This is a genomic window from Methylobacillus methanolivorans (assembly GCF_054588515.1).
Genome location: NZ_BAAILT010000004.1, coordinates 114,130 through 165,855, shown reverse-complemented (window position 1 = coordinate 165,855; position 51,726 = coordinate 114,130). Strand labels below are relative to the sequence as shown.

The 51,726-nt window shown below is 54.2% G+C and carries 46 protein-coding genes (1 of these 46 only partly in view); 13 read left to right on the top strand and 33 right to left on the bottom strand.

Translation table 11 applies throughout. From position 1 onward, the window contains the following. Positions 1-1,428: ATP-binding protein (locus tag LG202_RS10680; RefSeq protein ID WP_230348434.1), on the top strand; the 1,428-nt coding region annotated here is incomplete at its 5' end. Positions 1,429-1,431: 3 nt separating this feature from the next. Here the strand turns inward: LG202_RS10680 and LG202_RS10675 are convergent. After that, a complete protein-coding gene (locus tag LG202_RS10675) occupies positions 1,432-2,322 on the bottom strand; it encodes a crotonase/enoyl-CoA hydratase family protein (RefSeq protein ID WP_230348433.1) in 891 nt (296 codons plus the stop codon). 164 nt (positions 2,323-2,486) lie between these two features. On the opposite strand from LG202_RS10675, the gene LG202_RS10670 reads away from it, so the two are divergent. Further along, positions 2,487-3,776 carry an OmpP1/FadL family transporter gene (locus LG202_RS10670; RefSeq protein ID WP_230348432.1) on the top strand — a complete coding sequence of 430 codons (1,290 nt, stop codon included), beginning with the start codon at positions 2,487-2,489 and terminating at the stop codon, positions 3,774-3,776. A 19-nt stretch (positions 3,777-3,795) separates the two neighbouring features. On the opposite strand, the gene LG202_RS10665 is transcribed toward LG202_RS10670, so the two are convergent. From LG202_RS10665 to LG202_RS10655, 3 genes are all read right to left on the bottom strand, one after another. Further along, positions 3,796-4,053 (bottom strand): DUF2171 domain-containing protein, encoded by a 258-nt coding sequence (locus LG202_RS10665; RefSeq protein WP_230348431.1) that lies wholly within the window; start codon positions 4,051-4,053, stop codon positions 3,796-3,798. Positions 4,054-4,160: 107 nt separating this feature from the next. Beyond that, positions 4,161-5,027: a universal stress protein gene (locus tag LG202_RS10660; RefSeq protein WP_230348430.1), complete on the bottom strand. Its 867-nt coding sequence runs from the start codon at positions 5,025-5,027 to the stop codon at positions 4,161-4,163. Positions 5,028-5,042: 15 nt separating this feature from the next. Further along, the gene (locus tag LG202_RS10655; RefSeq protein WP_230348429.1) at positions 5,043-7,724 is read right to left on the bottom strand and encodes a cation-transporting P-type ATPase; all 2,682 of its coding nucleotides are present in this window, start codon (positions 7,722-7,724) and stop codon (positions 5,043-5,045) included. A 310-nt stretch (positions 7,725-8,034) separates the two neighbouring features. Here LG202_RS10655 and thiD point away from each other — a divergent pair, with 310 nt between their 5' ends. The 7 genes from thiD to LG202_RS10620 all read left to right on the top strand — a co-directional run bounded on the left by thiD (position 8,035) and on the right by LG202_RS10620 (position 13,337). Next, entirely contained in the window at positions 8,035-8,874 is an 840-nt protein-coding gene (gene thiD, locus LG202_RS10650) for a bifunctional hydroxymethylpyrimidine kinase/phosphomethylpyrimidine kinase (RefSeq protein ID WP_268867648.1), read from the top strand. After that, complete coding sequence (thiE, locus tag LG202_RS10645; protein WP_230348428.1) at positions 8,861-9,490, top strand: thiamine phosphate synthase; 630 nt, start codon at positions 8,861-8,863, stop codon at positions 9,488-9,490. The genes thiD and thiE overlap by 14 nt, the downstream gene beginning before the upstream one ends. 9 nt (positions 9,491-9,499) lie before the next feature. Continuing rightward, positions 9,500-10,780, top strand: coding sequence for a glutamate-1-semialdehyde 2,1-aminomutase (gene hemL, locus LG202_RS10640; RefSeq protein ID WP_230348427.1), 1,281 nt, complete (start codon positions 9,500-9,502; stop codon positions 10,778-10,780). Between the two features lie 13 nt (positions 10,781-10,793). Continuing rightward, positions 10,794-11,858, top strand: a complete 1,065-nt coding sequence (gene hemE / locus LG202_RS10635; protein WP_230348426.1) for a uroporphyrinogen decarboxylase — start codon at positions 10,794-10,796, stop codon at positions 11,856-11,858. A 124-nt stretch (positions 11,859-11,982) separates the two neighbouring features. After that, positions 11,983-12,459, top strand: coding sequence for a peptidoglycan-binding protein LysM (gene lysM, locus LG202_RS10630; protein ID WP_230348425.1), 477 nt, complete (start codon positions 11,983-11,985; stop codon positions 12,457-12,459). Between the two features lie 20 nt (positions 12,460-12,479). Further along, positions 12,480-12,731, top strand: a complete 252-nt coding sequence (locus LG202_RS10625; protein WP_230348424.1) for a hypothetical protein — start codon at positions 12,480-12,482, stop codon at positions 12,729-12,731. A gap of 315 nt (positions 12,732-13,046) precedes the next feature. Then, positions 13,047-13,337, top strand: a complete 291-nt coding sequence (locus LG202_RS10620; protein WP_230348423.1) for a DUF5666 domain-containing protein — start codon at positions 13,047-13,049, stop codon at positions 13,335-13,337. On the opposite strand, the gene LG202_RS10615 is transcribed toward LG202_RS10620, so the two are convergent. Together LG202_RS10615 and LG202_RS10610 are read right to left on the bottom strand one after the other, a co-directional pair. After that, positions 13,334-14,398 carry a glycosyltransferase gene (locus LG202_RS10615; RefSeq protein ID WP_230348422.1) on the bottom strand — a complete coding sequence of 355 codons (1,065 nt, stop codon included), beginning with the start codon at positions 14,396-14,398 and terminating at the stop codon, positions 13,334-13,336. The two genes, LG202_RS10620 and LG202_RS10615, sit on opposite strands and share 4 nt — an antisense overlap. A 3-nt stretch (positions 14,399-14,401) precedes the next feature. Next, positions 14,402-16,612, bottom strand: coding sequence for a primosomal protein N' (locus tag LG202_RS10610; protein ID WP_230348421.1), 2,211 nt, complete (start codon positions 16,610-16,612; stop codon positions 14,402-14,404). Positions 16,613-16,719: 107 nt separating this feature from the next. Between LG202_RS10610 and argS the strand changes: the two genes are divergently transcribed. The 4 genes from argS to LG202_RS10590 all read left to right on the top strand — a co-directional run bounded on the left by argS (position 16,720) and on the right by LG202_RS10590 (position 20,610). Continuing rightward, positions 16,720-18,378 (top strand): arginine--tRNA ligase, encoded by a 1,659-nt coding sequence (gene argS / locus LG202_RS10605; protein ID WP_230348420.1) that lies wholly within the window; start codon positions 16,720-16,722, stop codon positions 18,376-18,378. A 112-nt stretch (positions 18,379-18,490) separates the two neighbouring features. Beyond that, the gene (locus LG202_RS10600; protein ID WP_230348419.1) at positions 18,491-19,099 is read left to right on the top strand and encodes an SPOR domain-containing protein; all 609 of its coding nucleotides are present in this window, start codon (positions 18,491-18,493) and stop codon (positions 19,097-19,099) included. Between the two features lie 64 nt (positions 19,100-19,163). Continuing rightward, on the top strand, positions 19,164-19,799 hold the full coding sequence (locus LG202_RS10595; RefSeq protein WP_230348418.1) for a thiol:disulfide interchange protein DsbA/DsbL: 636 nt from the start codon (positions 19,164-19,166) through the stop codon (positions 19,797-19,799). A gap of 16 nt (positions 19,800-19,815) precedes the next feature. Next, on the top strand, positions 19,816-20,610 hold the full coding sequence (locus LG202_RS10590) for an SDR family oxidoreductase (protein WP_230348417.1): 795 nt from the start codon (positions 19,816-19,818) through the stop codon (positions 20,608-20,610). Positions 20,611-20,748: 138 nt separating this feature from the next. On the opposite strand, the gene LG202_RS10585 is transcribed toward LG202_RS10590, so the two are convergent. The 27 genes from LG202_RS10585 to LG202_RS10455 form a co-directional block, all read right to left on the bottom strand. Beyond that, the gene (locus LG202_RS10585) at positions 20,749-20,991 is read right to left on the bottom strand and encodes a DUF2789 domain-containing protein (protein ID WP_230348416.1); all 243 of its coding nucleotides are present in this window, start codon (positions 20,989-20,991) and stop codon (positions 20,749-20,751) included. Positions 20,992-21,080: 89 nt separating this feature from the next. Further along, a complete protein-coding gene (locus LG202_RS10580; protein WP_230348415.1) occupies positions 21,081-21,416 on the bottom strand; it encodes a hypothetical protein in 336 nt (111 codons plus the stop codon). A gap of 1 nt (position 21,417) precedes the next feature. Then, on the bottom strand, positions 21,418-22,221 hold the full coding sequence (locus tag LG202_RS10575; RefSeq protein ID WP_230348414.1) for a DUF3325 domain-containing protein: 804 nt from the start codon (positions 22,219-22,221) through the stop codon (positions 21,418-21,420). Beyond that, a complete protein-coding gene (locus tag LG202_RS10570) occupies positions 22,218-22,508 on the bottom strand; it encodes a DUF3649 domain-containing protein (protein ID WP_230348413.1) in 291 nt (96 codons plus the stop codon). Before LG202_RS10570 ends, LG202_RS10575 begins: the two co-directional genes overlap by 4 nt. Beyond that, complete coding sequence (locus LG202_RS10565; protein ID WP_230348412.1) at positions 22,505-24,106, bottom strand: PepSY-associated TM helix domain-containing protein; 1,602 nt, start codon at positions 24,104-24,106, stop codon at positions 22,505-22,507. Before LG202_RS10565 ends, LG202_RS10570 begins: the two co-directional genes overlap by 4 nt. Positions 24,107-24,401: 295 nt before the next feature. Beyond that, a complete protein-coding gene (locus LG202_RS10560) occupies positions 24,402-25,955 on the bottom strand; it encodes a TonB-dependent receptor domain-containing protein (RefSeq protein WP_230348411.1) in 1,554 nt (517 codons plus the stop codon). Beyond that, complete coding sequence (locus LG202_RS10555; RefSeq protein WP_230348410.1) at positions 25,898-26,854, bottom strand: TonB-dependent siderophore receptor; 957 nt, start codon at positions 26,852-26,854, stop codon at positions 25,898-25,900. Before LG202_RS10555 ends, LG202_RS10560 begins: the two co-directional genes overlap by 58 nt. 103 nt (positions 26,855-26,957) lie before the next feature. Further along, positions 26,958-27,944 carry a FecR domain-containing protein gene (locus tag LG202_RS10550; protein ID WP_230348409.1) on the bottom strand — a complete coding sequence of 329 codons (987 nt, stop codon included), beginning with the start codon at positions 27,942-27,944 and terminating at the stop codon, positions 26,958-26,960. Next, positions 27,941-28,471, bottom strand: coding sequence for a sigma-70 family RNA polymerase sigma factor (locus LG202_RS10545; protein ID WP_230348408.1), 531 nt, complete (start codon positions 28,469-28,471; stop codon positions 27,941-27,943). The genes LG202_RS10550 and LG202_RS10545 overlap by 4 nt, the downstream gene beginning before the upstream one ends. Positions 28,472-28,630: 159 nt before the next feature. Next, entirely contained in the window at positions 28,631-31,042 is a 2,412-nt protein-coding gene (locus LG202_RS10540) for a TonB-dependent siderophore receptor (protein ID WP_230348407.1), read from the bottom strand. A gap of 80 nt (positions 31,043-31,122) precedes the next feature. Beyond that, positions 31,123-32,091 carry a FecR family protein gene (locus LG202_RS10535; protein ID WP_230348406.1) on the bottom strand — a complete coding sequence of 323 codons (969 nt, stop codon included), beginning with the start codon at positions 32,089-32,091 and terminating at the stop codon, positions 31,123-31,125. A 4-nt stretch (positions 32,092-32,095) separates the two neighbouring features. After that, the gene (locus LG202_RS10530; RefSeq protein WP_230348405.1) at positions 32,096-32,626 is read right to left on the bottom strand and encodes a sigma-70 family RNA polymerase sigma factor; all 531 of its coding nucleotides are present in this window, start codon (positions 32,624-32,626) and stop codon (positions 32,096-32,098) included. Positions 32,627-32,750: 124 nt separating this feature from the next. Further along, positions 32,751-35,177, bottom strand: coding sequence for a TonB-dependent siderophore receptor (locus tag LG202_RS10525; protein ID WP_230348404.1), 2,427 nt, complete (start codon positions 35,175-35,177; stop codon positions 32,751-32,753). An 84-nt stretch (positions 35,178-35,261) separates the two neighbouring features. Next, positions 35,262-36,245 (bottom strand): FecR family protein, encoded by a 984-nt coding sequence (locus LG202_RS10520; RefSeq protein WP_230348403.1) that lies wholly within the window; start codon positions 36,243-36,245, stop codon positions 35,262-35,264. Further along, complete coding sequence (locus tag LG202_RS10515) at positions 36,242-36,760, bottom strand: sigma-70 family RNA polymerase sigma factor (RefSeq protein WP_230348402.1); 519 nt, start codon at positions 36,758-36,760, stop codon at positions 36,242-36,244. The genes LG202_RS10520 and LG202_RS10515 overlap by 4 nt, the downstream gene beginning before the upstream one ends. Before the next feature lie 334 nt (positions 36,761-37,094). Further along, positions 37,095-39,575 carry a TonB-dependent siderophore receptor gene (locus LG202_RS10510; RefSeq protein WP_230348401.1) on the bottom strand — a complete coding sequence of 827 codons (2,481 nt, stop codon included), beginning with the start codon at positions 39,573-39,575 and terminating at the stop codon, positions 37,095-37,097. A 118-nt stretch (positions 39,576-39,693) separates the two neighbouring features. Beyond that, on the bottom strand, positions 39,694-40,650 hold the full coding sequence (locus tag LG202_RS10505) for a FecR domain-containing protein (protein WP_230348400.1): 957 nt from the start codon (positions 40,648-40,650) through the stop codon (positions 39,694-39,696). A gap of 6 nt (positions 40,651-40,656) precedes the next feature. Next, on the bottom strand, positions 40,657-41,172 hold the full coding sequence (locus tag LG202_RS10500; RefSeq protein ID WP_230348399.1) for a sigma-70 family RNA polymerase sigma factor: 516 nt from the start codon (positions 41,170-41,172) through the stop codon (positions 40,657-40,659). Between the two features lie 187 nt (positions 41,173-41,359). Next, the gene (locus tag LG202_RS10495; RefSeq protein WP_230348398.1) at positions 41,360-43,795 is read right to left on the bottom strand and encodes a TonB-dependent siderophore receptor; all 2,436 of its coding nucleotides are present in this window, start codon (positions 43,793-43,795) and stop codon (positions 41,360-41,362) included. A gap of 79 nt (positions 43,796-43,874) precedes the next feature. Then, complete coding sequence (locus tag LG202_RS10490; protein ID WP_230348397.1) at positions 43,875-44,858, bottom strand: FecR family protein; 984 nt, start codon at positions 44,856-44,858, stop codon at positions 43,875-43,877. Further along, the gene (locus tag LG202_RS10485; RefSeq protein ID WP_230348396.1) at positions 44,858-45,385 is read right to left on the bottom strand and encodes a sigma-70 family RNA polymerase sigma factor; all 528 of its coding nucleotides are present in this window, start codon (positions 45,383-45,385) and stop codon (positions 44,858-44,860) included. Before LG202_RS10485 ends, LG202_RS10490 begins: the two co-directional genes overlap by 1 nt. 91 nt (positions 45,386-45,476) lie before the next feature. Continuing rightward, complete coding sequence (locus LG202_RS10480; protein WP_230348395.1) at positions 45,477-45,653, bottom strand: hypothetical protein; 177 nt, start codon at positions 45,651-45,653, stop codon at positions 45,477-45,479. Further along, entirely contained in the window at positions 45,650-46,795 is a 1,146-nt protein-coding gene (locus LG202_RS10475) for a PepSY-associated TM helix domain-containing protein (protein ID WP_230348394.1), read from the bottom strand. The genes LG202_RS10480 and LG202_RS10475 overlap by 4 nt, the downstream gene beginning before the upstream one ends. A 27-nt stretch (positions 46,796-46,822) precedes the next feature. Next, positions 46,823-49,279: a TonB-dependent siderophore receptor gene (locus LG202_RS10470; protein ID WP_230348393.1), complete on the bottom strand. Its 2,457-nt coding sequence runs from the start codon at positions 49,277-49,279 to the stop codon at positions 46,823-46,825. A 110-nt stretch (positions 49,280-49,389) separates the two neighbouring features. Next, a complete protein-coding gene (locus LG202_RS10465; RefSeq protein ID WP_230348392.1) occupies positions 49,390-50,349 on the bottom strand; it encodes a FecR domain-containing protein in 960 nt (319 codons plus the stop codon). A gap of 11 nt (positions 50,350-50,360) precedes the next feature. Continuing rightward, positions 50,361-50,861 carry a sigma-70 family RNA polymerase sigma factor gene (locus tag LG202_RS10460; protein WP_230348391.1) on the bottom strand — a complete coding sequence of 167 codons (501 nt, stop codon included), beginning with the start codon at positions 50,859-50,861 and terminating at the stop codon, positions 50,361-50,363. Between the two features lie 97 nt (positions 50,862-50,958). Further along, positions 50,959-51,726, bottom strand: partial view of a tetratricopeptide repeat protein gene (locus LG202_RS10455; protein ID WP_230348390.1) — the 3' portion only. It continues 150 nt past the right edge of the window; 768 of the gene's 918 nt are visible here — the last part of the coding sequence; its start codon lies off the right edge, out of view; the stop codon is at positions 50,959-50,961.

Here is a 51,726-nt window from a genome sequence, read left to right as displayed (position 1 = left end):
GAAAGCTCATCCAAGCAACTACTCTCGCAACTCAACAATGTGCTGGACTTCGCCAAAATTGAGCAGGAAAAGCTACAGGTAGAACAAGCTGAGCTTTCCCTGCGCGAATTGGCGGCACAGACCATTGAGGTGTTCAAGGGCCAAGCCTTTAATAAACGTATCCGGCTGGAAAAAATCATTGAGCTTGACGAGATCCGCGTCAAGAGTGACCCCTATATCCTGCAACAAATCCTCGCTAATCTGGTTGGCAACGCAGTGAAGTTTACTGAGCAGGGTGCTGTCACCCTCACGGTCAAAACGCTTGAGTCAAACGCGCATCACGGTGTATTCCGCATTGAGGTGCTTGACACCGGTATTGGGATTTCCGACGAACAGCGCGCCCGTATTTTTGACAGTTTTACCCAAGCAGATATTTCCACCACCCGCAAATTTGGCGGCAGCGGGCTGGGGCTTACGATTGCCAAAGGCCTGGTTGAAGCGCTGGGTAGTGAGCTAAACCTGAATAGTGCACCGAATGTTGGCAGCCGGTTCTGGTTTGATCTTACCCTTGAGATCAGCAGCCGTGTCCCAGCCGCCACGCCAGTACCTATCAACGAGATACCACAAGCCACGACCAAGCCACTGAGGATATTGGTCTGCGAAGACAATGTCACCAACCAGACCATCATTGTCAAACTGCTACAGCTACCAGGTCATCAGGTTTCCGTGGTCAACAACGCCGATGAACTGCTGGACAAGCTGGAAGTAGAGCAATTTGATCTGGTGGTATCCGACCTTAACATGGCTGGCATGACCGGGATTGATGCATTAAAACTTTATCGCTTCCTACGCCCAGATGACCGGGACACCAAATTCATCCTGTTTACCGCAGATGCCACGGTGGAAACCAAATCTGCTGCAGAGGTGGCCGGCTTCGATGCCTACCTGACCAAGCCAATTGAAACCAAGCTGCTGTTTGACACCATTGCCAATCTCAAGGGCGGCTTACCCGTATCCGGCCAGGTTGCCCAGCTATATGCAAAGAAAGAGGAAACAACAACCCCGGCATCATCTGCGCATGTGAGCGATGTGCTGTCTGCAGCTACATTAGCCGAACTGGAGTTGTTAGGTGGACAGGACAGCATGTTTGTACCGCGTTTGTTAGGTAAATACGTGACCGATTGCGGGGCGTTGATCAAGCTGATCAAGCAGAACCTTGCCGCCAAGCGCTATGGTGAGTTGCATGAATTCCTGCATGCCTTAAAAGGTAATAGCCTGAGTATAGGTGCCATTGCCGTAAGCCAACAGGCAGAGTTGATGGACAAAGCCAGTCCCGAGGAACTGCGCTTCCGCGGTACCATCATGTTCGAGCAACTGGATAAAGCTTTTGAGGCAGCCAAGCAAGCAATCAACGATTACTTGAGTAGCCGGCAGGCTGCCTCAAGTTAGCTTTCATCTTGCAACTCTAACCACTTCTTCCTGCTCACCAACCTTGGTGTTCTGTGCACGGACCAGACGCTCCATGACCTTAAGGTTACGCTCGGTCAAGCGCAGAGCGGCATCTACCCAGATCTCGGTAATATCCAGCAACTCCTGCTTGGTAAGCGGGTTCACACGCTGCTTAGCCTTCTGGATAGCCTGGAAGGAGTTCAGCGACTTATGCGTTTTACGCACCCAATCCTGTAACGCCTTTTCGCCCTCACCAGCTTCCGCCAACACATCCACAACCCCTAGGTCATATAACTCCTCAGCGGTGTAGACCTTGCCAGAACGTATCATCTTTTCTGCAGCAGTCAGGCCTATACGACGTGAAAGAAAGCTCATTGCGCCCATGCCAGGGAATAGGTTGAACAACACCTCCGGCAAGCCCATCAACGAGCCTTTTTCCGCCACCAGCACATGGGCAGAAAGCGCAGCCTCAAAACCACCACCCATGGCCTGGCCTTGCACCAACGCAATGGTGGTAATCGGAGCCTGCATATTGTAGAAAGTCCACAGGTTCTCAATGCATAACTGGGCATATTCAAGCAGCTTTGCTCTTTCCTGCTGCTCAATTGCCGCCTTGAAGATGGCTAAATCGCCACCTAGGTTAAAGATACCTTCCACATCCGACGCCAACACCAGATAATTCGTCGCCTGTTGTGGGCGATGTTGAGGGTGCAAGTGTGCGGCTTCGATCTGGGTTTGATTCAGCAGCAGTTCGCGCATGCAAATACGATTGAAGCAAGGCCTTGGATTCGGCTGCATGAACAGCCAAGAAATACCGAACTCGGCATCATAGCGAGTGCGTACTTGCTCAAATTGAACAGTGTCTAACGGATTGAAATCAACAACAGCATTCATGATAAAACTCCCCATAATGAAGGTTAAAAAAAGCACTACATGTACACACGTAGCATAATTGTGTTGCAAGGTAAATGTCTGATTGATTATTGAAAATTCAACAATCTTTACGCTTTGCCGTTAATATGAAGACTTGATGCCAATATCACCGATGGAATTAAAAAATGATCAAGCGTCTATGCTTTTTATTGGTTTGGGGAGTGAGTAGTGGAGCGAGCCTAAGTGCTCATGCAGCAGGCTTTGCCCTGATTGAGCAAAGCGCCTCTGGTTTCGGTAATGCGTACGCTGGTATGTCAGCGCGGGCCGATGACGCTAGTATCCAGTTTTTCAATCCTGCCAGCCTGTCATGGCTGCCCCCAGGCAAGCAAATTATTGTTGGCGGCAGTGCCATTTTGCCCAGTGCAAAACTGAGGAATGCCAGCGCCCGAAATCTCAATACTGGCGTTACAATCTCTGGTAACGATGGTGGTGATGCCGCTTCGTTGGAGTTGGTGCCCAATTTCTACTTTGCTGGCGACCTGAACCCAGACCTAAAGTTTGGTTTAGGCATCACGGTGCCGTATGGACTGACTTCAGAATACGATAACGGCTGGAAAGGCCGCTACCAGGCGCTGAAATCCGAGGTCATGACCGTCAATGTCAACCCAGCGCTTTCGTTCAAGGCGAGTGAAAAGTTGTCAATTGGTGGCGGTATCAGCCTGCAATATGTAAAGGCTGAACTTACCAATGCGATAGATGCTCGCACCATTACAAGTGGCCTGGTAACTGCAGATAGCTATGGAAAAATGAAGGGGGACGACATCAGTTGGGGGTTCAATCTGGGCGTGCTTTACAAGCCATGGGAAGGTACCGCGGTAGGCGCAAGCTATCGCTCCCATATCAAGCACAAGCTGGAAGGTGAGGCCAGTTTCCGGCATGCATCTCCAATACTAGCCTCCCGTTTGAGTAATTCCGATATTAATGCCAACCTCTCCATGCCAGAAACCGTCTCGCTTAGCTTGGCACAACAGCTGAATGACAAGCTGGAGTTACTTGCCGATGTCACCTGGACCAACTGGAGCCGCTTTAAGGAATTACGCGTACAGTTTGACAGCGGCTTGGCTGACAATGTCACGAATACCAAATGGAATGACAGCTACCGATTTTCGCTAGGTGGAAACTACCGCTACAACGACCAACTCACATTGCGAGCAGGCGTCGCCTATGACCAGACGCCGGTGCCTGATGCGAGCCACCGCACTCCACGCATTCCAGATGCTGATCGCACCTGGTTTGCGATTGGTGCAAGCTGGAAGGTAGACCCATTCAACACTATCGATGTTGGCTATGCCTATCTTCGCATGAAGGATTCCAGCATCAATCATAGCAGTGAAGGGGCAGTTAGCCATAATATCCGGGGGGAATTTTCCGCTCGTGTGGATATCCTGAGCGCACAGTGGAGCCGCTCGTTCTGATGGTGCAAAGAATCAGTACTTACTGGTAAGCATTCGGTTGTTCAGGCTTGGGGGTGGTAGACCATTGCCGTTTCACCTCATCACCAGGACGGTTCAGCGTTACTTCCGCATTATCCGTGGCAGCTACCCAACTGACGGGAATGAAGTGATGCTGACCGCTTTTATCCTTGGTGAGCTTGATTTGGTTGCTACCTTCCATGTGATCAACGGTGGCAAACTGCTTGCCTTGGGAACAGATCACAGGCATGCCGGGGAGTATTCCGTGGGAGAGACTCATGATATTGCTCCTTGAAAATAATGATGAGCCTCAAGATTAGCGGGGAATGACATCACGCTGGATAGGGCACTGACTGAAAGTGCTGTCAGAATTACATAAAAGCCCAATCAGCTGCGCACGATCAATACATCACAGGCGACGCTATCCAGGATGCGAATTGCGATGCTACCGAGCAACACCCCCAATAAGCCACTGCGACCATGTGTCGCCACCACCACCAAATCTATGCGCTTGTCTTGCACATAAGACTCCAGCAGTAGGTCAGGCTCTCCATACTCCACCACGACATCAATCTTGGCTGCCGCTGTTTCACCCGCAACATCACGAATAAAATCACGGCAATTCTGGATAGCGTCCTCGCGCAATTCACTTTCATAAGCCACGCGATCATCCATGCGGCTGGCAAAGTGAGCAAAGGCAGCATGGAAAACAACGAGGTTCTCCGGGCCAAACATATCCACCGCCCTGGCAAGCGCCGCGCGTGACAACTCTGAAAGATCAGTCGCGACCACAATCTTGCCGTAAGGCTTGCGTAGACGCTTTTTCACCACCAGCACAGGCACAGGAGACTGGCGTGCAAGCGCTGCCACGGTATCGCCAAGCAATGCCTTCTCAAAAGCCCCGTCACGCTTGACCCCGGTCAGGATCAATTCTGCCTGCACGTCTGCAGCAACTTGCAACACCACCTCACTCGGCTTGCCGCGCACCACGCGCGCGCTGATGTCTGGCAGGCCTGTCTCGCCCAATTCCTCTACCAACTCTGCCTGGATCGCCAAGGCAACATCCTGCGGCTGACGCCAGCCGGGTGTATCGGCAATCGGTTCAACCTGCTCAAAAGCATGCACAACCGTCAGCGGTGCATGCCAAGCCTGCGAGAGTTGTACCGCGCGATCAAGGGCTCGATCGCAACGTGCACCGAGATCTGTCGCCAGTAGTAACTGGCGGGGTTGTTTGGTCTTGAATTCTGTCGTCACCGGGGGTTTCCTTCCTTAAGATTCTGCCAGCACATTGGTTTTGCCACGTTTTCGCATCAAAGTTTTCTCAACTTCCAACACCAACATGAAGACAATACCGATCAATATGATCACGAGACCATCTTTCCAGTCAATCGGCGCGCTGGCAAACAAGGCATGTAAGGGCGCAGCATAGGTGAATGCCAACTGCGCCAAGATCACAGCGACCAGTGCAATCAAGAGTATGGGCGTGCCAAGCAAGCCGCGCCAGCTGAAAGACTTAGCATTGAGGTAACGCACATTGAATAGGTAGAAAATCTCCAGCACCACCAGAGTATTCACCACCATGGTACGCGCTACTTCCTCACCCAGCTCACGCCGCATGGCATATTCAAAAATGATGAATACGCCGATGGTAAACAACACTGACACAAACCCCACGCGCCAGAGCAGGAAGGGAGAGAGCAGGGCGGCATGACGCGGGCGCGGCGGACGCTCCATGACATCAGGCTCGGCAGGTTCGAAAGCCAGCACCAGGCCCAATGTCACCGTAAGCACCATATTGATCCACAGAATCTGTGCCGGGGTCATCGGTAGCGACATACCCAGCAACAAGGCCACCACCACGGCGAGTGCTTCGCCGCCATTGGTGGGCAAAGTCCAGGCGATCACCTTACGCACATTATCGTAAACCGTGCGCCCAGCATGCACGGCTGAGACGATGGTGGCAAAGTTGTCGTCTGCCAGCACCATTTCCGACGCCTGCTTGGCCGCCTCCGTACCTTTTTTGCCCATGGCAATACCTACATCGGCCTGCTTGAGTGATGGCGCATCGTTGACGCCATCCCCCGTCATGGCGACTACCTCGCCTTGTTGCTGCAAGGCTTTGACAATACGTAGCTTGTGCTCAGGCGTGGTACGCGCAAATACACTGGTTTTCGCCAGCACAGCACTCAACTCTTCATCCGGAACCTTGTCGAGGTCCGCCCCGGTCATGACGCCAGGCTCTTCCGCAAGGTGCAGCTGTTTTGCAATCGCCTGTGCAGTCGCGGCATGATCCCCAGTGATCATTTTCACCTTGACCCCGGCAGAGCGACAGCTGGCGATCGCATCAAGCACTTCTTCACGCGGCGGATCAATGAAGCCCATGATGCCGAGAAAATCCAGGTCACTCTCGACATCCTTGAACTCAAGCTGCTGCTTGCCATCGTCGCAGCGCCTGGCGGCAAAACCGAGCACGCGCTCACCGTGATGGGCCGCCTCGCTGATGCACTCAGCCCAATAGTCGTGATCAGGTTGCTGGCATCGCTCCAACACACTTTCCGGGGCGCCCTTGATGAACATCCAAGTGCCATGCTCCTCATGGCGGTGTAGCGTTGCCATGAACTTGTGCTTGCTGTCGAAAGGCACTTCATCAAGCCGCTGCCAGGCATTGCGCTCTTGCTGAATGTCCTGCCCAGCCTTCATCGCCAGCGCCACCAAGGCGCCTTCCATAGGATCGCCCAGCACATGCCATTGCCCGGATTCTTGCTTCAGCTTGGCATCGTTGCAGAGCAAGCCTGCCAGCACCAGATCTTCCCACCCACGACCAGAGGCACCGGCCTGGGGCTTGATCTCGCCCTCGGGCACATAGCCTGTCCCTTCAACCAAATAATGCGCCTTGCCTGCAACCAAGCGCCTGACCGTCATTTCATTCCGGGTGAGAGTGCCAGTTTTATCCGAGCAGATCACTGAAGTCGCGCCCAGCGTTTCCACCGCGGGCAAACGTCGAATAATGGCGTTGTGCCTCGCCATGCGCTGCACGCCAATCGCCAGGGTGATCGTGATCACCGCAGGCAAGCCCTCCGGCACCAAACCCACCGAGATCGCTACCACCACCATAAACCCGTCGATCCAGCTATAGTTCTGTACCAGCTTGGCAAACGCCAGCAGGCCAAGGGCCAAGCTGAGGGCAAACCAGGTGAACAGGCGCCCGAAATGGTTAATTTGCTGTAACAAGGGTGTTTCCAGGGTTTCCACCTTGGCAATCATGCTGCTGATACGGCCGATTTCCGTTGCGCTACCAGTCTCCACCACCACGGCACGCCCCTGGCCCGCCGCAATGATAGTGCCTGAGTACAGCATGCAATGTCGATCTCCCAGATCAGCATTCTTTGCCACCGCCTGCTCCTGTTTCTGGCTGGGTACCGATTCACCAGTAAGAATTGCCTCCTCGCTGGAAAGTTGCCTGGCCTTGAGCAAACGTGCATCAGCCGGCACGCTGTCGCCAGCTTCCAACACGATCACGTCGCCGGGTACCAGATCGCCCACCTCCATGGTTTGACGGTGCCCATCCCGTACCACAGTGACATGGGGCACCATCATATTGCGGATCGCATCCAGCGCCTGCTCAGCCTTGCCTTCCTGGATATAACCGACAATTGCGTTGATCAGCACCACCGCCAAGATCACTGCCGAATCAACGGCATGATCAAGAAAGAACGCAATGACTGCCGCCGACAACATGAAGTAGATCAAGGCATTATTGAACTGCAACAGGAAGCGCATCACGGGATGTTGACGTTTAGGGGGAGGCAACTCGTTCCTGCCATACTCCTGCAAGCGTTTATCTGCTTCCCTACTACCTAGGCCTTCTGGGGTGGACTGCACACGCTCAAGTACCTCGCTGGTCTTGAGTGCATGCCAAAGAACTGCATCATTCTGGCTGGATTGCGGCATGGGCAATGGCCTTTTCAATGGTCGGTGTCTTTTTATTCTAAAAGGCTTTAGCGCCATCATGCAAAACCATTTTTCTAAAATGGCTTACTCATTCAGAGAGCACTACTCAATATGCAACTGCCCAAGAGGCCAGTGCAGACAGGTCGCAACGTAACACCACTCAATGCAACTTTCACGACATCTTGCCTCCCAACACAAGCCTATCCTCTCCTTTCAATGTCGATTAGGCTAAAATGACGTTCTACATGAATATTTATCTGACCAACTCTTTGCCTGGCTCAAGCCCGCTTATCCATTGACAGGACCCGCCATGGAAACAATCAACCTCATGCCACCCTGCGTGCTTACCTTCGCTGCCACCGACCCTAGCAGTGGCGCAGGCTTGCAAGCCGACCTTCTGGCGCTATCCAGCATTGGCTGCCATCCCGTATCTGTTGTCACCGCCATTACCGTACAAGATACGGTAGGCGTGGAAAATGTCGTCTCGCTGGATGCCGAGCTGATCAACGAGCAAGCCCGTACCATCCTTGAAGACATGCAGATTTCTGCCTTCAAGCTGGGCATGCTGGGCAGCGTGGAAAATATTGCCGTGATCGCCGAAATAGTCGCCGATTATCCCGATGTGCCTTTATTGATTGACCCAGTGCTCTCTTCCGGGCGAGGCGATGAATTGGCTAATGAAGCCATGCAGGAAGCGATGATAGACCTGCTGTTTCCACAGGCCACACTGATCACCCCGAACAGCCTCGAAGCCAGGCGGTTGGCATTTACCGGCGACTTTAGCGATGAAAGCGAACATGCCTCATTAGACGAAGTAGCCGAGCGCCTGCTGGCACTGGGGCCTGAATATGTACTGATTACCGGCACCCACGAGCGTGCGCCGCAAGTCATCAACAATCTTTACGGCTCGCAAAAACTGTTGCGCTCTTATCCTTGCGAGCGCTTGCCTGGTAGCTATCATGGTTCTGGCTGTACGCTGGCATCTGCCATCGCGGCCTGCCTGGCACACGGCCTGGGCATGGAGGAAGCTATCGCAGAAGCGCAGGAATACACCTGGCATTCGCTACGCCATGCCTTCCGTCCTGGCATGGGGCAATATATTCCCGACCGTCTGTTCTGGGCGCGTGAAGAGTCTGATGACGAAGAATAGCCCCATGGCCATCCGCGGGTTGTATGCCATTACCCCGGATGAAACAGATACTGCCCGCCTGCTGGAGATCTGCAAAATGGCGCTCGCAGGAGGGGCCACCATACTGCAATATCGCAACAAGCGCGTATCCGGCGAGCAAGCACTGGAGCAAGCCCAAGCCCTGCTGGCAATGTGCCGGGGTTACCGCGTGCCATTGATCATCAATGATGATGTTGAGCTTGCGACCAAGCTCGATGCCGATGGCGTTCACCTTGGTATAGACGATGGCGACATCACTGCCGCACGCAAAGAGCTGGGTGCAGGCAAGATCATCGGGGCGTCCTGCTACAACAACCTTGGGCTTGCCCAGCAGGCAGCCAGGCTGGGGGCGGATTATGTCGCCTTCGGCGCCTGCTTTCCCTCATCCACCAAGCCCCATGCACCACGTGCAGATATGACATTGTTCCAGCAGGCAAGAGAACTAGGCGTGCCTATCGTTGCCATCGGCGGAATCACGCTGGACAATGCCGCCAGCGTGATCAGCGCTGGTGCGGATGCGCTTGCAGTGATCGGTGCCTTGTGGAATGCAGCGGATATCAAGACGCAAGCCAATCAATTCAACCAACTTTTTAGCTAGAGCCAGGCCATGAGTAGAAACCAGCAATTATTCGAGCAATCCCAGACACTGATCCCCGGTGGCGTGAATTCACCAGTACGCGCTTTTGGCTCGGTGGGCGGCACCCCCGTATTCTTCAAGCGTGGCCTGGGCTCACGACTATGGGATGAAGATGGGAAGGAATATATTGATTACGTTGGCTCCTGGGGGCCGATGATCCTTGGCCATGCCCAGCCCGATGTAATTGCTGCGGTGCAAGCTACAGCAGCCAACAGCTTGTCTTTCGGCGCACCCACTGCGCTGGAGCTGGAAATGGCGCAACTCATTACACACCTAGTGCCGAGCATGGAGCAGCTGCGCCTGGTCAGCTCCGGCACAGAAGCCACGATGAGCGCCATTCGCCTGGCACGCGGCTTCACCAATCGCAGCAAGATCCTCAAGTTCGAGGGTTGCTACCATGGCCATGCCGACTCATTGCTAGTCAAGGCTGGTTCCGGAGCACTCACTTTTGGCCAACCCAGCTCTGCTGGCGTTCCTCCTGAACTCGCAGCGCATACTTTAACCCTGCCATACAATGATGTTGCAGCGCTGGAACAGTTATTCAGCAAGCTTGGCGACCAGATTGCCTGCGTCATCCTTGAGCCTGTCGCAGGCAACATGAACCTGGTGAATCCCAGCCGCGAGTTCCTTGATGCACTACGCACCTTATGCACACAATCCGGCAGCTTGCTGATTTTCGATGAGGTGATGACCGGTTTCCGCGTTGCCTTGGGTGGCGCACAGCAGCTGTTTGGCATCAAACCTGACCTCACCACGCTAGGCAAGGTGATTGGTGGTGGCCTGCCCGTTGGCGCATTCGGTGGCCGCGCCGATGTCATGGCATTCCTCGCGCCGTTAGGCCCGGTCTACCAGGCAGGGACATTATCTGGCAATCCTGTTGCCGTGGCTGCCGGCCTGGCGACATTGCAACAATTGCAACGCCCAGGTTTCCATGACGAACTAGCCGCCAAGACACGCCAGCTGACTGACGGCTTGGCGCAGGCAGCGCGCGATGCTGGCGTTACCTTCAGTGCACAAAACGTGGGCGGCATGTTTGGCCTCTACTTCAGTGAACAGTGCCCCAATAGCTTTGCCGAGGTAATGCAATGCGACAAGGCAGCATTCAACCGCTTCTTCCATGGCATGCTGGAGCACGGGGTTTACCTGGCCCCATCCGCGTTCGAGGCTGGTTTTGTGTCGATCGCGCACAGCGAAGCCGATATCAACCAGACCATAGAGGCCGCCCGCCAAGTGTTTGCCAGCTTGCGTTAATCAGGAACTATCCATGACCACATTGAAAAATGATGTTTTCCTCCGTGCACTGCAACGCCAGTCCACTCCTTACACACCGGTTTGGATGATGCGCCAGGCCGGGCGCTACCTGCCTGAATACCGCGCCACGCGCAAACAGGCGGGTAGTTTTCTTGACTTGTGCAAAAACCCGGACTTGGCGACTGAAGTGACCATGCAACCGCTGGATCGCTACCCGCTGGATGCTGCCATCCTGTTCTCCGACATCCTCACCATTCCTGATGCCATGGGGCTAGGTTTATATTTCGAGGAAGGCGAGGGGCCAAAATTCGAGCGGCCCCTGCGCGAAGAGGCTGATATCCGCAAGCTGGCGGTTCCCGATATTGGCACTGAGCTCAAGTATGTCACCGATGCCGTCAGCCAGATTCGCCGCACCCTGGATGGACGTGTTCCTCTCATCGGCTTTTCCGGTAGCCCTTGGACGCTGGCAACCTACATGGTAGAGGGCCGCGGCGGCACGGATTTCCTCACCATCAAGCAAATGGCCTATGCACGGCCAGAACTATTGCATCATATCCTCAGCATCACTGCACAGACGGTGACGCAATACCTCAATGCCCAGATTGCTGCTGGCGCACAAGCGGTCATGATCTTTGACTCATGGGGCGGGGCGCTTTCTCATCACGCTTATGAGGAGTTCTCGCTGCAATACATGAAGCAGATCGTCAGCGGCCTCACCAAGGAAAGCGATGGCCGCGCCGTGCCCAGCATTGTCTTCACCAAGGGCGGCGGTTTGTGGCTGGAAGCTCAAACAGAAACCGGTGCCGATGCGCTGGGACTGGATTGGACGGTGTCACTTGGCGAGGCACGCAAGCGCGTTGGCAACAAAGTAGCGCTACAAGGCAATATGGACCCAGCTATCCTGCTCTCCACGCCTGAAGCCGTAGAAAAAGAAGTCGCGCGCATCCTCGCCAATTACGGCATAGGCAATGGCCATGTGTTCAACCTTGGTCACGGTATCACGCAATTCACACCGCCCGAAAATGCCGAGGCAATGATCAAGGCCGTGCACGCCATCAGCCGCAATTATCATCTCTGATTCAGACTGGCCGCGATTGACAAAAAATGACAATCGCGGCCGCTATCTCCCGGCAGATGAGAGTAAGATGAACTATTAGCGCGTTTCGTTTGTCACGACTTCATAACAACAAGGAGATAAGCAAATGGGTTTGATTTCATTCATCAAAGACGCTGGCGAGAAACTGTTTGGCACTCACCCGACTGTTGAATCAAAAGCCGAGAATCCGGTTACCTCTGCTAATGCCACCGCTAGTCAAGCCATTCTCAACTACATCCACAAAATGGAATTGGATGCAGAAGGTCTGCAAGTGGATTTTGACGGTGCCACAGGTAAAGTCACCGTCGGCGGCACCGCTGCCACACAGGAAATCAAGGAAAAAATTCTGCTCTGCTGCGGCAACATCAATGGTGTCAGTGAGGTTGTGGACAACCTCAAGGTCACAGCCGCAGAAACTGCCCCAGTGTTTTACACAGTAGTACGTGGCGACACCTTGTCCAAGATCGCCAAGGAACATTATGGCAATGCTAATGCCTACATGAAGATTTTTGAGGCGAACAAGCCCATGCTCAACCATCCGGACAAGATCTATCCGGGCCAGACCTTACGTATCCCTCAATAACCTCAATCAGGAGACCCAGAATGACATTACGATCAACATCCATCCTTGCTATTTTCCTTGCTGGCCTAATGCTGGGAGGTTGTAGCAACAAGGAGGAAGAGAACGTTGAAGCGGCCGCTGCACAAGCCGTAGAACAAGCGCATGAGCATGCAGAACATGCGGTTGATAAAGCCGAAGAAGCCGCTGACGAAGCCAAGGATGCAGCTGAAGATGCCATCGAAAAGGCTCGTGAAGCCGCTGCGGAACATCAGGAAGAACATAAGTCCGAGTAATAAGCTCTCCATCCCCCGGGCCAACCCCGGGGATATGCTGTCACTCCCACAGATCAATCAAGCTGAATACCCGCAGGCTCTTCACCATCCTGCCGCTTGCTCGGTAACGCCGCCCGTCAGTAGTAACAGTAGAATCAAACACATCCCGCCAATAATACTGCACCGCCCTTATTCCGATCGCCAGCCTATGTTTACTAGCAAGTCAGCCTGCCGGTAGTACTCCTACACCGAGATCAGCCTGATACCGATACGGCGCTTCAATCCCCATGGTTATGCTGTGTTTCATGCAAGCTCAACCATTGGAAAGGATGCATCATGAAGCTCTCCCATCTATTCAGTACCATTTCCCTGCTGACTGTTAGCACATTGCTGGTCAGCACCCCCGCTCTCGCAGATAAAGAATTCGTCGGACGTATTGATGCGCGCCCAGCTGGCAACCTAGGGATATGGACGATCAGCGGTCAACAGGTGGAAGTCACCGAGAAAACAGATATTGAGCCAGAACAAGGCCCACTGGTCGTAGGTGCTTGTGTCGAGGTAGAGCATGACAAGGGTGTCGCTTCGGAAATCGAAACTATCAAGCCTGAAAAATGCGGCAAGAACTAAATACTGTGTTGCCGCAGCAGCTCACGTTCAAGGTTGGCAAAGTATTCAGCTTGGTCAGACTGTCCCAAGCTAAGGTAAAAAGCATGCAGGTTCTTGGCCGCCAGGAAGCTTCCCCTGCCGATTACTGTGCTGTTGAGGGTGGGGTTATCGCCGATTTCCAGGCATCTTTCCCAGCTTGAGGCAATCATGGGCAACAAGACTTCTGCTTGTGCTGGGTCAGCAATGGCCCAGTCAAGCAAGACATCGCCAAGCGCAAAAAAGAAATCGGGAGAATGCTGCCAATGCGGCATCTCTGCTTCTGCCAAATGAAGCGCCCGCTCGAAGTTGCCAGCTTTTTTCAGACTGAACAAACTGCGCACGACCAGATCGTGACGCCAGTTTGCATCAGCCTCAGTATGCAGCAAAGCCTTTTCGTAAAATGTTACCGCTTCAGCAAAGCGTGCATAAACTTCCAGCTCCTTGCCTAGTTGGTAATTGAAATAGGGATCTTCCGGATTTAGCGCCAGTTCAACCCGCAGCAAAGCTTCGTTGCGCCCTTGCTTGGTCGCCTTGTGCTGCTCTAAATAACCGTCGTGCCCGACAACCAGCTCCAGTTGCCTCCTCTGCATCCCTGGACACAGCAGCTGTTCGTGAATACGCCCTACATAGCGCACATGGCGCGGCAGGATGCGGGATATCCATACACTGGAAACCTGTAGCTCCCCGTCCACTTCGGCCTCATCGTCCCGACGCAATATACCGATCAGTTCCTCGTTGCAGTGCCGTAATGCGGCAAACGCCTCGCCACCGGAGATGATCCATTCGTCCGCATCCAGCACCAAGTTCCAATCAGCGGTAGACAACTCCAGGGCCGCATTCCTCGCGGCGGCAAAATCATGACACCAGATGAAGGAATGCACTTTGGCACCTAGCGACTCGGCAATGTTGACCGTGTCATCATCAGAACCCGTATCCAGCACGATCATCTCGTCCACCCAGGGCCGGACACTTTGCAGGCAGCGTGCTATTGAACGGGCCTCATTGCGGACTATCATCACCAGAGCAATGCGCTTGCTGGACATCAGCTAAAACTCCTGCGGGTCGACATCTACGGCCCAGCGTATCTTGTTGCTGAGCGGGTGCGCACGCAATTGCGGTGCCAATTGCCTGAGGACGATTTGAAGCGCCTGTCGCGTTGTCGCTTGGAACAGCAACTGCCCGCGCTCCATACCTTTCAGCCGCTCCATTTGCGGGCGTATTGGGTCATAGACCAAGGCATCAGTCGCCATTGCGCGGGTCGTATCCGCGGCAAACTGCAAAAATCGCTGCACAGGGCCGTATTCATTGGCCTCGGCCTTGATCAAAGCTAGGAATTCATAGGGCGGGAACTGGGCGATTTCGCGCTCCTGCAAGAGCCCAGCTGCATAGGTGGCATATTCCTGACTGCGCAGCGCATTGAATAACTGGTGCTCGGGGAAAGTCGTCTGGATCAACACTTCACCGGGCTTATCCGCACGGCCCGCGCGCCCTGCCACTTGCATGAGTTGGGCAAACAAGCGTTCGGCCGCACGAAAATCGGGGCTGAAAAGGGCACTGTCGGTATCCAGCACACCGACCAATGTGAGATTGGGAAAGTCATGGCCCTTGGCCAACATTTGCGTCCCCACCAGGATATCCACCTCACCGGCATGCACCGCTGAAAGCATCTCGCTTAAGGCATGCTTGCGGCGCGTGCTGTCGCGGTCCACCCGAAGAATACGCGCCTCTGGCAACAGCTTGGCCAGTGTTTCTTCCAGCCGTTGCGTACCATGCCCGGTAGGGTGCAGGTCAGCATTGCCACAGCTCGGGCACTGGCGCACGATCTTTTGTTCGTGCCCGCAGTGGTGGCACCGCAAAAAACCCTGACGCAAGTGCACGACCAGTCGGCTGCTACAGCGCATGCAAGGCGCAATCCAGTGACAGGCATTGCATAGCAGCACTGGCGCATAACCACGACGGTTGATAAACAGCAGGCTTTGCTCACCGCGCTGCAAGCGGGTTTTCAGGGCCTTGATGAGTGGAGGAGACAGCCCCTCCTGCATCTGCACCCGGCTGACATCGACACAATTCACCTGGGGCAATTGTGACTGGCTGACAGCGCGTTGCTGCATGCTGAGCAGGCCATAACGACCGCTCTGGGCGTTATGCCAGGTTTCTAACGCTGGAGTAGCAGAACCCAGCACGATAGGAATATTGCGACGTTGCGCGCGCACCAAGGCCACATCGCGCGCATGGTAGCGCATGCTGTCCTGCTGCTTGTAGGAAGTATCATGCTCTTCGTCCACGATCATGAACTTGAGGCGGGGCAAAGGCGTAAACACCGACAATCGCGTGCCGATGACAATGCGTGCGGCTCCAGTTTGCGCCAGCCGCCAGTTCTGCAAGCGCTCACTCTCGCCAAGATTGCTATGCAGCGTGACTAGCGGGTATTGCGGCAAACGGCTACGGAAACGTGCCTCCAGCTGCGGCGTAAGGTTGATTTCAGGCACCAGGACCAAGGCTTGATCCTGATTACCCTCCAGCACCGCCTGCAACAGGCGAATATAAACCTCGGTCTTGCCGCTGCCGGTAATGCCGTGCAGCAGCCATGGTTTAAACCTCTCCCGCTGCTGCAAAATGCTCTGCACCGCATGGGCTTGCTCGTCGTTCAACTCAGGCTGCACATTGGAGGCGTGCAATGTCGCGCTCAAGCCAGCGTAGATTTGCTCCTCGTCTATCCACCCCTGCTCACGCAGTGCCAGCAAGCCTTTGCGCCAGCTCGGACTCAACTCGGATAGCTCGGTCTCACTCAGGCGACCACTTTCACGTAAAGCAGTAAAAATACGTCGCTGCACCATTTGCCGGGCAGGAATGGCGTCGATCTCAGCAGATTGACCTGCCTCATTCAGCCAATAGCAGAACTGCTGCCGAGCTTGGGCAGGTTCGGTTTGCCGCAAACGGGCGGGCAAGGCAGAAAGCAGGGCCTGCCCGTAAGGATATTGGTAGTAATCTGCGCAGAATTTCAGCAGCGAGAAAAACTCGCCATCGAGCACAGGTTCATGGTTGAAATGCTGGAGAATGGATTTGAGTTTGGTCGGGGCGATATCGCTATTGTCGGCAATATCGACCACGATACCGACTTGCTTGCGCGGGCCAAACGGCACCACTACGCGTTGCCCGACCTGCACTGGCAAATCGCTTCTGTAGTCAAAAACGCCATCGAGCGGAACATCCAGTGCAACCTTGAGGATAGTGGCATGCTGAGCGCTTTCGGTCATGCGCCCCCCATCATCTGCCATCTATATGACGAAGTTCGACAATTGCATATCAGTGCAAGCTTGCAGTAGGTTAAAATAGTGCTTTTATTCACGTCTCGTCGCTCGCCTTGAAAGCACATCTTACCGAATTACTACAGGTCGCCGCAAACAGCCTCAATGCTGATGCAGGCCTTATCGCCATCCAGCTAGAACGTCCCAAGAATGCACAGCATGGGGATTTTTCCACCAACCTGGCCATGCTGCTGGCCAAACCCCTGCGCCAGAATCCACGCGCCATCGCTGAAGCGCTGATCCAGGCACTGCCTGCCTCCGAGTATATTGCCAAGGTGGAGATTGCCGGGGCTGGCTTTATCAATTTCACCTTGAGCCCAGCCGCCAAGCAGGCTGTGGTGCGCGACATCCAGCAGCAAGGTGCGCAATTCGGCCACAATCAAGTTGGTCAGGGCCGCAAGATACAAGTGGAATTCGTCTCTGCCAACCCTACAGGCCCATTACATGTGGGCCATGGCCGCGGTGCGGCAGTGGGAGACTGTCTTGCACGCTTATTGGCCGCCAATGGCTGGGCCGTCACGCGCGAGTTTTACTATAACGATGCCGGTGCACAGATCGATAACCTGACCGTTTCCGTGCAATCCCACTGCAAGGGCATTACACCCGATCACGCTGCCTGGCCGGAAGCAGGCTATCGCGGCCATTATATTGCCGATGTCGCTGCCGCCTATATGGCAAAAGAAACCGTGACCGCTGACGATCAGGCAGTGACCGGCGTAGGTGACGCTGACAATCCCGATGCAATCCGACAGTTTGCCGTGGCCTACCTGCGCCACGAGCAGGACCTAGACCTCAAGGCGTTCCAGATCAATTTTGATGTCTTCTCGCTAGAGTCTGCACTCTATAGCGATGGCAAGGTAGAAAGCACGGTAGCCAACCTGATCAAGAGCGGTCATACCTACGAACAGGACGATGCCCTCTGGCTGCGTACTACTGATTTTGGCGATGATAAGGACCGCGTCATGCGCAAGCGTGAAGGCGGCTACACTTATTTCGTGCCGGATGTCGCTTATCACCTGGACAAATGGCAGCGTGGCTTTGAGCGCGTTATCAACGAACAGGGCGCAGACCACCACAGCACTATCACCCGTGTGCGTGCTGGCTTGCAAGCGCTGAATGTCGGCATTCCACAAGGCTGGCCGGAATACGTATTGCACCAGATGGTCACGGTGATGCGCGGCGGTGAAGAAGTCAAAATCTCCAAGCGTGCAGGCAGCTACGTCACCTTGCGCGATCTGATCGAGGAAGTGGGCTGTGATGCCACACGTTATTTCCTCGCCGCACGCCGCGCCGACTCCCAATTAGTGTTCGACATCGATCTTGCCCGTGCACAAAGCAACGACAACCCGGTGTATTACATCCAGTATGCCCATGCCCGCATTTGCAGCGTGCTGAACGAGTGGGGCGGCAATATCGCCAGCTTGTCACAAGCAAAACTGGCTCCGCTGGATACCGAGCATGAAGCAACGCTCATGCAACGCCTGGGCGAATTCCCCGAGTTAGTCGCCAATGCCGCGCAAGAGCTGGCTCCACATATGGTCGCTACCTATCTCAAGGACTTGGCGGGCGACTTGCACAGCTATTACAACGCTCACAAGTTCCTGGTTGAGGATGCTGACCTCACCACCGCCCGTATGGCCCTTATCAGCGCCACACGCCAGGTGTTGCGCAATGGCCTGGCGCTGCTGGGCGTGAGTGCGCCAGAGAAGATGTAAATTTGTACGATAGAATATGATGGTTGACGGGGAACCATCGCCACCCAAGTCACTAGGCAGGCCTCCAAGCAAGGCCTGCCAGGACATGAATGAATGAGGAAGAGAAAATATCGTGAGTCGAGATTACAAGCCTGCGCAGCGCAAATCGAGCTCCAGCAGCAGTAGCAAGGGCAGCCCATTTTTTACCGGATTGCTGGTGGGCCTGCTATTAGGCGTCGGCATTTCTGTAGGCGTTGCTATCGTTGTCATGAAGAGCGATAGCCCATTTGCCGACAAGGCTGGCAAAACCAAGCTGGAACCTGATGAAATTGCACTGCCCAAGGCAGAAACCAAGCCAACAGAGGCCAACAAGGCTCAAGCCGGCAGCGAAAAACCACGTTTCGACTTTTATACCATCCTACCCGGTAGCGAAAGCCAGGTAACGGAGCAGGAAATCAAGCAGAAGGAAGCCGACCCGGCCCCGGCACAAACCCAGGAAAGTTACTTCCTCCAGGTAGGCGCATTCCAGACTGAACAGGAAGCCGACAACATGAAGGCCAAGCTGGCCTTGCTGGGCCTGGAAGCCATCGTGCAGACCGCCAGCATCCCCGACAAGGGCGTATGGCACCGTGTACGCGTTGGCCCGTTTGCCGACCTGAACCAAATCAACAATGCTAAGTCTGATCTGGCGCAGAATGGTTTCAAGGCAGATTTGATCAAGGTGAACTCACCTGGGCAATAAGCCAGTGTCATCCCAACCAGACTTCTCTACGTTAACTCTATCAATTCGATTGTAAGGACAAGATATGAAAAAGCTGCTCGCTGCCTTGATGTTGCTGGTCTCTGCAACTGTCATGGCAGAACCGCAACTGGGTAATGACTTCAACCAGACCGCAAAAACCATCAAGACTGATAACCCGGCCAAGATCGAAGTGCTGGAAATCTTCTGGTATGGCTGCCCGCATTGCTACCATTTGGAGTCAAGCCTGGCTACCTGGGTCAAGAAACTACCGCAAGATGTCTACTTCAAGCGAGTACCCGGCGTCCCACGTCCCGACTGGGCACCTGCTGGCAAGGCATTCTATGCCCTTGAAGCGCTCAATCTCACCGACAAGCTGCACACTCAACTGTTCGATGCCATCCACAAGGCTCGTAACGTCAACCCAGCTTCCGAAGCTCAATTGATTGACTGGATCACCAAGCAAGGCGGCCAGGATCGTACAAAAGTGGAAGAAGCTTTCAAATCCTTCTCTACCAACAACAATATTGTGCGCGCCATGAATGTGTTCCGCGACTCCGGCGCCACGGGCGTGCCAGCATTGGTGATTGATGGTCGTTACATTACCTCCAGCTCGATGGCGGGCGGCAATCAGAACGTGCTGCAAGTTGCTGACTATCTAATCGAGAACGTGCGCAAGGAAAAGAGCGGCGGCGCCAAGTAATACCAGCCACTCGCCCATGACACGCGAATCCACACCCGCTGCCAGCCAGCGGGTTTTTATTACCGGCGCTTCTAGTGGCATTGGCTTGGCGTTGGCACGACACTATCTCAAGCAAGGTGCTATCGTCGGTGTCACTGCACGCCGCCTGGCACTGCTTGAAGACCTAGCGCACGAATTTCCTAGCGGGCAATGTCACATTTACCAGGCTGATGTACGCGATGCCCAGGCCATGCAGGCTACTGCGCACACCTTCATCGCCACGGCTGGCGTGCCCGATATCGTCATTGCCAACGCAGGCGTAAGTTGCGGCACCCTCACTGCTGAAGTGGAAGATATTGACGCCTTTCATACCGTGTTCGAGATCAACGTCTTTGGCATGGTGCATACCTTCCAGCCCTTTATTGCCGCCATGCAGGCAGCAAGCAAACATGGGCAACTCGTCGGTATTGCCAGTGTCGCGGGCATACGTGGCTTGCCTGGTGCCGGGGCCTACAGCGCATCGAAATCTGCTGCCATCACCTATCTCGAAAGCCTGCGTACCGAGATGCAACACTTCGGCATTGCCGTCACCACCATCGCTCCCGGCTATATCCGCACCCCGATGACCGACGTCAATAGTTACCGCATGCCCTTCCTCATGGAAGTGGACATCGCCGCGGCAAAATTCGCTGCGGCAATCGCCAAGCGCCAACGCTTTGTCATCATCCCTTGGCAAATGGGCTGGGTAGCGCGCATCCTGCGCTTTATCCCGCGCTGGCTATGGGATAGGCTCACACGCAATGCGCCGCATAAACCCAGGATAGATTTGTAACCTTCAGCCAATCAATCAGGGGTTGGATACAGCGAATCTAGAAACTACCACGCAGGGTCAACATCAGATTACGCGGGTCGCAAAAATGCGCCTGGCGCGTCCAGCCACCCACATGGGAACAATATTCTTGCCCAGAACTTAGACTGAATGCGCTCGCAACGCGATGTTCAATTGATCAATCATTTCTGCCCAATCTGCATCCTGCAATAAGCCCTCGCGCAGAAAAGTCGCCTGGGCAGGTGTCCAGAATGGCGCATCTGGCAGGGCAATATCGTCTGCGAGCGGAGCATGGGTGGTAAGGAAATGGCTGATGCCTTGATCGTCGGATGGCAGGCCAAGCTGGTCAAACAACTCAGAGAAGCGATGAAAAGTCTGGCTCATGTAATACTCCGGTCTATGGCGATGCGAGGGTGATATTGCGCTGCTCCATTGGAACACAGCCTACCCTGAGGGTTCAACCCAGCCGGATATCAAATGCCCTTGATGTCTTTCCAATCAATTTCGATCACTTGCCCAGGGCCTGCATCAATGAGAATGTAAAACTCGCCAGCAGGCTTAGGGAAACGGATGCGGGAATGGTCGTCCAGCTTGCCAGAAAAAATCTGGCTTTCATCATAACGGATCACGTCCACCACGGCGTTCAATAACGGGTGGCCATCCGACTCTCCGCCTTCGCAAGTAATCTCTTTGGCTTCAACCCAGCATTTGCCAAGCGGAATATGCACGCCATGCGCCCAGGCTGAAGCACTGGTCAATAAAACCAGCATACTGGCTGAACGGATGATGTTCGCTGCAATCGTCGGCATGTTATTGCTTCTCCTGGATGAAGCGCGCAGTCGCTGGCGACAAGCGCTCGATGTCGAAAGCCTGGTGATACACCTCGCCTGACTTGCTTTCCACCGTCAGCCAAATCTGGTCTTCCAACCGGGCAGCAGGAGGAATGTAAATAGCCACTTCGCGCGTCCACCTTGCCCCGTGGAATGCCAGACCTGCAGCCCGCAGCGAACGAGGCTTGCGGAACTTGAGGTAGGCAGCGCGAATTTCACTATCGCAGGCCTCACAAAAACGCAGGTGGAACTCCTTCACCGGGGTATCCCAGGCAAATTTCTCCGGTACATCCTGGCTTTCCTCAGCAATGACAAATGCCCAAGGGCCAATCTGGCCGTGGATAGCATCGTCACGCAGCACAGCTTGCTCCGACATTTTCCAGGCATTGAAGCCCAGCCATGCAGGCACCGCGACCAAGGCCAGCACCAATAATGCACGTACTGGCACTGGCAATACCGTATCGCGCAATTGCGGCAACGATTTTTCCTTACGCGCAGCCTGTTTTGGCTGTAATGGCCACCAGGGCATCAGGAAAGCCAGCAACACGCCGATAGCACTCAACCAGCCCACTATCACGACAGGGCCGATGTTCCAGTGCCAACCTGCCACGGCAAATGCCGAGGCAATTGCCAACAGTCCCCAACCCAACCAATAGCAGCGCTGTCGCTGGCCTGCGCTCAACTCGCGACCAATCAATTCCTTGCCGTGCTTTTCCATGCTGACAGCCAAGGCAAAAAAACCACCCCAGGCAAACAGCAACACTGCCATGTGATATGCCGTCATGCTGCACCTCCCGGCATCAACAGCCAGCAAGCCAACGAAAGCACCGCCAATGGCACCAGCAAGCCTACCCATGCCCGCATGGCACTACGTGCCTGAAACACCCAGATGACGATGCCTGCATACAGGGCAAAACTCAACATGGTAGAAGCCAGCACTGCCTCTGCCTTGGATACAGGCAATAGCAAGGCCAACAATATGGATACGGCCGAGGTCAAGGCATAGCCCACTACGACAGCAGCAAGAATGCGAGAGGCCACCATCAACCGATAACGTGCGATCTCACTCATGCCTGCACCTCCTCTTTCTTTAGCCAACGCTTCTTGAGCTTATAGGCGATGTAGGCAAATGCCGCGGCAAAGCCCAGCATGGTCAGGTCGAAGCCTGCCAGTACCCAGTCACCATGGGGAATGGTCACCCCCAAGTGCCGTTCCGTCGTCAGGAAATTCAGCACAGGAATCAGGCCAAATGCCGCCACGGCGATATAGAGGCTCTCCAGCCATGAACGCTTGAGCGGGCGTAAAGCAGCGTAAATGAACATCCAGCCCCAAGCGGCAAACAGGCAGTGCATTTCCCAATCTGCACGATCTGCCATTTCGATTGGTAACAAGCGATTAGCCCAGAAATACGCTGCAACGGCGACTGGCAAGCCTACGATGGTGCCCACATTCAGTGTCTCCACCAACCGATGGCCAAAACCTGGCGTGCCGCCATGCTTGCCCAGATAATTATTACGACGCTTCACTGTCCACAACACCAGCCCGGTGCCTATCATCGCGCAGCCTAACAAGCCGGAGAGGAAATATAGCCAGCGCAGCCACCAGCCAGCAAAATGGCCCTCATGCAAGGCCAGCATCACATTGCGTGTCAGCATGGTGGCATTGGTCTGGTTGTCGAATACTACCGGCTCGCCAGTGATCGCATTGAAGCGCACCTTGGGCGGGAAACCGCGATTCAGCGTGGCGGAATAATCACCCACAATCTCTACATAAGGACCTTCCGCCACGGGGTGGCGCATGACAACAGTAGCCACCGCCACGTCTCCCCAGGCCTGTTGGGTTTGCTGCACCAGCTTTTCCACCGAGACTTGTGGACGTTTCACAGGCGCAAATACCTTATCTACCGGGTCGCGTTTGTATAACTCATCGTAGAGCTTGCGCAGTTGCTTCTCAGAGGAGCCGTAGAAGACATCTTTTACTGTCGGCATGTACTGAAAGGTAAAAAACACCAGGCCGCTATACGTGATCATGAGGAAAAATGGCAGCGCCATCACACTCACCAAATTGTGCGCATCCAGCCAACTGCGTTGACCCTTGCCGGGACGGAAAGTAAAGAAATCCTTGAAAATCTTCTTGTGCGTGATCACCCCGCTGATGATCGCCAACAACATAAACATAGTGCAAACGCCAACAATACGATAAGCCACATCGTCATTGAGGTAATGCAAGGCATAGTGCATTTCATACAGTTCCCAGCCACCACCGGTAGGGCGCCCCTCAATAGGCTGATCTGCCACCCCAGTGACCGGATCGAAATTCTCGTTGCCACGTCCGCCGCGCTCCAGCCCTGGTCGCGGCATATCCTCCCATGCAATCCCGGCCTCGCGGTCTATTCGCTCAGCCAAACCGCGATGCGGCAGGGTAATGCTCCACATGCGAGCATCTGGCGCCACCTTCTCCAGGCGATCAAAGGCAAATCCCAGCACCTGCGCCGTCGGGACCTCCACCAATGGCTTGGACAAAGGCAGCTCAGGCTGCATCCAGCGTGAAATCTCGGCATTCACATAACCAGCGGTCCCGGTCACGAATACGAAAAACAACACCCACCCAACCAACAAGCCAACCCAGGTGTGTAGCCAGGCCATGCTCTGGCGAAAACCTTCTTTCACGGCAAATCCTTGCTTAATTAATCCAAAGGCGAGCAGGGCATCATGCTCCATTCGCCAAAGAGGCAGAAAATGTGAGATTGTATATCATTCACATTTGTTTGATGACGCAAGGGCATGCTAAACAGTATGCCCTCTATTAGTCATGACACTTGAGAATGAAAAAAGGACACCCTCAACTGTAAAAATTTAGATACTTTTCGCAATTACCCGATGATAGCTTTCGATGTAAAAAGGACGATGGGCGTGTTATCGCGTCATCGTCCTTTATGTTTGCCTGACACTAAGGCATGCCAGGTCAGAACTGGTATTTCAGGTTGGCCATGATCCTGCGCGGCTCTGCAAAGGTAGTGTAGTTCAGGCTATCCACGGTGGCATAGTAACGACGATCAAACAGATTATTCACAATCAGATTAAGCTCTGTCTTTTTGTTGACCTGATACTTTGCCGTCAAACCGACAATCGCTAATCCGCCACGTTTAATGTCATAGTTGGTTGCATCCTGGTTGTAAATGCGACCATAGGCACGAACATTCCCTCCAATGCTCCACTCAGTGCTAGGAATACGATAGTAGCTTGCCAAGCTCAAGCTATGCATAGGCAAGGTCGTCATGTAACGGTCACCTTTTTTCTCGCCTGCAGTGTATTCGCTATGCATATAGGTATAACCAGCTGCCACATTCCAGCCCACACTGACTTCGCCGTTAAGGTTAAGCTCCAGCCCTTGGCTCACTATCTTGTCTGACGCTGTATAACATTGACCTTGGCAAATATTGCCCAAATTAAAAGGCACTGAAGTATCTGGCCTACCGACATTCGTTTGCTCAAGCCGGAAAAATGCTGCCGCTACATTCAATTGCTTGTTCAGCAACTCACCCTTGATACCCACTTCGTAATTGGTCCCAATCACTGGCTCCAATCGGCTGCCATTGGCATTGCGAAACTCCTGCGGCTTGAAAATATCGGCATAGCTGGCATACACCGAATATTCACTATCAAGATCATAGACCAAGCCAGCATATGGTGTGACTACACCAGTTTCGGTTTGACTACTTGTTCCCAAGCGATCGGTCAGGCGATACCAACTAACTCGTGACCCTAAAATCATCTTTAGTGAATCACTCAGATTGAAGCGGCCCACTGCAAACATCCCGTGCTGTCGAATCACATCATCACTGCCATAAGTACCACCCGGCACTGGTGTCACAATAGAGTTAGGATCAAAATCATAGCCGTTGGGAATAGTAGCTGCCAATCTGTAGTCTGTCCCCTTGGTTTCGGAACTTAACTTAGAGCCGTTGATGCCCAATGTCAGTTCGTGGGTTCTCCCGAATAAGGTTACTGGCCCAGAAGCATGCACATCCAGCGCATCTGACTTCAGATCCCTTGTCAGCTTGACGTTCTGAAAAAGCCTTAGTCCAGCGCCAGTGACTGGATTGAGGCTACCAGCCAACCAGCTGTCCTTGGACTGATAGACATCAGTCAACCCACGCATATAAGTAGCTTTCAGCAACCAATCATCAAACAGCTTTTGCTCAATACCCATCGTGTACAGCCTGTAATCCTTATTGTTATGGCTATCAGGATTACCGAAGAAAGAAGAACGCTTCAGTCCAGAATCACTGCCATCTGCAGCATATGGCACACCCAAATGATTACGCCCCAGGTCTTTTTGGTATTGCACACTGGCACTGACCAAAGTAGTAGGCGTCACCTCTGCCTCAAGAATGCCGTATATACCCTGCTTGTTGTTAAAGGCATAATCAATGAAAGAATTAGCATCATCCACCAATGCTACAAAGCGCCCCCGCACCTTGCCTGACTCCGTGAGGGGCCCTGATACGTCACCCACAAAACGACGTTGATCCCATGAACCAAGTGTACTTCCGCCCTCGCTTGAAACTCTTGCGTAGGACGCTTACGCACCAAGTTAATCGTACCGCCAGGAGAGCCCGCACCATTGAGCAAACCCGACGCACCTTGCAATACTTCTACACGATCAAGAAAAGCATTATCGACTAGTGGATTTCGATTGGAATCGCTAATACCTGTTGGATTGAGCATTCCATCGTACTGTGATTGCATGCTGAATCCACGGCTATAATAGTCGTTACCATTCGCTCCTCGCTCATACACAAACACCCCGCTGGCTGTCTTCAATGCATCATCCACGGACATCATGCCGAAATCATCCATCTGCTTGCGGCCAATAACCGTCACGGTCTGCGGTGTTTCGCGCGGAGAAAGAGCCAGCTTGGTGGCAGTACTTGTATATTTCGCACGATAAGATGCAGTACCTTCAGTCGTACCATCACGATCTGCCTGCACAGCCACTTTTATCTCTGGCAGGGTATCAGCGCTCGACTTCTGCAATTGGCTGCTAATAATAGGTTTCAAGGTAAATCGCCCTGGCTGCACTTCCAAGGCCTGCAGGCCACTACCTTGCAGTAACGCGTCAAAGCCTTGTTTAACGCTGTAATTACCTTTCAAGCCATGAGTGGCAAGATGCTTAGCTTGCTCTGCCTCGAACGAAAGTACCACGCCTGCCTCCCCAGCAAAGCGGCTCAATGCGCCATCCAAGGCACCCGGAGGAATATCATAGGTACGGATAGACTCGCTTTCCGCTGCAATGGCAGGTGACATACCGAGGTAAAAAGGTAATGAAGTGATGCTGAATGCTGTTGCCAACATGGTGCTCAACACCTTGTGTTGCCAGTGCTTGTTACTCCTGGCTTTGGTTTGTCTGTTCATACTGTCTCCCAATAACAAATTGAATGTTGTCATGGGATGGGTCGAACGAAATCAGCAAAGGGACAATGCAAATGGAAACTTTTACGTTTTACCTGGCATAGATTTATGTAACGGAACCTAACGTCACCCAGTACCGTGTTAAATAATTGATCCGCACTTGCGGCAGGGCTGTCTGAATCGCCTCCAGAGCAATATTGGTATCATCCACCGGGAAAGCGCCTGAAATCCTTTGCTCGGCGAGCTGCGGGTCACAGCGCAAGACGCCACGGTGATAACGGCCCAGTTCGGCCACGAGGTCTGCCAGGCGCCAATCAGTGACCACAAGCATCCCGCGTCGCCAGCTTGCCTCATCGCCAGCCAGCGCACGCACTGGCTCAGAGACATCCTCTCCAATCATGACCTGTTGCCCAGCAGGCACGATGTAGGCTGGACCAGCATGCACAGCATGCACCTCAACGGCATGCTGCATCACGCCCAGCCAGGTCGCATGTGCATGCTGCCTGACGGCAAATTGTGTTCCCAGCGCCCGTAACCTGGCCTGTGCGGTTTTGACGATAAATGGTTGTTGCAGCGTTGCGGATGCATGTCCAGTTTCAATGTAAATCTCGCCCTTGATGAGCTGCACCATGCGCACATGCTGATCAAAAACCATATTCACGGCACTACCGGTATTGAGGGTAAGGCGAGTGCCATCCGCCAGCAGCCACTCACGACGCTCACCGGTCGCCGTACTGTAATCAGCCAACATGGCCTGCCATGGCTGTGCGCGCCAGCCCTGCCAAACCAATGGCGTAGTGAAAGCCACAACGCCAAGGCCCTTGAGCAGTGCTCGACGGCTAGCCCGCATTTCTTCAGCGCCGGAATCCAACACATTGCGTGTCAGGCGACCAGGGGCCACTGACATTTGCTGCTGCAGATGCTCCACACGCGACCAGGCCCACTGATGTTCCCAGCCTTGTTCCAGCCAGCGCTGCCAGGCCTGTTTTTCTTCCGCGCCAGCCTCGCCGGAACATAACTGGCTATACCAAGCCGCCGCCTCGCGGATAACGCGCCGCGCGGTCTGCGGATCGGGGACCGTGGTATTGCTCATGACAGGGAAAACAACAGGCAGTGCTCGATCGCACGCGCCATGTATTTCTTGATCGAACTGACAGAGAGGTTCATGCGCTCGGCAATTTCCTGGTAGGTGAGGCCGTCCAGCTGCGACATGAGGAAAGCCTGCCTCGGCTTTTCGCCCAGCGCATCAAGCATGGCATCGATCTCGCACAGGGTCTCGATGACGATGGTGCGCTCCTCCACGGAAATCTGCACCGGCTCGGGCATGCCTGCAATCGCTTCCAGGTAGGCCCGCTCCAGCGCGCTGCGGCGGAAGTAGTCCACCATGACCCGCCGCGCCACCGTGGCAAGATAGACGCGCGGCTCCAGTATCTGGCTCGCATTACGCGCGGCAATCACCCGCATGAATGTGTCCTGCGCCAAGTCCGCCGCGCTATCGCTGCAATGCAGCTGCCGCCTCAGCCATGACCGCAGCCAGCGATGGTGGCCGGTATAAAGCGACTCCACGTCTTGCTGTAACACAGCGTCATGGATATTCGGGTGTAGAGTGGGAGTGGACATGCGCTGGACCGGCACGAAATTCGCAAATAAGAACTATTATATTCTGCGTTACGGCAATCTCGAGAATAATTTTATTGGTACGCACATGAACCGCTTACCATATTGCCGTATCAATAAAAAAGCCCCTTCCGAGAGGGGCCTCTTCAATATGCGACAGGATTAAAAACTGCCGCGCAAGGTCAGCATCACGCTACGTGGCTCGCCGAAGTAGTTTTGACGGCCTCCGCCACTGACTCGCGAATAATACTTCTTGTCGAACAAGTTATTGCCGTTCAACGCGATATCCCACTTGTCATTAATCTTGTAGGCTACCTGTGCCGATACCAGGCTGTAGCCGCCCTGCCTCCAGTCACCGGTTGCCGCAGGAGCATAGATGCCGCTGTTCAACGTAATACCACCGCCCACTGTCCATTTTTCCAATCCAAATCCTGCCAGGTTGTAGCGATTCCAGAATTTCAGCAACTGCCTGGGCGTATCTGGCGAAAACACCTCTCCCTTGTTGCCTGGCGCCGCCTTGATGTACTCCGTATCAGTAAACGCATAACCCGCGATCAGGTTCCAACGGCTGGTCAACTGTCCGCTGATTTCAGCTTCAAGGCCCTGACTGCGAATTTTGCCGGCGGCAATGTTGAACAATGGGTTCAACGGATCCGTCATCGCGCGATTCTCATCATCGATACGGAAGATGGCGGCATGCAGGTTGACCCTGCCATCGAACAACTCGCCCTTGATACCGGCTTCGTATTGCTTGCCGACACGTGGTTTTAGCACTTCACCGGAGACATCAATTGCAGTTTGCGCCTGGAAAATATCCGTATAGCTCGCATAGGCCGAATATTGCGCATTGAGGTCATAAATCAGCGCAGCATAGGGTGTTACCTTGTGATCAATCTTATTTTCCTGGTCGCTGCTCTTGCTATAGGTTTTCCAGTTGCTCACGCGCGCGCCGACAATCAACTTGGCATTGTCGGTCAATTGGGCGCGGCCTTGCGCGTAGATACCGGCTTGCTCTAGCTTGGAACCAGAATCGCTGCCATAGGCCCAATCAGGCTCTGGGGAATCGTAAACCGGGTTGAAGATGTTTTGGGCCATCGCACCTGCCGATGCGTAAAATGCACTTTGCCTGTAATAACGATAATTTGCACCGACCAGCACATGATGCTCGCGTCCCAATGCCTCGAATGGCTTGGCAATATACGCATCCAGCCCATAATCCTTGTCCTTGGTCTTGAAACCCCACATACGGTTGGTCAGCGCTCCTGTCGCTGGATTAATCAGGCTGTTGCCAAAAGCGCTGATCTTGAGGTTGGTTTCACGGTGCATCGCGCTCAATCTGAGCTTGGCCTCGCCCCCGTTTTCAAGTTTGTGCTCCAGTTCGGCAAAATAGTTTTTGCTCGCATCTTCCTTGTGGTCCCAGCGTGATCCGATATAGGTCGAACGGCTCACGTTGGATGCCAACTGACCATTGGCATATAGCGAGAGACCTGCATCTGGCCGCGCCTGGCTCTCTTGCAGGGTAGCACCCAAAGACAGCGTGGTGCTAGGTGCAAGATCGAACTCCAAGGTTCCGTAGAGTATAGGCTTACGGAAAAACACATGGTCGATGAAAGATTTCTTGTCCTGATACGCCGCTACCAGACGACCACGTACGCTGCCATCCTCATTCAGTGCCCCCGTGACATCTACCTCTGCCCGGTAGTTGTCCCATGAACCAGCGAACAAATTGGTTTTGACGACCGTGTCGCGTTGCGCCCGTTTACGCACGAGATTGATCGTCATGCCCGGCTCGCCGGAACCCTGCAATAAGCCAGCGGGCCCTCGCAGCACTTCGATACGGTCATAAGTCGCCATGTCAAATGCGCTCGAAGTCCACATGCCCATGCCCGCCCTGGTCGGCACGCCATCAATCTGGATGGAGTCCACGGCAAAACCGCGCGCGGAGAAGCCGGAAGTATCGCTGCCGTAATTGATGACGGTCACGCCGGTCACTTGTTGCATGGCATCCGTCAGGTTGATCAGGTTCTGATCGTCCATCTGCTGACGCGTGACGATAGAGATGGATTGAGGCAGATCCTTCAACCGCTGTGCGCCTTTGCCAATGGTCACAATATTAGAGGTATAAGAACCGCTGTTTTCCGTCACCGCAGACTTTTCCGCACTTGCCCTGACCGCCACCTCGGGCAGCACATCCGCTTTCTCCGAGACATTGGCGACCGGCACGGCTTTCAGCGTAAATCCGCCATCGGCTGCAGGGAACACCTGCAATCCGGTACCGCGCAGTAAAGCGTCAAATCCTTGCTTGGCGGTATAGCTACCTTGGAGGCCGCTGCTGGTCTTGCCGGCGGTCAGCGCAGGGTCGAACGAAAGCACGACGCCGGCAGCCTGGGCGAAATTGTTCAGTACGCTGGTCAGTGAACCAGCTGGAATATCGTAGGTATGGCGGGTTTCCGCCTGGCTGCCGGTATCGGCCTGCACCGATTGCGGCAGGTAAACAAGCGTAGCGGATGAAAATGCCAGCAGCACGCGCACGGCAACGGCCAGCGGCTTCTGCTTGAGATGGAATGACTGCATGAAAATAAGACTCCCTGAATGTTGTATTCACTATCGATGACGCACCAGACAGGGAGAGGGACAGTGAACCGCGGATATTTTTACTTGGCGGGCTTAATGACGGTCAGCCAGGGCGTGTATTGCGTCATGACAACGGGGGTCGTATCCGCGAGCACCTTGAGGGTATGGGTTGTGTCGTCGAGCGCGAATACGCCGGACACATGGACGTTGCCAACCGCTTCGTCGTTGAAGTAGAGATGCCCGCGATGGTAGCGCTGCAATTCCTTCAGCAACAGCGGCAGCGGCATGTCGTCCGCCACCAGCTTGAAGCGCGTCCAGGCAGTTTCTGCCTGGACGTCGGCCTGGGCCTTGGTGAGCTCCAGGCCGCGTTGCAGGCGTGCCGACTCGCCAGGCTGCAGGGTCACGCACTCTGACTGCAGGCCGCAGGCCTCGACGCTGGACTCAATCACCGTGACCTGCGTCACTTTCTTCTGCCGCCTGACAGCATATTGCGTACCCAGCGCCCGCGCAGTGCCTTCGGCGGTTTCGACGATGAACGGCCGCTGCTTATCCTTGGCTACTTCCACGAGGATCTTGCCTTGCAGCAGTTCTATCCGGCGCTGCCCTTGACTGAAATCCACGTTCACCGCGCTGTGGGTATCGAGCGTCACCCGGCTGCTGTCCGCCAATTGAATCACGCGCTGCTCGCCAATGCCGGTATGGTAATCCGCCCGCATGACCCTGGCGGGCTGCGTCTGCGATGCCAACCCGGCCGCCCCGGTGACCACCAGCAGCGACAGTATTCTGGTAGCCGTTTTCATGCGCTTGCCACGACGCGGCTTGAGCACGGCATTCAACGCTGCCTTGCCTGGCGCATCCCGCGCCTCGTCGAAGCTGGACCATAGCTTTTCCATGCGCGCATACGCCTCCGCATGTGTCGCATCCACCTGGCGCCATTGCTCGAATGCCGCGCGCTCAGCCTCGGTGGCTTCGCCGGAATGCACCTGTGCATGCCACTTGGCGGCTTGCTCAATGATGCCGGGAGCAATATGGGAGGCAGGGCTTTGCATGCGGTCACGCATCCGCGCCATAGGCGATATTGTGGCAATGCACCATGGCGAGGGCGATGTATTGCTTGACCATGCTGCTGGACACCCCGAGCACGATGCCGATTTCAGGGTAGGTAAGATTCTCGAGGCGGCTCAGCATGAAAGCCTGGCGCGGCTTTTCAGGCATGCTTTCCAGCATGCCGGCAATCAGGGTCAGGGTCTCTATGACTTCGAGATGCTGCTCAGGCGCAACGGAATGGGTTCCCTCGCATGCCAGCGACCATGCCTCGATGTAGGCTTGCTCCACTTTCTGCCGCCTGGCCTGGTCTATCAGCAGGCGCGTAGCAGTGGTGGTGAGGTAGGCGCGAGGCGTTTTCAGGTCCGCGAGATCGACGCGGGACACCGACAATAGGCGGCAGAACGTCTCCTGCGCCAAGTCTGCCGCCTGGTGATGGCACCCCAGCTTGTGCCGCAACCAATTTTGCAGCCAGCCTTGGTGATCGAGGTACAAAGTACGCAGAATCTCGGTGTGGGAAGGGGTGTTTGCCGAAGACATGGCAGCAGGGAACCACAGTCAATGAATAGAAATGGTTCTCATTTTATTATTTTATGCCTGAGTTAAGCAATAAAAACCGCTTCCCGGCTGCGGCCTGGAAAGCGGTCGATACGATGAAGAACGGTTAGAAAGTATATCTGGCGGTCACCCTGGCGCTCCTGGGCTCGCCATAGCTTTCCCAGCCCCAGTTGGCACTGTTGGATATGCCACGGTAATAGGTCTTGTCCAGCAGGTTGTTGATATTGAGCTGGAAATCAAGGTTCTTGGTTGCCTTGTAGCCCACGATCACATCCACCAGGGTATAGGCTTTCTGCTCGACATCCTGCGTAGTGCCGGATTGTTCAGCCGTCGCATACATACGGCTTTGACGATAAAAGTTGGCACCCACTCTCCAGTTTTCCCAATCGCCGAGGAAACGATAGATCGTTGTCAGCTTGAACATGTGTTCAGGTAACAGTGTATTGAAGCGATCACCTTTTTCATAAGTGTTGTCCTTGATGTATTCGGTATTGGTATAAGTGTAGCCGGCCCCGACTTGCCAATTGGGCCGCAATGCGCCTTGCAGCTCCATATCTACGCCCCGGCTGCGCACTTCGCCCGATGCTTCCGAACAGCTCGTGCCCACTTGGCACTCGCTGACATCCCTGACAGCGCGAGAGCGATTCTTCTGGTTCACCTGGAACAAGGCAATGCTGGCATTCAACGCGCCATCTAGGTATTCGCCCTTGAGCCCCAGTTCATAATTCTCGCCATCAATTGGGCGGATCACGTTGCCATCCCGCCCAATGCTGCTCTGCGGACTGAAAATATCCGTGAAGCTGGCATACAGCGAGTGCTGGTCGTTGATATCGTATATCAGCCCCGCATACCGCGTGACGTTGCGCACCACCTTGTAATCCGAGGTATTACGGTAGTTGTCGTAGTCGTACCAATCCAACCGGCCGCCCAGTATCAGCTTCCACTGCTCGGCCAGATTGAGGCGCGTCGTCACGTAGGCCGCATCCTGTTGCGTGCGCGTATGACCAGTGCTGGTATAAGGCAGGTTGGGCTGGAGCAGTGCGCTCCTGCTCCAATTGTAGATATCCGTATTACTGCCGATATACGTCGTTCCGTAATTTTTCGGGCTGGAATCGAACTGGTTGCGATTGGCGCCGAACACCAGCTCGTGTTGCCGCCCGAGCAATTCATACTTGCCGTTCACGACCACGTCATAGCTGGATGCCTTGTTTTCCTGCTCCCCGCGCCATGTCATGAGATCGCGATTGATATTGCCGCCAATCACTCTACTCCGCATAAAGGTACCGAGACCGTCAATATGGCTCCACATATATGTGGTATTGAACTTCAGCTTCCAGTCTTCATTGAAGCGGTGCTCGACAATGGCAAAAATACTCTTGGTTTCCTGGTCCAGGTATTCCCAGCTATTCGTCAGTGTTGCAGAGCGCTTGAGATTGACGTGGCTGCCATCCGGGTTGATGGGGAGCCCGCCCCACCAAGCCCCGTTTGTTCCATCTTTCTGTGTATAAGCGCCCACAGTTAGCGTGGTCTTTTCGGAGAGGTCGGCCTCCCCGATTGCGTAGAACAGATGATTGTCATAACTCTGCCCGTCACGGAAACTTCCCGCCTCCTGCACGGAAGCCACCACCCGCCCACGCAACGAAGCCGCCTCGTTCAAAGCACCGCCCAGATCAAGAATGCTGCCGTAGCTATCCCAGCTTCCTGCATATGCAGTCAAGGAGCCCTTAAATTCGCTAGTCGGCCTTTTACGCACCAGGTTAATCGCGGCCGAAGGATTGCCAGCCCCCTGCATGAGCCCGGTCGCGCCGCGCACCACTTCTACCCGGTCGAACATCGCCAGGTTGGCCTGAGCGCTTGGAATGTAGGACGACCATGGCACCAGCGCTCCGTCGTACATGATATTGCTGATCCCGAACCCCCGCGCTTCGAAATTGGGTCGCCCGGGGCCATCCGCGTTACTGAGGAAAATGCCTGGCGTGCTTTTGACCACGTCGTTGATATTCAGCATACCCTGGTCATCCATGCGCTGGCGTGTGACCACCGTGACAGCCTGCGGCGTCTCCCTCATGGACAAAGGTAGGCGAGTGGCTGTGCTCATGGACTGCGTGGTGTAAGAACTGCTGCCTTCCGTTACTGCCTCGAAGGCCGTCGCCTTTACAGCCACTTCAGGCAAGGCATTTTCCTGCATCGCACTATTAAACTGTGCGCTGGCACGAATTACAAAGCCACCAGCCTCATTAGCAACCACTTGCAACCCAGTGCCCACCAGTGCCTGTTCTATCGCCTGGCGCGGCGTGTAATGTCCTCGCACCACATTACCGCGCTTGCCTTCAATCAGCTTGGGCTCCGCAACAATATTCTGGCCACTGGCAACCGCAATTTGGCTCAGTACATCTGCTAACCCAGCGGCAGTGATGTTGTATTGCACAGCCGCAGCTTGTGAGGCTGGCCCTGCCGCAAATGCAGGCGTCAGTGGAGATATTGAGGAAATAGCCAATGCCAGGAGGCATGGCCGCAAAATGGTGGACTGCATGAGTTACTCCCTGAGTGTTATCGAAGGTTTATATTTCCTTGTCCAACACCTTGAGGAAAACCCCTCACTTTTCTGGAAACTTTGCTACACCAAATCAATCATGGTCACCAAACTGCCGTAACGCCGAATGCTGATTGGCAGAATGGACTGCAATGCATGCATGACCTGCCCAATATCATCCAGCTGGAACATGCCAAACACCCGTAGGCCTGCCGCACGAGGCGCAAGCCTGATCCAGCCAGCATGATAGGCCCGCAGACTCTCCACCACTTCCTCCAGGCGCTGGTCACGTACATCCAGCATGCCGTGTTCCCATGCCATGCTGGCATTCACGTTAGCAGGCTTCAGCATCAAGGCATGTTGATCAAACCAGGCTGCGACGGCTTCACTGGAACTGAGTACTGCTTCTGGCTGATGGAGCGGAGCAACTGCTAATGATTGCTGCTGCACCATGGCATAAGTTTGTCCCCCGGAGATTCCCGCCAGCATGCGGCACCCGCCACCAGCCCTCACGAGACCATGCACAGTGCGCAGCAGTAAAGGCCGCAATGCGTCAGGTGCCACATCGACAATACAGGCTCCCTGATGCAACGTGAGCACACGTTGCTTCTCGGAAAAATCAACGTCGAGCGCAGAGCGCGCATTGAGCTTCACCCGCGTACCATCAGCCAGGGCAATCTCCTGACGCTCACCGGTAGAGGTGACATGGTCTGACATGATGTAGGAGAGGGGAGTAACCCGGTTTGCCAGATAAGCAGTGCCCAAGCCCAGCGCCACCACAGCAGCGCCGCTTTTCAGGAAGTGACGACGATCAGCAAGGGGCTTACCTGACAAGACCTGACGCACGGCATGCACATGCTCTTCTTGCCGGCCCGCCAGGTGTTGAACTTGCTCGAAGCCCGACATGCTTTGGGTAAGCTGCTGCCATGCCATCGCGTGATGAATGTCAGCATCCAGCCATAACTGGAATTGTGCGTTCAACTCATCACTGACCGCTCCAGAACTCAGCTTGACCAGCCAGTCGACGGCAGCGTCCAGCGTTTCATGTGAGAAGGCTGGCTGGCTCATAGCCTGCCCTCAATCCGCGCAAGATGACAATGCAGGATGGCCTGCTTCATGTATCGCTCAATTGTCGCGACAGACATATTCATTTCTTGCGCAATCGCCACATAGGTTAGGCCTTCCAGACGGTTTAGCAGGAATGCTTGCTTTACTTTTGCTGGTAAGCCATCAAGTTGATGATCAATGATGAGGATAGCCTCCTTCAGCAAGGCATACTCTTCCTGGGAAAGGCCAAGATCTTCCGGCAGCTGGGCCAAGGCATCAAGATAAGCCTGCTCCAGTTCGCGCCGCCGCCAGAAATTATACAATTCGCGCTTGGCCACCACCGTCAGGAAGGCACGCGGTTCACGTACATCCTCCAACTGCGGCGCCTTGAACAGGCGCACAAACGCCTCTTGCGCTAAATCATCGGCATGCGCCGCGCCCTCAAGCTTGCGCTTTAGCCAGCCGACCAGCCAACCATGATGATTACGATACCATTCGGCCAACAAGTGGTGCCGAGATGCTGAATTGTTAGCCATAACTACCGTCGCGCCGACCCAATAACATAAAAAGAAGGCCAGCAATCAATGCTGGCCTTTTGAATGACATTATTGGCGGAGAAAGTTAGAGTGCCAAGAATGTATGGTGCTCATCTTGTTATAAATAAGAATCATTGTCAACATTATTTGCAGCTAGGATTTAGCTTCTTCCTTTTACTGTCATCAAACCATCATCTTTTACCAACAAGAATGTCACACTAAAGCATCACAATCTGCCTCAGTAGCTTGGGGCGCATCAACGTTCCCCCCGAAGACTGAAGATCATGCCCCGCTGCGAGGCCCTGTTTATACAGGGCCTTTTACTTTGCAGCGTTTAGAAATTGCCGCGCAATGTCAGCATGACATTTTGCGGATCGCCATACAAAGTCTGCAATGCATCCAGGTAGTAGCGCTTGTCGAACAGGTTGTTAATGTTCAATGCTGCCGTCCAGTGATCATCAATCTTGTAACTGGCTTGAGCACTCCACACAGCATAGCCACTCTGCTTGCGTTTGACATTATCAACCACTGTTGTAAATGAAGTCTGACTCTGCAACACCACACCGCCACCCACTGCGATACGCTCAAGTTCACCAGGCAACCTGTACGTATTCCACGCACGGAACAGGTGGCGCGGGTTGTGGTCTCCATTCAAGCGACCACCGTTCAAGCTACTATCATTGGCTGTCACATATTTGGCTGAGTTAAAGGTATAGCCTGCAGCAACCTGCCAGCCAGGCAACACTTCGCCATTGATTTCAGCGTCAATACCCGAACTTTTCTGTTTACCACTGTTGAGGTAACAAGCACCGCCAGTGGGCGAAGCTGCACAACCAGTGCGATTTGATGGGTCTTCAATCGCACCATTGCTCTGGTTGACGCGGAACACCGTTAACGATGTATTCAGCTTGCCACCGTAAAACTCACCTTTGATACCAGCTTCATAATTACGCCCGGTTGCAGGATCCAGCGAGCTGCCATTGGCGGAAATGTTATTACTCTGTGGCTTGAAAATATCGGTATAACTGCCATACAGCGACCAATTGTCATTCAAGCGATAAATCAAGGCAGCATATGGCGTGACTTCATGTGCTTGCTTATAAGCGCCATTGAAAGAGCTTTCATAGTCGTACCAACTCACTCGGCCACCAAGAATCAACTTGAGCGAGTCCACCAGTTGCAACCTGACATTACCGTAAACACCCTGCCTGGTTTCCGTGGAGGAGAGCGGTGCAGCATATGGCCCACGATACAATCGTGGCACTTGAGATAAATCCAGGTTGCCAAGGTTAATCGCATAACGCGGAGAGTAATTGATACGTGAAGTTCTGGAGGTTGGCATTTCATTGCGCTGCCAGTTGGCCCCCGCGAATACTTCATGCTCTTGACCCCAGGCATTGAATTTCCCATTCACTTGCGCATCCAGTGCTGTCGTTTCATAACGCACTTTGGAAAACTCCACCCGCATATATTCTGAGCCAGTCAAAGTTTGAGGATCAACTCGGGCATCAGTAGGCCGGATGATCGTGTCGTCCCGGTCATTGCGCTGATGCATGGCGCTGAACTTGATCTTCCAGTCATCATTGAAATGATGGGTAATATCTCCAAATATTTCCTGCGTCTTGCTTTCATAACCCGTCCAGTTTGGCCCTAACCCTGAGGAACGCGATAGATTCAAATTACTGCCATCTGTGGACATCGGCAAACCACCTCTCCACCGTCCACCATCCTGTTGATAATCTTGAAACCGCAAACCGATAGCCGCAACGGTATTTGGCCCCAAATCAGCCTCCAGCATGCCGTAAACCAAAGGCAGCTTAGTCTGGGTATCTTCATAGAAATAACGCCTGTCCTCATACCCTGCAATCAGGCGACCCCGCAACGTACCCGCCTCATTCAGCGGTCCCGTCACATCTCCATCCATACGGTAATAATCCCAGCTACCAGCACGGGCGGTGATTTGGATCTGCTTGTCAGCCAAGGGGCGCTTGCGCACCATATTCACCGTACCGCCAGGATCCCCGTTACCCACAATCAGCCCAGGCGCGCCCCGCATTACCTCTACGCGATCCAGCATGATGGTGTCTGGTGGGGTACCAATGCCACCAGAATCTCCCATCGGCACGCCATCTACCATGTAGTTGGAAATTTCAAAGCCGCGAGAGTAGTAAGTTGAGTGGCCATATCCGCGCAATTGCTTAGTCACGCCAGCCGTTTGCATCAGCACACTATCCAGCGTTGTCAGGTTCTGATCATCCATGCGCTGGCGTGTAACAACGCTAACGGATTGCGGAGTTTCACGCAGGGATTGTTCACCCTTGCCAATCGTCACAGCACGCGCGGCATAAGAGCGTGTACCTTCGCTAATGGCTTTGGAGTCGCGATCATGTGCCGCGACCACGCTCACTTCGGGTAGGGTAGTGTTGGATTTCTCAGCCGAGCCTTGCAGCGCAGTGGCCTTGCGTAGCTTCCAGTTGCCACTGTCATCCACGACAGCTTCCAACCCGCTACCAGTCAACAAGCGGTTAAAGCCTTCTTTCACGGCGTAACTGCCTTGCAAGCCCGCGCTTTGCAGGCCCGTGGTCAATGCGGGATTAAGGGAAAGATTAATACCGCTGGCACCGGCAAAAGCCGCCAGCGCCTTATCAAGTGGTCCCGCCGAAATGTTGTAAGTTTGCTTGCTATTGATAGAAGCTGGTTCAGCCGCATAGGTGCTCGTGGGGCTAGCCACACCCGCCATGACCATCAATGCCAATTGCAACGCCACGACACTCCCTTTACGGCGCAGCATATGCTTGTGATTACCCTGTTGCATAAAGAATGATTCCTGTTCATTGGTTTTTAATCGTTACATTCCCAATGTCAGGCGAGATCAGAAAAGGTGACATGCCGCATGCAATCGGCAGAAAGAAATTAAGTAGTCGGAGTTAGTGCTATGCGCGATACGCAACCGTCACCCAATAGCGGGTGCGCCAATGTAGCTGCACGGGCAGGGTATTTTGCAGGGCTGCAAGAATACGATCCGTGTCATTAAGCTGGAAAACACCAGACACCTCCAAGTGCGCAACATCAGCTTCACAACGCAATACACCAGTGCGATAGCGCCCCAGCTCGGCAACAAATTCATCCAGCCGCATTTTGTCGACATAGAGTATGCCATCTGCCCAAGCTGTGCGCTTTTCATCCAAGTTGGTAGCAGCATGAACTTCATTTGCCGTCAGGCTTGATTGCCTGCCTGCTGTAATCACGCTGGCATGTTGTTTTGCGGCAGCAGGCGTTGCTTCCACTGCACCCTCGATCACTGCGAGCTGCGTCCAAGCATCTTGCTGGCGCACATTGAAGTGCGTGCCCAGCGCACGCAAGCTGCCTTCGGCGGTCTGGACAATGAAAGGCCGATGCATGGGATGCGGGTCTGGCGCAGTCTGGATCAGTATTTCTCCCGCCAGGAGCCTAATCTCGCGCCGTTGGTCGGTGAACTCCACATTAATGGCGCTGGAGGTATTGAGCATGACACGGCTACCGTCAGCCAGCACCAACTCTCGGCGCTCACCAGTCGCTGTGCGGTAATCTGCCGTCCACTCCCGCCAAGGAGCATACCGGTACGCCAACATGCCTGTTGGCATGGCCACTAGCAACAAAGCCAAAGGCTTGATGAAATCACGCCGGCTGACTGCACGATCAAGCACTGGCATACCCAATTGAGGAGGAATGTGTGTAAGTTTCTGTGCTAAAAGCTCTGCCTGGCGCCAGGCATGTTCATGCTCCGGCTTGGCAGCACGCCAATCGGCGAGCCCGAGCCTGTCAGCATCGGTCATGCGTCCCGAATGCCACAATGCCAGCCACTTGGCGGCTTGTCGGATCACAGCGTGACTAGGTGTGGATTGACTCATATTGCCTCACAGCATCGCCAACAAGCATTGCTCAAATGCCAGTGCCATATAACGCTTGACCGTACGCGTTGATACTTCCAGCCGCAGGGCAATCTCATCATAGGTCAGCCCTTCCAGTTGCGATAACAGGAAAGCACGACGAGCCTTGTCAGACAGGCCGTCAAGCATGGCATCAATCTCATGCAATGTTTGCAAAATCAGCAGGCGCTCTTCAGGCGAGATCGCTTGCGGCTCTGGCATGATCGCCAATGCTTGTAGATAAGCCTGCTCAAGCGTTTGTCGCTGATAGTGATTGGCCAGCAAACGCTTGGCCACCGTGGTGAGGAAAGCCCGTGGCTCTTTGATCTCAGCAATCTCGCTGCGCGAAGACAATATCCGGGTAAATGTGTCTTGTGCCAGATCATCCGCCTGATGGCTGCAGCTCAGCTTGCGCCTGAGTAGGTTCACCAGCCAGCCATGATGGGCTTGATATAGCTCACCAAAGGTAGCATGAGGCGCGGCATGTTGATCTGGTATGGACATTCGCTTGCTGGGAGGTCGTATGAAGAAATGCTGATTCAGTCTTCACTCAGACAATCAGCAACAAAAGAGAATGGTTAAGCAAATAAGAATTATTGTCAATAAAAACATGGCAAAAAGCCGCAGGAATACAACACTTAATGTTGCACGCCTGCGGCCTGCTGATAGAAGAACTGCCGCGAGTGACGCGTTAGAAATTACCGCGTAAGGTCAGCATGGCGCTTTGTGGCTCACCATATATAGCACCGCTAGGCGTAGTGTAATAGCGCTTATCAAACAGGTTGTTTATGTTGAGCGCAGCTGTCCAGTGCTCATCCACTTTATAACTGGCAAACACATTCCATACAGCATACCCAGATTGCTGATACTTGACGGTCCCAAACGCAGTATTGGTTTCACTTTGCAAGGTAACACCTCCCCCTAGCGTGACTTTTTCCCAGTCACCAGGCAAGCGGTAGGTTTGCCACATTCTCAGCAAATGGCGTGGATTATGGTCACCCCCCAAACGCGTACCATCAGTAGCCCCATTTGCCGTTTTCACATACTTGGATACATTGTAGGTATAACCAGCAAAAGCCTGCCAGCCTGGCAATATCTCGCCGTTAATCTCGGCTTCAAGGCCCTGGCTTTTTTGCTTGCCGGCATTGATATAGCAATCGTTACCTCCACGGCAGGCACCTCGATTAAATGGATCAACCAAGGCAACATCTTCCAGATCAATCCGGAATACTGCCAATGAGGTATTCAGCTTGCCGCCATAAAGCTCGCCCTTGATACCGGCCTCATAATTCTTCCCCATGGCCGGAGACAATGCATTATTGGTGGCCGTATAGTTGCTGCTCTGGGGCTGGAATATATCGGTATAGCTACCATACAAAGACCAACGATCATCCAGCTTGTAAATCAGGGCTGCATAAGGCGTCACTTCATGCGTTTGTTTGTAATGGGTTGCTCCCTCTTCATATTCATACCAACTCACGCGCCCACCCAGAATCAGCTTCAGGTCGTCTATGATTTGTAACCGGACATTGCCATAAAAACCTTGGGTAGTCGTTATGCTTGAACCAAATGAGTTGTAATCACCCCGATAGATTCTTGGTATGGAAGATAGGCTGTACTGATTCAGGTTGATAGGAATAGGCGTCGAGTAAAGCGTCGTCAGGTACTTGTAGGCATACTTGTTGCGCTGCCAATTAGCACCGACAAACATCTCGTGTTGCTGACCCCAGGCAGAAAACTTGCCATTGAGTTGCGCATCTACCCCTGTATTGCGGTATTGCACATCTTCATAATCAATACCCCGCAATGCCAAGCCCGTCATGGTGTTCGGGTCAACAGCGGCACGATTGTGCAACATCGGCGCATCCTGACGATTGCTATTCTGGTAATTAGCGCTCAGCTTTACTTTCCAGTCATCATTCAAATGATGTGTCAGGTCAGCAAATACCTCCTTCATTTCACTGTCAAAGCTGGTCCAGCTAGGCCCCAGTGAAGTCGAGCGAGACAACTTCAAGTCACTACCATCAGTGGATCGAGGCAAGCCAGAAATCCAACGTCCACCATCTTGCCTATAGGATTGGTATCGTACGCCAAACGCAGCCACGGTATCCTTGCCCAAATCGGCCTCGATAATGCCGTATAGCAGCGGTATCTTGCTTTGCGCATCATCGACAAAATAATGCCTATCCTCATACCCTGCCACCAGCCTGCCACGCAAGGTGCCAGCATCATTTAGAGGGCCAGTGACATCTCCATCCAGACGATAATAATCCCAACTCCCAGCACGTGCAGTTAGCTGTATCTGCTTTTCTGCCAAAGGACGTTTGCGCACCATATTCACGGTGCCGCCCGGATCACCATTACCAATCAGCAACCCCGGCGCACCACGCATCACCTCCACGCGATCCAGTATCGCAGTATCCGGCATCAAGCCAATACCGCCGTAATCCCCCATTGGGACGCCATCAGTCATATAGTTACCGATGGCAAAACCACGCGAATAATAGACACTGTGCCCATAATTACGCGCTTGGCGCGTCACGCCCGTCGTTTGCATCAGCACATTATCCAGCGTGGTCAGGTTCTGCTCATCCATACGCTGGCGCGTCACCACGCTCACGGATTGGGGAATATCCCGTAGTGATTGCTCACCTTTTCCTATGGTAGCGGCGCGCGCGGCATAGGAGCCTGTGCCTTCTGTTGTGGCACGTGATTCACGGGTTTTGCTCGCGGTGACGCTTACTTCAGGCAAGGCGCCACGGCTAGTGTCTTCACGAACTGCCGATACTTTGCGCAAGGCATAGCCTGCTGATGTTTTCTCAGCGCCGTAGCCCGTGCCTGCGAGTATTTTGTTAAAGCCATCGTCAATGCTGTAGCTGCCCTTCAAGCCCGGGCTTTGCAACGGCTTGATCTCATTAGCATCAACAGAGATCGCCACTCCGGATTGTTGCGCAAAGCGCGTCAACGCCGCTGCTAATGGCCCTGCAGGAATGTCGTATTGCTGCGTGGCAGCAAGCGTCTCTGCATTGGCAAGGGTGCTGCTGGCGAACAGGATAGGCAGACAGGTCAACTGGACGGCGAGCACGAGAGGCGCCAACCGGAAGCCTGGTTGAATGGATAGTTGCATGTTGTGTTTTACTCCCTGATAAACGGTTTCAATTACCAAGACACTTGGCAACCTGAAACTGGAACCAGGAAATAGAAATTTAATGAGAATCAGTCACTGAAATATTCTGCACAGTGACAATCCATGGCGTGAAGCGTTTAACCCTGACCGGGAAGCTTTCACTCAGCAGTTGCAGCGCCTTGTCGGTATCATCCAGCGGCAATACGGCCGTGACTTGATAATGGGCGAATGCCTCAGCATTGAAATGCAGGTAACCTTTGCGATGGCGTGCCAAGACTGCCAGCACCTCGGACAAGGGTTGGTCTTGCACCACCAGTTGATGCAGTCTCCAGGCATCACTGATGCTGGCAGGGTCTATCACATGAATCTGGCCCAAGCCCTGCGAGGTGATCCTGATGGCTTCCCCTTGTGTGACTACCGCGCTTTGTTGAGCTGTTGATGGCATTGTCGCTACCTTGGTGCGGGACTCCAGCATGGCGACTGCTGTCGCCTGTCCATCTTCACTCACCACAAAGCGAGTGCCCAGCGCGGTGACACTGCCATGTGCAGTGTTGACGACAAAAGGCCGCGTCGCATCCTTGGCAACGTCAATCAGGATTTCTCCCTGGCGCAGGTGAATGGTGCGGGCCTGCGCGGTGAAATCCACATCCACAGCACTGTGCCCGCTCAGGGTAATCTGGCTATGATCCGGCAATTGCGCGGATTGCCACTCGGCAGTAGAGGTCCGCAAATCAGAAAGCCAATAGGCAAGTGGATAGTGCTGTAGCAACATCCCGAAGGGCAACGCCAGCACCAGCGCAGTAGCAATAAGATTGACGCCTCGCTTGAGCTGCTTGCGGCGATGCTGTTGCGTGATGCCTGCCTCCAGCGCCTGATGGGCAATGCCGGATTGCGGGCGCAGGCCTTCCAATTGGGCAATCAGTCCCTGCATGTGCTTCACAGCTAGCGCATGGGCAGGGTCTTGCGCTTGCCAGCGCTGAAACTGCTCTAATAGCGCAGCATCACTAGGCTCTTCTTCAAGGCGCAGTAACCATTCCGCCGCCTCTTCTGCCACGGATGCCATCAATCTGCCTCCATCGACGCACCCACGGCCGCATGACAATGTACCAAGGCATTGATCAGGTATTTTTGTACCATTTTGGTCGACACACCAAGATGCTGAGCAATCTCCGCATGCAACATGCCATCGAGATAACGCATGAGGAAGGCTTCTCGCGGCTTCTGCGCCAACCCCAGTAATGCCTGGCTGATCTGCTCCAGCGCCTCAATGGCTGCCATCACTTGCTCGGCAGAAGGCGCATGATCCTCGCCCAATGCTAACACCTCAGCCAGGTAAGCCTCCTCGACAGCACGACGTCGGGCCTGATTGAGCAGCAGATGCTTGGCGGTGGTTGTGAGATAGGCGCGGGGTTCCTGCATATTGAACAATGCGTCACGCGATGCCAGGATGCGAATAAAGGTGTCCTGCGCTAAATCCGCCGCCTCATGCGGACAACCCAGCTTCTTGCGTAGCCAGGCAAACAGCCAGCCATGATGATGAACATAGAGCTCACTCAGGCGCTGTGTGGTTGATAGCGGGGACGTAGGCATGACGCGACAGGATAAAAGCAGAAATTATTAATAAAAACAATTCTCATTTTATTCTGTGCCATGTCGTTTGCACAAGCCATGCGAGCAAATACTACTTGTTGCCCGGCTTGGACCAATAATGCCCAATCACCCCAATAGGCACTGACAATGCTACCCAGGATAGCCAATGCCAGAGGCCAATTCCCAGCAAGGCCGCCAACAAGCCGAATGTGGTTAGCAATGCCAAGATGATAGGCCAACCCCATATCTGCATGAATCGCTTGGTCATGGCTTGCCTCCTGCCATGGCAGCATGCTTTTGCTCCAACTCACTGATGCGTTTTTCAGTCTGCTTGCGGCGTTGCAGCCAGAGATAAAGGCCGCTGCCCAACACCACGATGGTGATCAAGTCCAGCAAGGTCCAGATAATCTTCAATGGCAGGCCGCCGTAATCGCCAAAATGCAGGGGTTGCGATAGCAACAGGGTCTTGACGTACCAAGGCATCTCACGCGCATCGGTCAGCTTCGTCGTTTGCGCATCCACCAGCGCGGGCTTGAGCAAGCGCGAGGTCACCGGGGTATTGCCCTTCATGAACACGGTGTAATGGTGCGGGCTGGAAAACATGCTGCCGGGGAAGGCAACAAAACTCGTGTGCATATCGGGAATGGCCTGTTGGGCCGTCTCCATCGAGGCTTGCAGCGATCCCAGTGTTTTAGGTGCCGGCAAGCCTTTGTAAGGCGCCGTCATCTGCGCCATCTGGTCGCTTTGCCAGATGAAGATCACGATCTGGCTCAGGGTATTGATGGTGCCGGTCAGGCCTACCACCAGTGCCCAGACCAGGGTGGCAACGCCCAGCAGGTTGTGCACATCCAGCCACTTCAGGCGCGCTTGCTTCTCGCGCCGGATAGTGCCGAAATCCAGCCGCCGCATGAAAGGGTGATACAGCACGATGCCGGAGATGATCGCCACTGCGAACAGCAGGCCCATGAAACCGAGGAACAGCATGCCGGGCAAGCCGGCAAACATGTCCACGTGCAGCTTGAGCATCACGTACATAAAGCCGCGATCAGGCGGCGGCTCATCCAGCACCTTGGCCGTGCGGCTATCGATCAGCACGATCTTGCCTTCATCCGGAGGCGCATCCATGGAGGCTGCCATCGATACCAGCGTCACATGGGGATGCTCGTCCTGCTCCCAGAACATAAAGCGGATGACATCGCCCGGGCGTTGCTTGCGCGCCGCATCCGCCACCTGGTCCAGGCTGGCGTATGGCGTATCCTCAGGCATGGGCGGTGCTTCCACCACGCCGGAAAGATGCTCGATCTCTTCGTGAAAGATCAAGGGCAGGCCGGTAATGCACAACATCAACAAAAATGCCGTGCAAACCAGGCTGGTCCACTTATGTACGAGATACCACTTTCTGATGCTCATGCTGCTCCTTTAAGGCAACCCATGCTGCTAGAAATCAACGGTGGCGGACAGTAGCAGGGTACGTGGCGTGCCAATATACAGATAGCCGTCATTGGAGGCATTCCAATAATCCCGGTCGAACAGATTCTCAATATTAGCGCGCAATACCAATGGGGTGTCGTTAAGCACGGTCTTATAGCGGGCACCTATATCGAACCTGGTGATACTGGGAATAGAGAGCGTATTGGCCTGATTTACGTACTGTTTGCTGCTGTAGATCACCCGGGCTGTCAGCGTGAGGCCTTGTGCAAATGTGGTATCCCATTCGCTGCCCAGATTAACTTGCCAATCCGGCACCCCGATGGCGGTGTTGCCATCGTACAAACCGTTTTGCGTCTTGGTCAACTTGCCCTGATTGTATGACCCACCACCCAGCAAGCGCACACCTGCGGCCACTTCGCCAAACACATTCAGCTCCAGTCCACGGTTACGCTGTTCACCACTGACCCGGTATTCTCCCCCGGTCGTGATGGCACTGGGCCGCTCGATTTCATAGAGACTGGCAGTGGTTGCAATGCGGCCCCAATCCACTTTCACCCCGATTTCTTTCTGTTTGGTTTTATAAGGAGAGAAAATCTGCCCGACATTGCTTGTGCCCACTGGAGCCACCTGTCCCTGACTCAAGCCTTCGATGTAATTAGCATACAACGCCAGGTTTTCTGCGGGCTTGAATACTATCCCCGCCACCGGCGTGACCGCACCTTTGTCGTAGCCCACGCCAGACTTCTGGCCTGTCCCTATGGCATAACTCTGTTGCTCTACATTCTGGTGCCTGGCCCCCAGGGTGATTTGCAAGCGCTCGTCCAGGAAAGACAGGGTATCTGCCACTGCATAGCTGGTCAGCTCCATGGTGGTATATTTCAAGGCCTTGCCGTTCAAGCCTGAAGTGCTGGGGGTATCGCTGTAGATCGGTGCATAGATGTTGTTATTGATCAGCGCTCCAACGCCAACGAAGTGGATGTCTGCATTCTGCGTGACTTGCGTTGCGCCTACGCTCACCAGGTGTCCAACCGGCCCGGTTGAAAACTTGAATCGGCCGCCGGCCTCTGCTGATCTTGAGCTGACATCGAATATCTGCCAGGCGGCCGCCGAGCTGTAACTGCCGTCCGCTCCGTTCAGGGAAGGATTGCCGGCTACCGCGTCCATTTCACTTCTGCGGCTACCAAAACCCGCATAGACCGTCGCCTGGTCATTGATATCGTACTCGCCACGTAACACCATGCTACGGTCCTTCATCTTGGAACGCCCATAGCCGGGATAACTCAGCTGATTATCTGGTGCGCCAGGTATACGCGTCAGATTGGTCCCAACAGTAAACTGCCTGACCACCACATCCAGCGTTTCTTCCTGGTGCAGGATATCTGCCGATAGGCGCAGGCGCTCGCCACGGTAATCGAGTGCCAGGCTGCCAACGATTTCCTCAACACCTTGCTGATCAATCCGCGTATCGCCCTTGCGATAGGCGCCATTGAGGCGAACTCCGAACTCATTGTTTTCACCAAACCTGCGGCCCAGGTCAGCATGGCCGCCATAGACAGAATTCGACATGTAATTTGCACTGAAGCGGGTCAGCGGCTGATCAGCAGCGCGCTTGGGCACGACATTGATACTGCCGCCTACATTCCCACTTGGCGGCATGCCGTTGAGCAAGGCACTGGGACCTTTCAATACTTCAACCCGCTCGACCATTTCGATCGGCACTCTAAAGTAAGGCATCAGGCCATACATGCCATTCAATGCAATATCCTGGCTTGCAACGGTGAAGCCACGAATAGAAAAATCTTCATTAATGTTGGTGCGTGCGCTGGCTTGCCTGACCGAAGGGTCATTTTGCAAGATATCGCCGATACTGCGTGCCTGTTGATCAGCAATCACAGTCGAGGTGTAGTTGGTCACATTGAATGGCAAATCCATGAAGTCGCGCTGCCCCAGCAGGCCTGCGCGCCCGCCACGTGCCACCTGCAAGCCGGGATATGCCTGGCTTAATCCATCGGCCTGCTCGGCGCTGGCCGATACTGCCACCTCTGGCAAGGTCGCCGTTGACTCTCCGACTGCGCGCGAGGCTTGCAACGCTTTTTGCAACTTGTAACTACCGTTATCCTGCACCACCGCCTGCAAACCGCTACCTGCCAGGATAGCCTCCAGGCCTTGGCGCAAGTTGTATGCGCCATTCAAGCCGCGGCTTTGTTTGGCTTCGGTCAATTTACCGTCGATCACCAGCAAGATACCAGTCTCCTTGGCATAGGCATTCAACACCTGATCCAGCTTGCCGGCCGGGATATTGAACGCCCTGGCGGCCTGGCCCGGCTGTGTGGTTTCGGCGTAAGCGCCGGGTATCAAAGCCATACTGGCCAAGCCAGAGAGCAATAACAGGCCTGCAAGCCTGCTCATACGAAAAACATCCGCGACTTGTACCCGGTCCGATAGATTGGCGTGCTTCAACATATTGATAATTCCTTCGTTCAGAAATAGAAGTGTTCACTGCTATCCCGAACGAAAAAACAAAAGTGCTACGCTTGCCCTAGATTTTTTACCTCAGCTCGCATTCCTACCAATCACAAGGCATGTACCGACACCCAATAACGCGAGAAATAGCTGATGCGCAGAGGCAATGCCTGCAATAGCGACTCCAGTATCCTGTCTGTATCAGGCAAGGGAAAAACACCGGAAACCACCATGTCGGCCGCTTTTGCATCGTAATGGATCGTGCCCCGACGATAACGCCCCAATTCATCCAGGAAATCCCCCAGCCTCACATGTTCCGCCACCAGCTTGCCCTCTAGCCACGCAAGCTCATTGCCATTGGGCGTAGTAGCTGTGAACCCGTGGGTGGAAAATCCAGCCTGGAAACCGTGCTCCAGCCTATGACTGGACCCTAGGCGTGGCTGGATTTGCACCACGCCTTCGTGCACCGAAACCCGTGTTTCTTCCTGCTTCAGGCGCACATTGAACTTAGAGCCAAGCGCCTGGGCAACGCCATGGCGAGTTTGTATCAGGAAAGGACGCACAGACTGCCCGGCGTCTGCCGCAGTCCTGACGTACATCTCGCCATGATGCAGTATCAGCCGACGTTCGCGGGAATTGAATTCGATATCGACCGCTGTCGAGGTATTAAGGAACAACTGGCTGCCATCTGAAAGGGCAAGCTGCTGCTGCTCGCCAGCGTGCGTGTGATGGTCTGCACTCCAGGCCTGCCACGCATCGCTGTTACGCACGATGGGCACCGTACCGCCTGTCGCCGCCGCCAGGCCTAGCAGTTGCAATAACCGGCGGCGCTTCGTCGAGTCGGGTTTGTCTTTCAGTAATTCAACTGCTTGGGCAGGGATCAATTGCAGTTTTCGCTCTATGGCCGCTATTTCACTCCATGCTTGGCGGTGCAAGTCGCTGGCCGCCAGCCAATTGTCAAAATCGGACTGCTCGTCGGCTGTCACCTCCCCTGACCATAAGACAACCTGCCATTCCAGCGCTTGTTGTCGCAACCGCGCTTCATGTTGAAGCATTGGTGTAGCAGCCATCCCGTGCTCCATCACAACCCCATGCAGGCTTGCGCGGCCTTGAGCATATACTTGCGCACCGCTGCAACCGACACCCCGAGCTGGACGGCAATTTCGGTATAGGTGAGGCCATCAAAACGCGAAAGCAGGAACGCTTGGCGAACCTTGCACGGCAATTGATCCAGCACTTGGTCCAGCTGGACGAGGCTCTGCAGGACAATCGCCTGGTCTTCCGGAGAGGGGGCGTCCGTCGACGGCAATTGCAGCAGCCATTCCTGGTAAGCTAGCTCCAGGCGACGCCGGCGGTAAAGATCAACCACCAGGCCCTTGGCGATCTGGGTGAGATAGGCACGCGACTGCTCGGGCAAGGGAGCCTTGCCGGCCACCATCAGCCGGACAAAGGTATCGTGTGCTAGGTCGGCTGCAATATGCTGGCAACCCAGCTTCTTGCGCAGCCATGCATAAAGCCAGCCATGATGGCTGCTATAAAGCTGGTGCACTAGGTTGGAGATGATGGGATTCTTAGCGGGCACAGTAAAGCGGTGGCTGGACACCGGCCGGAATTAAAGAAAAATCATTCTTATTATTAGCTAATTATATCTAGATGGCAATCAATGGCGACCAGGATGTTCAGCTGAGAATGATGTGAAGGGAAGTTTCTTGTTGCGCCTGCACATGGCCCTGACGTGCTGCGCAGCGCAGCCACCAGCGCCCCAGGGAGAGGCTCATGATGTCTTGCTGGCTTAACAAGCGCTTAGCGTATGTATACCCATCCCCCTCATCACCTTGTTGTGCGCATTTGTGTAAGGCTTCCATGCCCACTTGGCGTAAAGCCGGGTGAGGGTGTCGGAGCAAATTGGCTGCCATGGTGCGGGAAAACGCCAGATGCGCATTGAGCAGCGCAATACGCATCCAGTGCAATGAATTCTCGACTTGGGTGCGCTCCAGCAATATCAGGGCATAGTTGTATTGCCCACGAAAATCGCCTGCCTCTGCAGAGCAGCGATAATAGTCGAAAGCTTTTTCCAGGTCTTTTTCGCCCAGCCAGCCTTCCTCGAAAAACCTGCCGATCACGCCCAATGACTTGGCGTGGCCTAACTCGGCGGCCTTGTTATACCAGTCGAACGCTTGTGGCTCATCTTTCTCTACGCCCAACCCATGCAACAGCAGGTGTCCATAGTTATACATGCCCCAATCCAGCCCCTGATTGGCCGCCATGCGAAACCAGTACGCAGCACAGGCATAATCCACCGGGCCGCCCCAGCCTTGATCGTAAGCTCGTCCCAGCATGTTCATCCCGAACAGATGGCCCGCTTCCGCAGCCTTGCGAAACCAGATTCTGGCCTGCCTGGGGTCTGGCTCCAGGCCATGCCCGTCAAGGTAAGCCTGTCCAAGCAA

Bases quoted from the DNA above. Each gene is read 5' to 3' on its own strand.
- LG202_RS10525 (WP_230348404.1), bottom strand. From the start codon at position 35,177: ATGCAGTCCACCATTTTGCGGCCATGCCTCCTGGCATTGGCTATTTCC.
- LG202_RS10570 (WP_230348413.1), bottom strand. From the start codon at position 22,508: ATGAGTGAGATCGCACGTTATCGGTTGATGGTGGCCTCTCGCATTCTT.
- LG202_RS10510 (WP_230348401.1), bottom strand. From the start codon at position 39,575: ATGCAACAGGGTAATCACAAGCATATGCTGCGCCGTAAAGGGAGTGTC.
- LG202_RS10495 (WP_230348398.1), bottom strand. From the start codon at position 43,795: ATGCAACTATCCATTCAACCAGGCTTCCGGTTGGCGCCTCTCGTGCTC.
- LG202_RS10485 (WP_230348396.1), bottom strand. From the start codon at position 45,385: ATGCCTACGTCCCCGCTATCAACCACACAGCGCCTGAGTGAGCTCTAT.
- LG202_RS10575 (WP_230348414.1), bottom strand. From the start codon at position 22,221: ATGACGGCATATCACATGGCAGTGTTGCTGTTTGCCTGGGGTGGTTTT.
- thiE (WP_230348428.1), top strand. From the start codon at position 8,861: ATGACGAAGAATAGCCCCATGGCCATCCGCGGGTTGTATGCCATTACC.
- LG202_RS10535 (WP_230348406.1), bottom strand. From the start codon at position 32,091: ATGCAAAGCCCTGCCTCCCATATTGCTCCCGGCATCATTGAGCAAGCC.
- LG202_RS10480 (WP_230348395.1), bottom strand. From the start codon at position 45,653: ATGACCAAGCGATTCATGCAGATATGGGGTTGGCCTATCATCTTGGCA.
- LG202_RS10545 (WP_230348408.1), bottom strand. From the start codon at position 28,471: ATGTCCACTCCCACTCTACACCCGAATATCCATGACGCTGTGTTACAG.
- LG202_RS10515 (WP_230348402.1), bottom strand. From the start codon at position 36,760: ATGGCTAACAATTCAGCATCTCGGCACCACTTGTTGGCCGAATGGTAT.
- LG202_RS10465 (WP_230348392.1), bottom strand. From the start codon at position 50,349: ATGGCTGCTACACCAATGCTTCAACATGAAGCGCGGTTGCGACAACAA.
- LG202_RS10520 (WP_230348403.1), bottom strand. From the start codon at position 36,245: ATGAGCCAGCCAGCCTTCTCACATGAAACGCTGGACGCTGCCGTCGAC.
- LG202_RS10590 (WP_230348417.1), top strand. From the start codon at position 19,816: ATGACACGCGAATCCACACCCGCTGCCAGCCAGCGGGTTTTTATTACC.
- LG202_RS10580 (WP_230348415.1), bottom strand. From the start codon at position 21,416: ATGCCGACGATTGCAGCGAACATCATCCGTTCAGCCAGTATGCTGGTT.
- hemL (WP_230348427.1), top strand. From the start codon at position 9,500: ATGAGTAGAAACCAGCAATTATTCGAGCAATCCCAGACACTGATCCCC.
- LG202_RS10665 (WP_230348431.1), bottom strand. From the start codon at position 4,053: ATGAGTCTCTCCCACGGAATACTCCCCGGCATGCCTGTGATCTGTTCC.
- LG202_RS10530 (WP_230348405.1), bottom strand. From the start codon at position 32,626: ATGTCTTCGGCAAACACCCCTTCCCACACCGAGATTCTGCGTACTTTG.
- LG202_RS10675 (WP_230348433.1), bottom strand. From the start codon at position 2,322: ATGAATGCTGTTGTTGATTTCAATCCGTTAGACACTGTTCAATTTGAG.
- LG202_RS10615 (WP_230348422.1), bottom strand. From the start codon at position 14,398: ATGTCCAGCAAGCGCATTGCTCTGGTGATGATAGTCCGCAATGAGGCC.
- LG202_RS10490 (WP_230348397.1), bottom strand. From the start codon at position 44,858: ATGGCATCCGTGGCAGAAGAGGCGGCGGAATGGTTACTGCGCCTTGAA.
- LG202_RS10585 (WP_230348416.1), bottom strand. From the start codon at position 20,991: ATGAGCCAGACTTTTCATCGCTTCTCTGAGTTGTTTGACCAGCTTGGC.
- LG202_RS10595 (WP_230348418.1), top strand. From the start codon at position 19,164: ATGAAAAAGCTGCTCGCTGCCTTGATGTTGCTGGTCTCTGCAACTGTC.
- LG202_RS10625 (WP_230348424.1), top strand. From the start codon at position 12,480: ATGACATTACGATCAACATCCATCCTTGCTATTTTCCTTGCTGGCCTA.
- LG202_RS10540 (WP_230348407.1), bottom strand. From the start codon at position 31,042: ATGCAGTCATTCCATCTCAAGCAGAAGCCGCTGGCCGTTGCCGTGCGC.
- LG202_RS10555 (WP_230348410.1), bottom strand. From the start codon at position 26,854: ATGAACAGACAAACCAAAGCCAGGAGTAACAAGCACTGGCAACACAAG.
- LG202_RS10610 (WP_230348421.1), bottom strand. From the start codon at position 16,612: ATGACCGAAAGCGCTCAGCATGCCACTATCCTCAAGGTTGCACTGGAT.
- LG202_RS10505 (WP_230348400.1), bottom strand. From the start codon at position 40,650: ATGAGTCAATCCACACCTAGTCACGCTGTGATCCGACAAGCCGCCAAG.
- thiD (WP_268867648.1), top strand. From the start codon at position 8,035: ATGGAAACAATCAACCTCATGCCACCCTGCGTGCTTACCTTCGCTGCC.
- LG202_RS10620 (WP_230348423.1), top strand. From the start codon at position 13,047: ATGAAGCTCTCCCATCTATTCAGTACCATTTCCCTGCTGACTGTTAGC.
- hemE (WP_230348426.1), top strand. From the start codon at position 10,794: ATGACCACATTGAAAAATGATGTTTTCCTCCGTGCACTGCAACGCCAG.
- lysM (WP_230348425.1), top strand. From the start codon at position 11,983: ATGGGTTTGATTTCATTCATCAAAGACGCTGGCGAGAAACTGTTTGGC.
- LG202_RS10500 (WP_230348399.1), bottom strand. From the start codon at position 41,172: ATGTCCATACCAGATCAACATGCCGCGCCTCATGCTACCTTTGGTGAG.
- LG202_RS10475 (WP_230348394.1), bottom strand. From the start codon at position 46,795: ATGAGCATCAGAAAGTGGTATCTCGTACATAAGTGGACCAGCCTGGTT.
- LG202_RS10550 (WP_230348409.1), bottom strand. From the start codon at position 27,944: ATGAGCAATACCACGGTCCCCGATCCGCAGACCGCGCGGCGCGTTATC.
- LG202_RS10470 (WP_230348393.1), bottom strand. From the start codon at position 49,279: ATGTTGAAGCACGCCAATCTATCGGACCGGGTACAAGTCGCGGATGTT.
- LG202_RS10655 (WP_230348429.1), bottom strand. From the start codon at position 7,724: ATGCCGCAATCCAGCCAGAATGATGCAGTTCTTTGGCATGCACTCAAG.
- LG202_RS10670 (WP_230348432.1), top strand. From the start codon at position 2,487: ATGATCAAGCGTCTATGCTTTTTATTGGTTTGGGGAGTGAGTAGTGGA.